The following is a 54704-nucleotide window of genomic DNA, read 5'->3' as shown; positions in this document are numbered from 1 at the left end:
TTCGTATGACCGAGAACGTATGGGGTTACCGCGAAACGTCCGGCCGTCTGACCGATGTCGACCTGACGGGTTACAAGGTGGAGGCCGCCGACGGCTCCATCGGCAAGGTCGACAAGCATTCGGACGAGGTCGGCTCCGCCTACATCGTGGTCGACACCGGCCCGTGGATCTTCGGCAAGGAAGTCCTCCTCCCGGCCGGCACGGTGACCCGTATCGATCCGGGCGAGGAGAAGGTCTACGTCGACCGCACGAAGGAGCAGATCAAGAACGCTCCCGAGTTCGAGAAGGACAAGCACCTCGGCGACGCGGACTACCACCGGCAGGTCGGCGGCTACTACGACGGCCCCCGCGGCATCTGAGCGTCCGCGCCGGACGCGGAGGGCGGCAGCAGTCCCCGCAGGGCGGGGCGGCAACCACACGGTTGCCGCCCCGCCCTCCGCGCTTCTTCCCCGCATCGTCGGGTAGGCGCGCGGAGTGGAAGAAGAAGCGGTGGAACCGGGCGAGAACCTGCTTGCGGGGTTGAGCGTCGACGCGAGCAGGCCGGAGCAACCCGTCCTGCTGGACGCCGGAGGGGCGCCCATCCGGACCTGGCAGGAGAACTACCCGTACCCGCGGAAGGTGCGGCGCGCCGAGTACGAACGGGACAAGCGCATCCTGCAGATCGAACTGCTGAAGCTGCAACGCTGGGTGCGCGAGACGGGCGCCCGGGTGCTGGTCCTCTGCGAGGGACGGGACGCCGCGGGCAAGGGCGGCACCATCCAACGCTTCACCGAACGCCTCAACCCCCGCGGGGCCCGCATCGTCGCCCTGGACAAGCCGACCGAGCGGGAAGCCGGACAGTGGTACTTCCAACGCTACGTCGCGCACCTGCCGGGCCCGGGGGAGATCGTCTTCTTCGACCGGTCCTGGTACAACCGCGCCGGCGTCGAGAAGGTGATGGGCTTCTGCACGGACGACGAGTACGACCTCTTCCTGAGGCAGTGCCCGGCCTTCGAGACGATGCTGGTCGACGACGGGATCCTGCTCGTCAAGTTCTGGTTCTCGGTCTCCAGGGCCGAACAGCGCACCCGCTTCGCGATCCGGCAGGTGGACCCCGTCCGCCAGTGGAAACTGTCGCCCACCGACCTGGCCTCCCTCGACCTGTGGGACGCCTACACGCGGGCCAAGGTCACGATGTTCCGTGCCACCGACACCGAGGCCGCGCCCTGGGCAGTGGTCAAGAGCAACGACAAGCGGCGCGGACGGCTGGCGGCGATGCGCAGCCTGCTGTGGCGCGTCGACTACGACAACAAGGACGCGGACGCCATAGGCCGGCCCGACCCGCTGATCGTCGGGGCCGCCGACACGCTCCTCGAACAGGGTGAGGAACCCACCGCACTGTCCCCCACGCCCCTGACCGGCCTGCCCACCGGACCGGGCCAGCACCCCGAACCCGACCCGCCCGAGGGGTCTACGGGGCCTGCGTCGGAGCGAACCTCGTGAGGATCAGCAGGGCGTCGACGAGTTCCTCCGCGGGTGCCCCGGTCGCCAGCCGACGCAGTTGCTGGCCGAAGACCAGGGCGACGGTAACGCCCGCCAGACGTTCGGGGTCCGGCACGCCGAGGTGCGTCAGGATCCGGGTGGCCAGCAGGTCGTAGGCGGCGAAGCACTCGGTCGCGGCGGCACGCAACCGCTCGTCGCGACCCGCCTGTACGTACAGCTCGAAGGGTGCGATGTGGCGGCTGTCGAAGACGTTGCCGCCCGCGACCCGAGCCACCACCTCGGCCGCCTGCCCGATGTCGAAGCGCTCGTCGGAACACTCGTCTGCGAGCGCCGTGAAGTGCCGGGTCTCCTCCGCCACGAAGTGCAGCAGGCTCTCGCGCAACAGCTCGTGCTGGGTGGCGAAGTGGTAGGTGACCGACCCGAGCGAGACCCCGGCCTCCTTGGCGATCCGCCGGTTGCTGACGGCGGCGATGCCGTCCTGCCCGATGATCCGCAGCACGGCGTCGATGATGCTCTGGCGGGTCTCGGAAGCATGGGACATGTCGACATCCTGCCCCATCGACCATCACGATCACCCTTGCGGGTGGGGAGAGTTGGAGCGCCACGCGGTGTGGACAGCCGGCGGGACGATCCCTACTGTTCGTTCGAACGAACAGTTGAGGGCAGCCGTACGGGAGTCATCATGGACATATCCGGATCGAACGTTCTGCTCACCGGGGCCACCGGAGGCCTCGGCACCGACATGGCGGTGCGGCTGGCGGCGCGAGGAGCCCGCCTCACGCTCACCGGGCGTCGGGAGGAGGCCCTCAAGACCACCGCCGACGCCTGCGGCGCCCGCACCGTGGTCGCCGACCTGGGCCTCCGGTCCGACGTCCGCCGGCTCGCGGAAACCTGCGCCGCGACCGACATCCTCGTCGCGAACGCCGCCCTGCCCGCCAGCGGCGACCTCCTCGACTACACCGAGGAACAACTCGACCGTGCCCTCGACGTCAACCTGCGCGCGCCCGTACTGCTCGCCCGACTGCTCGCGGAGCACATGGTGGCCCGCGGGCGGGGACACATCGTCCTGGTCGGTTCCATCTCCGGCAAGGCGGCGACCCGATCGACCTCCCTGTACAACGCCACGAAGTTCGGGCTGCGCGGCTTCGCCCTCGCCCTGCGCCAGGACCTCAGGGGCACCGGGGTCGGCGTGTCCATCGTCCAGCCCGGCTTCGTCCGCGAGGCGGGCATGTTCGCGGACACGGGCGCCACCCCGCCGAGCGGCATCAGGACGGTGACGCCCCGACAGGTCACCGACGCCGTCGTACGGGCCGTCCAACGCGACCGCTGCGAGATCAACGTGGCCCCGCTGGAACTGCGCCTGCTCAGCGCCATCGCCGGCCAGTTCCCCGGGTTCGCCGAACGCGTCCAGGCCCGGACGGACATCGACGGCTCCGTACACCGCATGGTCGAGGCCCAACGCTCGTACCGCTAGGGCGTCTCGTTCACGCGACGCGCACGGACGGTGCCATGCACCACCGCTTCCGCGTGCGCGACGGTACGTGGACGGTCTGGGGGCGGCCTCCGGGCCATGGCGGACACGTACGTGGTGCCGTCGGGGGAGGGTGGTGACGCGGCACTGTCCCGCGGGGAGGGGGTCGCGTCCCTTCGAGCCGGTGACCTGCGCGAACGGTGTCCAGGAACCGTTCGGCTCGCGAAGGTCGTGCCGGAGGGCGGCCGTCGAGGCCGACCGCCACGACCTGGGCGGATCCGTCGAGCATGCCGGTGCTCGCCAAGGCGCCGGCCATCAGCGCCGGCTGACGGACCCGCGCACGGGCGGCGCCATGAACGATGGGACCGTGCCGCCCCGGACGGCCCTAGGATTCCCCTCATCACATCATCGGCCTTTCGTACGGCCCGATTCGAGAAGAAGTCGCCTGGATGTCCCAGGAAACCACCACCACACCGGACCCTGTCACGTGGTCAGAGCTCGACCATTTCCGCGGCTCGGCCGAGAACATCCCCGACGTACTCGCCGCCTGCACCGACCCGGCGCGGTCGAAACGCGCCCTCGCCGAACTGTGGGACTGCCTCCAGCACCAGGGCAGCACGCTGGTCTCCGCCGCCCCGCCGGTGCTGCCCGTCCTGCTGGACTGGGCGCACGACCCCGCCCGTGACCTACGGCTACCCGCGCTCAGCCTCATCGGCAAGCTGGCCAGGGACGGGCGCACGTCGCGCCCGCCGTTCGTCGCCGCGCCCTGGTTCCCGGCATGGGAACGCGCCACGCCCCGGCTACTGGCACTGCTGGCCGATCCGGATCCCGAGGTACGGCGCATGGTCCCCTTCCCGCTCGCCCAAGCCGTCGCCGGCGCCGCCGACGTCCTCCCCGCGCTCCACGCGCGTTGGAAGGTGGAGCCCGATAAGAGCGCAGCCGTCGGACTCGTCTTCGCCGCCGGCCAGCTTCTGCGGCACACCCCGGTGGCGTGGCCGCCCGAGGTGATCGACTGGCTCACGTCCCTCCCCGCGCACCCCGACCCGGACCAACGGTTCGCCGGCGTCCTCGCTCTGCGCCGCAGCGGACTCGGTGGCCGGGACCCCCGCCACCTCGAGGAGGTCGCCGCCTACATCGGCGCCGCCCGCACCGAGACGTGGCAGCGTTCCTGGGCCGGTCCGGGTCGGGCCGAGTGGCTGCCCACCCGGATCGACCGGCTGCTCGGCGACGACCACGAAGGACGCACCCGCCTCGCGGCCACGTTGCTGGAGCGGGGCGACGGCAACGCCCTCCCCGTGGCCGCCGAGTTGATGAGCCGGTGGCGCTCGCCCGTGCGCACCCTCCTGCCCCTGGTCGCGGCCCGGCTGTCCGACCCGGCCGCACGGTACCGCCGCCGGGCCGTCTCCGTGCTCGCGGGCGCCGGCCGGCGCGCCGAGCCCTGGGCCGACGAACTCGTCGCGGCCTGTGCGGACGAGGAGCGCCATGTGGCGCCGTCAGCCCTGCACGCACTGGTGCGGATCGGGGATCCGCGCGCCGTCCCCCTGGCGGCCGACCGGCTGCGCCGCCCCTTCCACGGGCTGAGGACCGCCACGGGCCACGGCGCGACGCACATGCCTTCGCTCGGCGACGTGCTGAACCCGCTGCGTCCGTTCGCCGCCGACCTGCTGCCCGCCCTTCGGGACCGACTGCGCACGGCGCCGACCCTCGATGAACGGCGGGGCCTGCTGAGGGTGCTGGCGCACTGGGGGGACTCGGCGGCGCCCGCCACCGGGGACCTAGTGGCCCTGCTCGATACGGACGCACGGCCGTGGGCGCTCGACGCCCTGGTGGCCATCGGGACGCCGCAGGCCCGGGCGGCGGCCCTGCCGGTGGTCGAGGCCTCGCTGGGAGGACCGGACCGGCGTGCACCCGAACGCCACTGGCGGCTCACCGGGGATCCGACAGCCCTACTGGCACCCGGGGCGGAGCGTCCGAGCCCGGAGCTGCTGGCAGAACTGGGCCCGGCTGCCGCTTCCCTGGCCGCGGCGATCCGGGACGCGCCGCAAGTCGTTCGGTTGGGCTGGGGCCTCGTCCGGTCCCGGTATGCGCTGTGGCGGATTACCGCCGATCCGGCCGACGCCCGGGAGGTCGTCGCGGTCGCGGGGAGGACACTCCGGGAGGAACGCGTCATCGGAGCCGAAGGAATTCGGTCGCTGGAGGACCTGGCGACGCTGGGACCGGTGGCCCGGCCGCTGGTGCCCGTACTGCACTCCGTGCTCACCGCCGATGTTCGGCCGGTACAGCCGGGGCAGTGGGGCAGCGTGCCCGAGGACGACGCCCTGTGCGAGGCCGTCCGGACCCTGCTGACGGCCGCCGAGGGGTAGGCCGTCTCGTTCGGGATCCCGCCGGGAACGGCGACGAGGATCCGGGCGGCGTGCCCGTGCCGGCGCCCGTAGCCCGACCGCCCGCCGCCTACCGGTGCGTCAGGCCGTGGCGGGTGGCCCAGGTGTCGATCGCCGCGGCCAGCTCCTGGGGGCGGTCCTCCGGCGAGTGGTGGCCGGCTGCGCCGTGCCGGGACACCTCCAATCCCGCGATGTTCTCCTCGCACCACGCCACCGTCCCCGCGTCCGTCATGGCGCCCGGACCCGGCTCGAACGCGGCCAGCAGCTTGGGCACGTGGGGGCTGGCCGCCAGCCATGCGTCGTAGCGCTCGACGCGGGCCACGACGTCGGCGGGCTCGCCGTCCAACGGCATCATGCGTGTCCACGCCAGTACCGGACGACGGCTGCGCGGGGTCGGGAACGGACGGCGGTACACATCGAGGTCGACGGGGTCGAGCGCGGTGGCGAGCGTGTCCGGGAGCCCCTCGATGAACAGCGAGTCCTCCAGGACCATCTCCTCGCCGACCCCGGGGGTCCGCAGCAGGGTGAACAACTCCCGGCCCGCGGCCGGGAACTCGTCACCCACCAGCGGTTTGACGATCGTCTCGGTGAAGGCGAGGCCGCGCACCGTGCCCGGCAGTCGGGCGGCCCGGTCGAAGGCGAGCGCGCCGCCCCAGTCGTGCCCGACGAGGACGGCCTCGGTGAGGCCGAGGGCGTCGAACCAGGCGTCGAGGTGGCGGGCGTGGTCGTCGAAGGAGTAGGCGAGGTCGGGCTTGCCCGAGTCACCCATGCCGATGAGGTCGGGAGCCAGCAGCCGACGGCCCGGCCGCGCCACCCCCGGCAGGACGTTGCGCCACAGGTGGGAGGAGGTGGGGTTGCCGTGGAGGAAGACGAACGGCAGCCCGTCGGGATCACCGGACTCGCGGTGGTGGACGGTGGAACCGAGGACGGCAACGGTGGGCATCGCGGTGTCACTTCGCTCTCTGCACGGAGGGTCGGGGGTCGGGGTTCAGCACGCGGTCCACGGCGATCTCGATGACGACCAGGTCCGGCGGGTCGGGCGGGGCCACCCGGTAGCGGGCGGTGTACCGGCGCACCGCCTCGGCCACGCGCACGGGGTCGTCGGTCACGGCCGCCCGGCCTTCGAGGGTGACCCAGCGGAAGCCGTCCGCCCGACACAGCGACGCACGGGCCGCCGGCCCGACCGCCGGACCACCCGCCGCCACGTTCCGGGCCTTGCGGGCACCCGCCCGGGTGGTCACCCGGACCAGCCCGGCGGCCTCGTCGAAGGTGAAACGGACCGGGGTGAGGTGCGCGGTGCCGTCCGGGCGGAGGGTGGCGAGGGTGGCCGTGCCGGGACGGGCCAGGAACGCCCTCGTGGAGGACGGGAGCTCGAAGGGCGCACGGCTCACTTCTTCTTCACTCCCTCGTTCAGGATCAGCTTGGCGATGTTCGGTTTCACGTCCGTGGTGATGACCCCCATCGCCTTGCGGACGTACCGCCGCTCCTCCAGCTCCCGCAGCATGGCGGCGGCGAGGTCGGAGCGGGCGGTGAAGACGCCGTCCGCACTGGTCTCGGCCGTGCGGTAGTCGGTGACCACGGGGTGCTCGAAGAGGCCCGACGGCCGGACGAGGGTCCAGTCGAGTTCCGTCCCCCTGATCACGTCCTCCATGCGGCGCATGTCCGCGTGGAGCGTGCGGCCCAGACGCCGGTTCACCAGCGGATCGAGCACGTGGTTGAAGAAGTGCGCGCCGGTGGGCCGCCAGTGCGGGTCGGCGATGCTGGAGCTGACGACCAGGAGCCGCTCGACGCCGTGGCGGACCATCGCCCCGGTGATCGCGGCGGCGCTCGCCGAATACGTGGTGATGACCTCCGAGCTGAAGCGGGCGCCCAGCGCGGAGAGGACGGCGTCCGCCTTGCCGATCGCGGCGTCCACGGCCACCGGATCGGTGGCGTCGGCGACGGCCACGGAGAGCCCCGGACGTTCGGCCAGGGAGCCCGGGCGGCGGGTCACGGCGACGACCTCGTGGCCGGCGGCGAGCGCCTGATCGGTGAGCCGGCGGCCGGTGGGTCCGTTGGCGCCGAAGACTGTGATGCGCATGGTGTGGGTTCGTCCTTCGTGTGGTGGTCGGAACGCCCTTGACTGTGCCGATCACGAAACGCAGGCTCAACGCCGATGAATAACGCCGCGCCCGCCCCCACCGCCCCCACCGCCCCCGCCGCCCCCGCCCGCCCCCGAACCCGGGGCCGCCCCCGCGGCAATCCGCCGACCCGCGAGTCCATCGTCCCGGTGGCCCGCGCGCTGTTCCTGGAGCACGGCTACCGGCGCACCACCCTGCGTGCCGTGGCCACGGCCGCAGGCGTGGATCCCGCCCTGATCGCCTACCACTTCGGCTCGAAGAAGGGCCTCTTCGCCGACGTGATGCAGTTCCAGTGCGCCACCGCGCTGACGGTCGACGACGTCCTCGGCGGCGACCCGGCCACCCTCCCCGGCCGGCTGATCGACGCGGTCACGGACCTGTGGGAGGACGCCGACTTCCGCCGACTCACCGGGCAGGGGGACGAGGCCGCCGAAGCGATCCGCGAATACCTGGAACACGAGCTGCTGGCCCGCCTCGTTGAATTTCTCGGCGGCCGGAACGCGACCGCCCGCGCCACGGCCGTCGTGACGATCCTCGGGGGCCTGATCTACACCCGCTACGTCAACCCCCTCCCGACCCCCTCCGCCCTCACCCCCGCCGAGGCCCGCCACGCCCTCACCCCGGCGCTGCGCGCGGCCCTGGCCCCCGGGCCGCGCACGACGGCGTCCGGCGGAACGGCCCGGCGGGGCCCCACGAACGCCGGCCGGCCCGCCGTCCGGCCCTGATCCGGACCCTGCCGGCCGGGGCGCCGGGCCGGCCGCCGGTTACCGCGAGGGGCCGTACGCGGTCCGCAGGTGGTCCACGTAGGCGGCGACGTCCGCGTACGGCCGGTCCTGCGCACCGGATCGGTGCGCTTCCACGCGTCCGTCGGGGTGCATGCGGATCGTGGTCGTCGCCGCGCGGGGCGGGGCGTCCGCGGCGTCCGGGGTCGTTCCGGGCAGGGCGACCGCGTCGAGTACGGGAACGTCGTCGGGGAACACGGCACGGGCCCGGGCCGCGGTGGCCGCCGGGGGATGGCCCGTCCGGTTGGCGCTGCTGACGTACAGGACCGGATGCGCGTCCAGAACGGACCGGAGGGGGCCCCAGCGGGCCCCGAAGAGCAGCGTCCAGCCCTCGTGGCAGGCCGGGGCCAGCCAGTTCGGCGGCGTGTGCTCCCGGAGCAGCGGGACCAGCAACGTCACGCGTTCGTCGGACAGCAACCGACGGGCCGTGCCGGCGGCCCGCGGCGACAGGTCCAGTGCGCGCAGGACGAGGTCGGTGGTGTGCGGATGATGGGTCCACAGCGCGACCGGTTGCCCGTCGGGGCGGCCCTTGGCCCGGTTGACCGCGTACGGGGTGGTGGCGGCGACGACGTACGTCAGGGGCGCGGCATTGGGCAGCACAACGGCCCCGCCCCGCGCGAGGTGGGCGCGCGCGGTGTGCACGCCGTCGGCCGGGGGAGCGGTCACCGCGTGCTCCGGGCCGGGGGGACGGCCAGGGTGGAGAGGTAGTCGGCGAACTCGTCGTCGTCGACCACGGCGTGCCCCCGGTCGTAGGCCCGCGACTTCACCCACGTCGCCGCCGTACGCGTCCGGTCGGGGTCGAGGTGGTGGCCGAGCCGCTCGGCGACGGCACGGATCACGCGGGCGCTGGCCAGGTGCGTGAGGACCACCCGCGGTTCGATGCCGAGCAGTTCGCGCGGATCGTACGGCTCGAACAGGCGGGGATGGACGAACGGGGTGCCCGTGGAAATGGTGCCGACCCCGTCCCCGACGATCGGGGTGGTCACACCGAGCGGCGCACCGGTCTCCGCGGCCACCATGCGGGCGATGCCCGGCAGCGACGTCAGGTCGGGTGCGGTCCACCACGCGTCGCGGTCGTCGCCGAGGAGCGCGCGGGTGCGGTCGGGCCGGTAGGCGAGCAGGAACAGCAACTGCTCGGTGGCGACCATGCCGCTGCGTTCGGCGATGCCCAGCCAGGACGACGAGTGCACGCGGATCCCCGCGCGCAGGGCCTGGAGGGTGTTGGCCAGGGCGAGACCGAGGTCGTTGTGGAGGTGCGAGGCGAGGACCACGTCGGCACCCGCGCCGCGGCGCACGGCGGTGAACATGGCCGCGGCGTCCTCGGGCAACTGGTCGCCGACCGTGTCCGCCAGCACCACCACCCCGGCACCGGCCTCCGTCAGCCGCGCGGCGTGCTCGCCGGTCAGCCCGTGGTCGGCGCGGGACGCGTCGGCCAGGCACACGTCGACGGCCACGGTGTCGTCGACGTCCAGGGCCTGCGCGACCAGCGCGGCGCCGCCGGCCAGGGCCTGTTCGGCGGTGCCATGGGTCATCACCCCCGCCATGGCCTCCGAGGCGGGCACGACCACCATGATCCGGGCGTTGGCGGTGCCCCGGACCGAGGCCAGGGCCTGCCGCACGTCGGGGGCGGTGCCCCGACAGACCGCGGACACGCTCACGGTGCCCTCGGCCTCCACCGCCACCCGTCTGACCGCTTCGAACTCCTGCGGACACACCGCGGGGAACCCGGCGGCGAACACCACGTGCCGAGGTCCGTCCCCGCCGAAGATCCCGCCCTGGGCGCGGGCCAGACGCACCCGGAAGTCCGGCGTCATCAGCGTCTTCGCCTGGGCCCCGTCGCGCGGCGACTCCTCCCACAGCACGACCCGCCCCGCCCGCGCGGACGCGCGCACCACATCGACCCCCACCGCCACACCCTCCGCTCACCCGCCCAGGACGGCCGAAGCCGGCACGCTCCGGAGAACGATCAACCGGGACGGGGCCCTTCCGCAGGAATGGCGAACCGATTCACCCGTACGGGTCGTATCCCGGACGGGCGGAGGCACGGATGCGCGGACGGGCGGAGGTACGGAGGGGCGGGCCGGGGCGGTGCCGGGGCGGCGGTGCGGGGGCGGGGCCGGGGGTACCGCCGGCCCGCGCCGGTCCCGAGGCGCTACATCGGGTCCATGGTGCCGCTGCCCCTGCCGTTCACCTCTTCGCTCAACTGACGGATGTGCAGGGCCTTCTCCGTCAGCCGCCGCTTCTCCGCCGGGTCGCCGGCGTGCTGGGCCGCCTGTTCGAGCTCCTCGGCCTTGTCGCGCATCTCCCGCGTCCGCTTGCTCGGCTGACTGTCGTTGTTCATGGCCAGTTCCTTCCCTCGGGGGAGTGCGTGCGGACGCTTCCATCCAAACCAGCGGAGCGGCGTGCCGCCACCGCACGGACGCGGCGACCCACCGCGACTCCACCGTGCCGGACGCTGCCGGTCCGGTGCGGTGGGGTGCGGTGCTGTGCTGTGCTGTGCGGTGCGTTCCGGTCACCGCCGCGCCTACCCCGCGAAGGGATCACCATGTGCGGAGGAGGGCCTGCCCGACGGCGCCGGCCGCCCCGCCCGACCGCCGTGCCCAAGCGCCTTGATGAGGAGCGCCGTTGGACCGGGCGACCGGCCTCCTCGCTGCTCCGTTCGATGTCATAGGCTGCCGAACGGCGATGCGATCCGCGCGGCGAGCCGAAGGGCCGATGGCACAGGACGATGACACAGCGACGAGACACCGGCCCGTCCGGCACCGGTCCGGGCGTGCCGACGGCCCCCCGGCCCGGCGGCCTCTGGGACTCGGGTCTGTCGTCCGAGGAGTACGCGGCCGTCAAGGGCGCCGGCTTCGAGCCCGTCGGCCAGGTACTGGGCACGACCGTCGTCAACATCGGCTACGGCGGTGTCGGGGGTTGCCCCGGCGCGTGGACGGTCCGGGACGGCAAACGGGTTCCGTTCTCCCGGTGGGTGCAGTCGTTGTCGTCGACGGCCGCGTCGATCCACGCGGCGCGCACCCTGGCACTGTCGCGCGCGGCGGCCGAGTGCGGCGCGCTCGGCGGTGACGGGATCGTCGGGGTGGAGCTGCGCATCGGCCGGTTCCCCGAAGGGTTCGTGGAGTACTCCGTGCGGGGCACCGCGGTCCGGGCCCGTTCGCGCGTCCGGCCGCACCGGCCGTTCACGTCGCACCTGACGGGCCAGGACTTCGCCAAGCTCCTGTACGCCGGATGGGTTCCCACCGGCCTCGCCCTCGGCATCGGCCTCGAAGTCCGGCACGACGACTGGCGCACCTCCCGCCGGACCACCTGGACCGCGGACAACCAGGAGGTCGACGGCTACACCCAGCTCCTCGGCCACGTCCGCCGGGAGGCCCGCAGACACCTGACCCTCGACGCGGCCAAGTACGGCGGCGAGGGACTGGTCGTGGACGAGGTGGAGCTGACGGTGAGCGAGAGCGAGTGCTCCTCGTACGGGTACGCGCGCGACTTCATCGCCGAGGCGGTCCTCGTCGGCACCTCCATCGCCCGGTTCGGCCGCTCCGAGCGGTCCGCCGGACCCACCCCACTGACCATGATGAGACTGGAGCGCGAGCGCTGACATGACCGAGCGAACCGGGCGGGAACCGGCCGGCGGAGCCGCACGGGCGGCCGTGGAGGGCGTGCCCGAGGACGCCATGCGGCGGCTCGCGCAACCCCGGTCGGGAGCGGGGGCGGCGCCGTTCACCTCGAACCTTTCGGTGAACGAGTTCCTGCTGGTGCGCGAGGCCGGCTTCCGCCCGCTCGGGCTCGTCCTCGGCTCGTCGGTTTACCACGTCGGCATCCAGTTCGGCCGGTGGTCGAAGAACCAGGAACTGACCAAACTGACGCAGGCCATGTACCACGCGCGCGAACTGGCGATGAGCCGCATGGAGGCGGAGGCGAGCGCCCTGGGCGCCGACGGGATCGTGGCGGTGCGGCTGGACATCGAGTTCAAGGAGTTCGGTTCGGACATCGCCGAGTTCATCGCCGTGGGTACGGCGGTCAAGGCAGCCGGCGCGGATCCGGGACCGGCCGGGACCTGGCTCAACAACAAGGGCAAGCCCTTCACCTCGGACCTGTCGGGCCAGGACTTCTGGACGCTGGTCAGGGCCGGCTACGCACCGCTGGACATGGTCATGGGCTCCTGCGTCTACCACGTGGCGCACCAGCGCTTCGCCCAGGCGCTGAGCACCTCGGGCCGCAACGTCGAGATCGAACCGTTCACCCAGGCGCTCTACGGCGCACGCGAACTGGCGATGGGACGCATGCGGGCGGAGGCGGCGGCCCTCGACGCGGAGGGGATCGTGGCGGTCCGGCTGCGGCAGCACTCGCACTCCTGGGGGGCGCACACCACCGAGTTCTTCGCGGTCGGGACGGCGGTCCGTCCGCTCCGCGACGACCACACCATCGACCCGCCGAGCCTGGTGCTGAGCCTCGATGACTGAGCCGCCGGACGTGCACATGCTGGCCGCGTCGCTGCGCCGGGACAGCGCGGACCTGCATCTGCACGTCGCCGTGCTGGCGGCGGACCTGGCGGACTCGCTCCCGGCAGGCACCGTGCGGGTCAAGCGCAGGCGCTCCCTCATGGAACGGATGGCCGGGCGCGAGGGTTCCGTCGCGGAACTCGACGTCGCGCTCGGGGAACGGCGCCTCCTGCTGAGGCTGGACCCGGAGGGTCGGGTGACCGGGGAGGACCGCCACGAGGTGCGGGGCATCGTGCTCTCCCGGCGCCCGGTGGGCCTGGACGGGTGGATCGACGCCCTGACCAGGTCACTGACCGAAACGGCCGCCGCTCACGCCCGGTCCCGAGAGGCCCTCGAACGCTTCCTGGAACTTCCGGCGCGTGTTGCGATGAGTTCGGGATCCGCCGCCGGTCTACCCTTCGGATCCATCGTTCGGGAGGAGCGGCAGATGACGGACATGACGACCCTCGACCTCGGACCGCAGGCCCGGCTCGTGGCGCGGCTCGTGGCGGGCGTACCCGACGCGCGCCTCGCCGCCCCGACGCCCTGCCCCGCGTACACGGTCGGTGACCTGCTGGGGCACCTCGCGGGGCTCTGCGTCGCCTTCCGCGACGCCGCCCGCAAGGACCTCGGCCCCACGACGGACACCGCCCCGGAGTCGGGCGTCCCCTCCCTGCCCGCCGGGTGGCGCGAGGAACTGCCCGAGGTCCTCGACGAGCTCGCCGGGGCCTGGCGGGACCCGGCCGCCCTGACCGGCATGACCCGCGCGGGCGGCGTGGACCTGCCGGGCGACATCGCGCTGGCGGTGGCCGCGGACGAACTCGTGGTGCACGGCTGGGACCTGGCCCGGGCCACCGGCCAGGAGTACGCGCCCGATCAGGCCGCGCTGCGCGCCTCGCACGCGTTCCTGTCGGCGGCAGCCGAGGAGGGTGACCGCGGTGACGGGATCTTCGGCCCCGTCGTGCCCGTACCGGACGACGCCCCGCTGCTGGACCGGGCCGTCGGGCTGAGCGGGCGCGATCCGGGCTGGACCCCGTCGACGTCCCCGTGACGCGGGCGACCGGCCGAGGACCGCAGGAGTGACGGACGACGAACGGCGGACGGGCCGGCGCCTGGAGCGAGCCATCCTGGAACTGCTGGAACGCCGCGGCCCGACCGCCGGCATCTGCCCCTCCGACGCCGCGCGGGCGGTGTACGAGGGCGACGACGACGGCTGGCGCGCCCTCATGGAACCGGCCCGCCGCGCGGCACGGCGCCTGGTCACCGCCGGCGAGGTGGAAATCACCCAGGGCGGCCGCCCGGTCGACCCGGCGACGGCTCGCGGCCCGATCCGTATCCGCCGATCCCACTGACCGCGTCCCCAACGGACCGCGTCCCCAACGGACCGTCGGCCCCATGGACGGCCCCACGGACCGTCGGCCGTCCCCGGCCGGAGGCGCCGGAGCCGGGGCCGGGCCGGGGCCGTCCCCCTGCCGTTCGGCCTCAGGCCCCGCCGAGCCAGCTGGTGGCGTCGAGGCGGAACGCGGTTTCGGCCGGGACGACGGTCCGCAGGGCGGCCTCGATGCCCCGCACGCGGTCCGCGCCCAGCGCCCCGGCCCACTCGGCGCGGAGTTCGTCGAACACGGCTGCCGAGCGGCCGAGGGCCGCGCGGCCGTGGGGGGTGAGGCGGACGAGTTTGCGGCGCGCGTCCCCGGGGTCGTCGGTGCGCTCCGCGTAGCCGAGGGCGAGCAACCGGTCGACCGTCTTGCCGGCGGCCTGTTTGGACACCCCGAGGCGCCGTCCGATGTCGCTCGCGGTCGCGCCCCGGTCGCCGATCGCCTGCAGGGCGAAGCCGTACGCGGGGCGCAGGCCGGGGTGGCCGTCCTCGGCGAGGCGGGCGTGCAGGCGGTCCATGAGGGTGCGGAAGCCACCGAGGAGGAGCAGGGGCAGCTCGAAGCCGGGGGTGTCGTCGAACTCCTCGAACGACGCGACCCCCTTGCCCGAATCGACAACCTGGTTTACGTTTCCTTCATCGACATCGTCAACCATGTTGTCGATCCTACCCGCCCCCACCCCTGCCCCGGAGCCGTCATGACCGCCGACCTGTCCACCCGAACCGACCTGTCCACCCGAACCGACCTGCCCGCCCGTACCGCCGCCGCCGTCGCCCTGCTCCGCGAGTCCCCGCAGACCCTGGACGGTTTCCTCAAGCTCAACGAGATCTTCGAGTCCACGACCCTGGACGCCCACTCCCGCGAGACCGTGATCCTCACCGTCGCCGCACGCAACCAGTGCCACCTGTGCGTCGACATGCACGAGGCGAAACTCGCCGCCCTCGGCCCCGCCCCCGACCCCGAACGCCTGGCTGCGGTGCGCCGGTTCACCCTCCAGGTCGTCGCCTCCTCGGGCGCGGTGAGCGAGGAGGAGATGGCGGCCTTCCGCGCCCACGGCTACGACCGCCGCAACGCGCTGGAGGTCGTCCTCGGCATCGGGACGTACACCGTCTCGACCCTTGCCAACCGCCTCACCGGCGCCGCGTAGGAGGATCCCCGCGGGGCGATCGGGCGGCGGTCGACGCAGAAACGGACGAAAAGGCTCCGGCGGTCTGTCCCGCCGCGACGCCACCGCGACGCCACCGCGACGCCACCGCGACGCCACCGCGACGCCACCGCGACGCCACCGCGACGCCACCGCGACGCCACCGCGGCGCCACCGCGACCGCGTCACGACCGCACCGCGACCGCGCCGACGTCCCTCCCACGCGGAGGCATCAGGTCCGGATCACGGTGTGGGAAGACAGGCGAAATTATCCGCCCGTTCACATAGGGTCATGCTTTCCGCGGCCCCCGTCCAGGCCGAACGCCTGATCACACGAGGGTCTTCCCCGCATGAGCCACGCCTCGCTCACCCCTGCCCCGATCGACGTCGCGGCCGGTCGCCGCATACCCGCACCGCCGCCGGCGCCCCGGCGCGCGGCGCGGGCGGCGCCCCCGGTCGCGGCGCTGATGGCCATGGTCGCGTACTGCGCCGGGCTCGCCCTCCACGGCACCTTCCCCTTCGGGGTCGTCCCGCGCGCGGACAACGACCTGCGCCACCAGTACGTCCCCTTCCACACCTACCTGTGGGACCTCCAGCACGGCACCGCCCAGGGCGACCTGCTGTTCAACTGGCAGAGCGGCTACGGGGTCGGCTTCCTCGCCGACTTCGCCACCTACCTGGCGAATCCCTTCTCCTGGCTGACCGGCCTCTTCCCCCGCGAAGAGGTCGAGTTCGCCGTCTTCCTGGTCAGCCTGCTCAGCATCGGGCTCGCCGCGGCCCTGATGACCGTCTTCCTCGGCCGGCTCCGCCCCGGCTCCCCCTGGCTGCGCGCCCAGCTCTCCGTCGGCTACGCCGTCTGCGGCTGGAACGTCGCCGAGGGAGCCATCGTCCCCATGTGGATGTGGGGTCTGGTCGCGCTGCCGTTGCTCGCGCTCGTCACCGACTGGTGCCTGACCGGACGCCGCTGGGTGCTCGGCACCTTCCTGATCGCGTTCTGCTGGAGCGCCAACTTCTACACCGCCGCGATGGCCACCCTGGCCGCCGCGATCCTCCTGGTCCTGAGACTGGCGACCGCCGACGTCGACCGCCGCACCCGTTTCCGCGTCCTGGCACGGGCCGCCGGCATGACGGCCACCGGCATGCTCCTCGCCGCGCCCGTCATCCTGGTGTGCGCCCTCGCCAACGCGCAGGCCCAGCCCACCGACCGGTACGTCGTCGGCGTGGAGACGGCGCCGCTCACCTATCTCGCGATGTTCCTGCCGGGCAGCCTGGCCAGCCCCACCGCGCCGAACGTGTTCGTCGGCGTCCTTGTTCTTCTGCTGGTGCTCGCCCTGCCGTTCCAGTCCCGGGTGCCCGTCCGCGAGCGCGTCGCCTGGGCGCTCGTCATCACGCTGACCGCCGTCTCCTTCGTCGTCACCCCCACCGCCAAGCTGTGGCAGGGCTTCGCGCTGCCGCACGGTGCCCCGTTCCGGGAGGCGTTCGTCCTCAGCGGCTTCCTCGTGATGGCCGCGTGGGTGTGCCTCGCCCGCATGCCGCGCCCCCGCGCCCTGCTCGGTGGCGCGGCGCTCCTGGCCCTGCTCGTCGCCCTCACCCACGACGCCCAGCCGATCGGCGATCCGGCCCTGAGGGGCACCCTCGCCGGCGGTGTCGTGTTCACCGGACTGCTCCTGCTGTACGCCCGCGGTCTGCGGCGCCGCGCGCGGGCCGTCGTCACGTCCCTCCTCGCCGCGTCCGTCGTCGCCACGACCGCCCACGCCGTGTACGCCGTCACCGCCCTGGAGGACCCCTCGCTGCGCGGCCCGTCCCGGCCCCGGACGATGACCACCGTCGGCCTGGAGGCCCACGAGGCGCTGACCGGCCTGAGCCGGTGGCCCGACGCCCGCGCCGAGGCCGGCCCCGGGGTGTTCGTCACCAACAACGACGCGATGCTGCTCGGCGGCCAGGGCGGCTCCTACTACAGCAGCTACGTGACCCGGGAGACCGCGAGCGGCCTCGCCGGCCTCGGCCTCGGCCAGGCGATGGGCGGCCGACACCTGTGGCCGGCCCGCGACCCGGTGCTGCACGCCCTGTTCGGTGTCGGAGCCACCCTCGACACGGACGCCCCGACCGGCCCGCGGCCGCGCACCATGCCCGCACCCCCGCTGGTCACCGTACGGCCGGACGGAAGCGACGGGATGTACGGCGCACCCGCCGACTCGGTGTGGGCCCGACGGCAGGCGGCACTGGGCGCACGCGTGTACACGGTGCCGGACCTCACGCCCGCGAACCCGGACGTCGTACGCACCGCCGCGGGCTGGCCGCTCGCCGGCGCGGACGAGCAAGGACGGGCAACGGCCGGCCAGGCCCAGGCCCAGGCCGGGCCCCAGGCCCGGCCTGGTTGGGCCAACACGTTCACCGCGCGGTGCGCGCCCGGCGACCGCGCCTTCCTGTACGCCCCCGCCCTGCGCGCCGACGTGGCGGTCCGGGACGGGGTGTCCCAGGGGTTCTACGGGGATCCGCCCGTGAAACTGAGCCCGCTCGTGGAGGTGGGCCGGGCGGGGGCCGACGGCCTGCTCACCCTCGACGTCCGCACCGGGGAGACGGGCCAGGTGCTCCCGGCCGACGCGATCGGCTGCCTGGACGCCCCGGCCCTCGACGCCGCCGTACGGTTGCTGCGGGACACCGGTGCCACGGCGGTCCGGGTGGACGGCCACTCGATCGGCGCCGACCTCCCGAAGGGCTCCACCGGTACCGCCGTCGTCGCCGCCACCGCGCCCCCGGGGTGGACCTGTTCCGCCGACGACGGCCCGACCCGGCCCCCGGTCTCCCACCAGGGCCTTCTGGGCGTCCCGTTGGGCGACGGCGCGGACCGCGTCGCGTGCGCCTACACGCCCCCCGGCCTGACGGCCGGCCTCGCGGGAACGACGGCCGGCGCGCTCGTGGTGGCCGGAGTACTGCTCCTGCGGCGGCTGCGGTCACGCCGTCCGCGGCGGCAGACGACGGGCGGGCCGCGCCGGCCGGCCGGCGATCGGGTCGACGCCCGTCGCGGTTGAGAGCCGGCGGTCGCGCGCGGGAGCCGGTGGCCGGCGGTCGCCTCGGGGGCAGGACTCGTCAGGGGCAGGACTCGTCGGCCTTGACGACGGTGAAGGCGACCGGCTGCCCGGTCAGCGCGGCACCCGCGGCCGGGTTCTGGGTGCACACCTTCCAGTTCGACTCCTGGAGGACCACGCGGCCCTGCGACGAGGCGTCCTTGACGGTGATCGACGCGTTCGTCGGCAGCGCGGTGCGGGCGGCCTTCATGCCCTTGCCGACGAAGTCGGGCATGGTGCCGCCGGCCGGTTTCGGGGCGGGGGCGTCAGCGGCCGGGCAGGTTTCCTCAAGCTTGACCGTGCCGAAGTCGATGGTGGTCGACGTGTCGACGTTCGCACCGGCGGCAGGGGTCTGGGCGCACACCTTCCAGTTGCGGTCGAGGGCCTGGAGCCGCTGTCGGCCGAGGCTGTCGTGGGACTTCAGGAGGACGAACCCGGCGGCCTGGGCCTCGTCCTGGGCGGTTTGCAGGCCCTTGCCGACGAAGTCGGGGAGCGTGGCGGTCCTGGCACCACCGGCGGGTGCCTCGGAAGGTGAGGTCCCCGCCGGGGAGGAGACGGCCGGGGAGGAGGCGGCGGGTGCGCCGGGCTTGCTGTCCGCGACCTGCGGGTTGCAGGCGGTGAGTGCGAGGAGGCCGGTGGCCGCGAGCAAGGTGACGTGGTGTGTGCGCATCGCGCCATGATTGCGGCGGATGCAACGGTTCGTGGGGCATGTCACCGTTCTGTGACGCACGGACGCCGCGCACCGCCGAGGAGGGGCGTCGAGGAGGGGCGTCGAGGAGCGGGCGCCCCGACCACCCGTACGGCCATTGGGAGGGTGTTCGCGGCTTCGACCCATCCGCGGCGCCCCGGACTTCGAAACCGGGGGCGAGCCCGCGATTCCCGCGGGCGGGATCGACCGACCCTCACTCCTCGGGGAGCACCATGCGTACGCGCAAGACCATCACCGCCCTCTCCATCGCCGTGGCCGCGGCCCTGTCCGCGCCCGTCCTGGCGTCCGCGGACGGCGGCGGCAACGCCATGGACCACATGGACCGCACGGACCGCAAGGCGCTGACCGCCGTGGGCCTGACCGCGAACCAGCGGCTGGTCGAGTTCGCCGTCGACCGGCCCGGCAGGACCATGTCGATCGGCAGGGTGACCGGCCTGGCCGGCGACACCAAGCTCGTCGGGATCGACTTCCGGGTGCAGAACGAGAAGCTCTACGGCGTCGGGGACAAGGGCGGCGTCTACACCCTCGACACCGGCAACGCGAAGGCCACGAAGGTGTCCCAGCTCACCGTCGGACTCTCCGGCCGCCGGTTCGGCGTGGACTTCAACCCGGCGGCCAACCGGCTCCGCGTCATCAGCGACACCGGGCAGAACCTGCGCCACAACCTCGACGACGCCGCGGCCGCGCTCGGCACCACCGTCGACGGCACGCTCACCAACCCGACCACCCCGCCGTCCACGGCGACGGGCGTCACCGGCGCCGCGTACACGAACAACGACCTCAACACGGCGACCGCGACGACCCTCTTCGACATCGACACCAAGGCCGACCGGGTCTCCCTCCAGTCGCCCGCCAACGCCGGCACCCTCGCCCCGACCGGGAACCTCGGGGTCGACGCCGGACCGGACGCCGGGTTCGACATCTACTTCTCGCCCCTGCACGGCACCAACCGGGGCTTCGCGGCGCTCAACACCGGCGGAGCCTTCCGCCTGTACGGGGTCGACGTGCTGACCGGCGCCGCCCGCGACATGGGCGCGTTCCCGAAGCAGCAGCAGGTCACCGACCTCGCCCTGCCGCTGGACCAGGGCTGACGCAGCGGTGCGGTGGGCCGCCCGACGCAACGGCCCACCGCACCACCCGCCACCGCAGCACCCGCCACCGCACCACCCGCCCCGCCCCCGTGCCCCGCTGCGGCGGCGGCGACCTCAGGCGTCGACGCGCAGTGCGGCCAGTACGCGGTCGGGGGTCAGGGGCAGTTCGCGCAGGCGGCGTCCCGTGGCGTGGGCGAGGGCGTTGCCGATGGCGGCGGCCGTTCCGACGATGCCGATCTCACCGATCCCCTTGCTGCCCATCGGGTTGAGGTGCTTGTCGTGTTCGTCGATCCAGTGCGCCTCGATGTCCGGCACGTCGGCGTGGGCGGGCACGTGGTAGGCGGCCAGGTCGCTCTCGACGAAGTCGCCGAACGCCGCGTCCACGGTGCTGTGTTCCGTCAGCGCCATCCCGATGCCCATCACCATCGCGCCCTTGAACTGTGAGCGCGCGGTCCGCGGGTTGAGGATGTGGCCGGCGGCGTAGACCCCGAGCAGGCGTCGGACGCGTACCTCCCCGGTCACCGTGTCCACCCGCACCTCGGCGAAGTGCGCGCCGAAGGCGTGCCGGGCGTAGGGGGACTTCTGCCCGGCCGATTGCGTGGTGTCGGCCGACGCGCACAGGCCCCCGGCCGGCAGCGGCCCCCGGTGGCGCTCCAGGCGCGCGGCCAGCGCGGCGCAGGCGTCGTGGACGGCCCACCCCCAGGAGCCCGTACCGGAGGAGCCGCCGGCGAGGGACGCGGCGGGCAGTCCGGTGTGTCCGATGGCGACGGAGACGCTTTCGACGGGAACCCGCAGGGCGTCGGCCGCCACCTGGGCGAGGACGGTACGCGCCCCGGTACCGATGTCCGTCGCGTTGATCTCGACGAGGTGACCGCCGTCGGGCAGGGCGTGCGCGCGGGCGGTCGAAGGAGCGATCAGCACGGGATAGGTGGCGGCGGCCACCCCGGTACCGACGAGGTACGGGCCCTCGCGGAGCGGGGTGCGCCGGCCCGCCCAGCCGAACCGCTCGGCACCCTCGCGCAGGCACTCCACCAGGTGGCGGCTGCTGAACGGGCGGCCGCTGTCGGGTTCGGTCGGGGGCTCGTTGCGCACCCGCAGGTCGATGGGGTCCATGCCGAGGGCGTCCGCCAGTTCGTCCATCGCCGATTCCAACGCGTACATGCCGGGGGCCTCGCCGGGCGCGCGCATCCACGACGGTGTCGGCACGTCCAGCGCGACCGCGCGGTGCGTGGTCCGCACGTCCGGCACGGCGTACATGACGCGGGCGGGCACGGCGGCCTGCTCGACGAACTCCCGGACGCGGGAGGTGTGCGTGGTGATCTCGTGGGTGAGGGCCGTGAGGGTCCCGTCGGCGTCGGCGCCCAACCGGATCCGGTGCAGCGTGGGCGCGCGGTGTCCCACCGTCGCGGGCAGGTGGGCGCGGGGGAGGGACAGTTTGACGGGCCGGCCGTAGTGGCGTGCGGCCATCGCGGCCAGGACCACGTGGGGGCGCGGGGTCCCCTTGGAACCGAAGCCGCCGCCCACGTGCTCGGAGACGACTGTGACGTCCTCCTCGGCGAGCCCGAACAGGGGGACCAGTGCGGCCCGGACGGCGCCCGCCCCCTGGCTGGAGTCGTGCACGGTCAGGTGGTGGCCCTCGGCGTCCCACACGGCCGTGGCGGCGTGCGGCTCCATGGGGTGGTTGTGCAGCGGCGCCACCGCGTAGGCGCAGTCGACCCGGACGGCGGCGGCGGACAGCGCCGCGTCCGGGTCGCCCTGCTCCCGGTGGGCGGGATGGCCGCCGTTGGCCTCCTGCGGGGTGTAGGCGTCGGGGTGGTCGGCGCTGAGGACGACGTCGTGCGGCTCGCTCGCGTAGTCGACCCGCACCTGCGAAGCGGCGGCCCGCGCGGCCTCGGGACCGTCCGCGACGACGAGGGCCACGTACCAGCCGCGATGGGGGACCCGGGTGTCCTGCAGCAGTTGCAGCGTGGGGTCGTCGGAGGGGCCCAGGCGCGGTGCGTCGAACGGCGTCAGCACACCGATGACGCCGGGCAGCGCGGCGGCGGCCGTGGCGTCGACGGCGGTGACGCGCCCGCGGGCGACCGTCGCGGGGACCGGCCAGGCGTAGGCGCAGCCGGGCGGGGTGTGCTCGGCGGCGTAGCGGGCCGCTCCGGTGACCTTCTCCCGTCCCTCCCGCCGGGGCGTGGGGCTGCCGAGTGCGTTGGTGGAGCGCATGACGGCTCCCTCTCTGATCGGTGCGGACCCGGCCGCCACGTCGGCCGGACGGGGGTGGCGTCCTACGCGGCGGGCCGGTCCGGGGCCGGCGGTCCGCCGGCCGCGCCGACGAGGCGGGCGAGCGCGTCGTGGGCGAGGCCCCGCGCCAGCTCGACCTTGAACACGTTGTCGCGCAGCGGCCGGGCCTGCGCCAGCTCCGCGTCCACGGCCCGGCGCACGGCCTCCTCGGTGGGTCGGGCGCCCGTCAGCAGCTCCTCGGCGCGAGCGGCGCGCCAGGGCCGGTGGGCGAGCCCGCCGAACGCGAGGGCGAGGTGCCGCACGCGCCCGTCGTCGGCGAGTTCCAGCACGGCGGCGACCGAGGCGAGGGCGAAGGCGTACGAGGCCCTGTCGCGGGCCTTGCGGTAGAGCGATACCGCGCCGGGGGCCGCCGGGGGCAGCACCACGGCGGTGACGATCTCCCCGGGGCGGATGACGGTGTCCTGCTCGGGGCGGTCCCCGGGCAGCCGGTGGAACGCGGTCGCGGCGACGCTCCGGGTCTCCTCGCCGCCCCCGTACAGCTCGATGCCCGCGTCCAGCGCGGCGAGGGCCACGGCCATGTCGGAGGGGTGCGTGGCGACGCAGTGCTCGGAGTGGCCGAGTACGGCGAGGTCGCGGTGGACGCCGTCGCGGGCGCCGCAACCGGTGCCGGGCTCGCGCTTGTTGCACGGCTTGGACACGTCCTGGAAGTACGGGCAGCGGGTGCGCTGGAGCAGGTTCCCGCCGGTGGTGGCCACGTTGCGAAGCTGCCCGGACGCGCCCGCGAGCAGGGCCTGGGACAGCGCCGGGTACCGGGACCGTACGAGGGGGTGGGCGGCCAGGTCGCTGTTGGGCACGCCGGCTCCGACGCGCAGTCCGCCCTCGGGCGTCTCCTCGATCCCGCGCAGGGGCAGCCGGGTGATGTCGATGAGCGCGGTCGGCGTTTCGACACCGTGTTTCATGAGGTCGACGAGGTTGGTGCCGCCCCCGAGGTAGCGGGCGCCCGGATGCGCGGCGTGCGCGTCGACGGCTTCCCGCAGGCTGGTGGCCCGTACGTAGGCGAACGGCTTCACGCGATCACGTCCGGGGTGCCGGTGGCCGCCGGAGCGGGCCGGACGCCGGCGTCGGCGCCCGCCTCGGATTCGGCGACCGCGGCCACCGCCTCGACGATCCCGTTGTAGGCGCCGCAGCGGCAGAGGTTCCCGCTGAGCCGCTCGCGGATCTCCCCGGGGGACAGCGCGACGGGGCCCGGCGGCCGGGCCGCGCCCGTGACGTGCGAGGGATGCCCGGCCGCGGCCTCCGCGAGGACGCCGACGGCGGAGCACAGTTGGCCGGGGGTGCAGTAGCCGCACTGGTAGGCGTCGTGCGCGAGGAACGCCTCCTGGAGCGGGTGCAGCGTCCCGTCGGCGTCGGCGAGCCCCTCGACGGTGGTGACCTCGGTCCCGTCCTGCGCCACGGCCAACAGCAGGCAGCTGTTCGCGCGCCGGCCGTCGACGAGGACGGTGCAGGCGCCGCACTGGCCGTGGTCGCAGCCCTTCTTGGTGCCGGTCAGGTCCAGCGATTCGCGCAGGGCGTCGAGGAGGGTGACGCGGTGGTCCAGGTCGAGCACGCGATCCGTGCCGTTGACCCGCAGCGCGACGCGCGAGTGTTGCCCGCCGCCCTCAGGGACGCCGGGCGGGTCGGCGTCACGTCCGGCGTCGCGTGCGGCGTCGGACCGGTGCAGGGGTGGTGTTCCGCTCGCAGCCACGGCTGTCCTTCATGTCCGGTACGTATGGGTATGACCGTCGACTGCCCAGCCTCGGGCATCCCACACGCTCCGGCGTCCTGGGCGCGCCGTCACGCGTCCGTCGGCTCGGGCCGACGGGTGGCCCGAGCCGCGGGCGCTGCCGCCGGCGCGCCACGAGACGCCTTGCGCAGCCGCGCCAGGGAGACCACGGTCAACGCCAGCAAGCCGCTGAACAGGGCGAGGAGCAGCAGGAGCATCCACATGTGCCGACTGCCGGGGCGTTGCCACCCCTCCCAGGCGGCGCCACCCGCCCACAGGACGAACCCGCAGGCGTAGGCGGCGCGGATGCGGCGCAACTGTCGGACGGCGCGCGGGGCGAAGACGGCGGGCGTCAGCAGGTCCATGGCGACCGGCTACCCAGGCCGGGCCGATGGAACCGGCCGGCCGCCCCGCAGCCGCCGCGACTTTCCCCGCCACCCGCCGCCCACCACCCGCCGCCGGCTACCTGCTGCCGGCCGCTCGCCGCCCGCCGCGCGTACCGGCAGTGGCCGCTCGGTCCGCGCCGCGGTGATGGCCCGCTCGGCGGCTACGATCCGCGGGGCCGCCGGTCCGGCAGGTGCCAGCGGTACGGCGCGACGAGCGCGTCGATCTCGGCGGGCCCCCAGCTCCCGGGCGCGTACGGCCGCACCGGCGGCGGGGCGTCGAGCAGCGGGGTCGCCACCTCCCAGAGCCGCTCGACGCCGTCGGACCGGGTGAAGAGGGCCTGGTTGCCGCGCATCGCCTCCAGGAGGAGGTGCTCGTACCCCTCCAGGGAGTTCTCGGTGGCGAAGGAGGTGCGGTACGCGAACACCATGTCGCCCTCCGCCAGCTGCATCGACGGACCCGGCTCCTTGACCAGGAACCGGGCGGTGAGGGAGCCGGGATCGGCGAAGTCGATGACGATCTCGTTGGCCCGGCCGTCCGCCGCCTCGCGCGCGTCCATCGGGAACATCCGCAGCACCGGCTCGCGGAGCCCGAGCGTGACCACGTGCCGGCCCTCCGCCAGGGCCTTCCCCGAACGCAGGTGGAACGGCACCCCGGCCCACCGCCAGTTGTCGATCTCGACCCGCAGCGCCACGAACGTCTCGGTGTCCGACTCCGGGGCGACCCCGGGCTCTTCGCGGTAGCCGGTGTACTGACCGCGGACGACGTGGGCGGGGTCCACCGCCCGCATGCTCTGGAAGACCTTGACCTGCTCGTCCCGCAGCGCGTCCGCCCCCAGGGTCACCGGGGGCTCCATGGCGACGAACCCCAGCAGCTGGAACAGGTGCGTGACCACCATGTCGCGGAAGGTTCCGGTGCCCTCGAAGAAATGGGCGCGCCCCTGGATGTCGATGTGCTCGGGCACGTCGATCTGTACGTGACTGATGTGCTCGCGGTTCCACAGCGGCTCGAAGAGGCCGTTCGCGAACCGCAGCGCCAGGATGTTGTCGACGGCCTCCTTCCCGAGGAAGTGGTCGATGCGGAAGACGCGGGACTCGTCGAAGACGGCGTGGATGGTCGCGTTGAGCGCGCGGGCGGACGCCAGGTCCGTACCGAAGGGCTTCTCGACGATGACCCGGGCGTCCCGGGCGAGACCCGTGGCCCCGATCAGGTCGATGACCGAGGCGAAGGCGACGGGCGGCACGGCCAGGTGGAAGAGCCGGTGCGGGCTGCCCCCGACGGCGGCCTCGGCCTCGCGGACCGCCGCCACCAGCGGTTCCGCGGCTCCCGTGTCGGCGGCGCCGAACGACAGGCAGGCCTCGAACGCCTCCCAGGCCGGGCCCTCGGGCCGCGAGCGGCCGAATTCCGCCACGGCCTGCCGCGCGTGCTCCCGGAACCCCTGGTCGGTGAGGGCCTCGGCCGCCGGCGCGCTGCCGACGATCCGGTAGCGGCCCGGCATCAGCCCCGCCCGGGCCAGGTGGAACAGCCCGGGCAGCAGCTTGCGGCGGGCCAGGTCGCCGGTCGCGCCGAACAGGACGATGACGTGGTCCGCCGGAATCGGCTCGGGCCCGGAGGAGGAGCCGGGGGAGCCGGCGGGGGAGGGAGCGGGCGGGGCGGGCTGGACCATGGGGCATCCTCACTCGTCCGACGGCACGGGCCGACGCCGTGCCTGTGCACCGCTCAGGCGCGGCCGTACGTCCTCAAGGCCCCACTGTGCGCGCCCCCGGCCGATCCGGCACCCCGGGGCCGTCGACTCGGGTGGCGGCCCCGTTGATCGCGGGAACGCCGACCGGCCCGAGGAAGGGACGGGAGTGGATGGGAGTGGACGGGGAGGGACGGGCCGGGAGACCGGGGGCCGAGGCGGCGCGGTCGGGAGCCGAACGGGCGCGATCAGACGAGCGGACGCCTCACCGGCCGTCCGGCCGGCGCCGCAGGTCCAGCATGGCGAGCAGCGAGGCCAGGTCGTCGGGGCCCGTGGTGCGGGCCTCGACCGCCTGGTGGGCCCGCTCGCGACGCTCGCCGGACGCGGGGGATTCGTGGCACCGCGCCCCGGCGCCGGCATCCGGTCCGGGCGCCCCGTCCCCGTCGGAGCCGCGACGGTGCCGGCCCGCCGTCGCGCAGACGGCCGCCGTCCCCGAGGCGCGGCGGCGCCGGGCGTTGCGGGCGGCGGCGGCCAGGGTCTCCGTCAGGCGCCCCGGCCCGAGCGGGGCCGGTCGGAGCAGCGCGGCGACGGACATGCTGCGGGCGGGGTGACGGGCGTCTGCCATGGAGTGCTCCTCCTCGGTCCGGCCGGTTCCCGACCGGCGGCGGGCTCGGGACCCGGATGTCGTGCGGTGCGTGCGGTGCGTGCGGTGCGTGCGTGCGGTGCGTGCGTGCGGTGCGTACGGTAGCCCGCCGGTGGCCGGCCGGACCGTCCCGGCTCAGCGCGAGCCGGGCAGGGAGGCCACGACCGCCCTGGCACGGTCGACCGTACTCGCCGCGACCGCCTCGGCGGGGCGCCGTACCGCCCTCGCCGGGTGCCGGCGGTCGAGCGCGTGCAGCGAGCGGTAGGCGAGCGAGGGCTTGCCGTGGGTGTCCGCGGCGGCGATCAGGAGCCCACCCATGGTCGCGAGGTCGGTCAGGAAGTGGGCGCGCCGGCGTGCCCGCTCGTGCGGATCCCGCTCCTTCCAGAACGCGTGCGTGGCGAGGGAGGTCGGCACCAGCGAGGCGGCGAGCGTGAGCGCGGCCACACGCGGGGCGCGCCCCGTCGCGAACAGCAGACCCGCTGCCGTTTGGACCGCACTGGTCACACGTACGAATCGGACCGGATCCCCGGCGAAGGACGGGAGGTGCTTCCCGACCTCCCGGGCGACGGGTTGGGCGACTTCCGCGACGGCCTCGGGGTGGCGAAGGGTGCGCAGTCCACCGGCGATGAACGGAGCGGCGAGCAGCGGGCGGGCGAGCTTTCGAAGGACGGCCATGTCCCGCTGCTGCCCAGCCGCGGCCCGTCCATCCGACCCGACCCCACCCGGGCGGCGGGCCGGGCCCGGGGTCGCGACGACCCGGGCCCCGGCCGCGGTGTCAGCCGGTCGGAAGGCCCAGGCCGTAGTACGTGACGTGGTAACCGTCGACGTAGTCGGCCTCCCCGCCGACGATCAGATCGGTCGGCTCGTCCACCCCCACCGCCCTGGCCGTCGCCACCAGCATCTCCGCGAGCGCGTGGCCCTTCGGTTCGCCGGGGCCGCCGGCGTCCACGCGCCACACCCGGGCGTCGTCGCTCCAGATCGAAGCGGTGTCCGGGTACTGGGCCAGGGTGCCCCAGCCGAGTGCGGCCGGATCGATGCCGTCCGGGGCGAAGCAGCCGAGGGCCAGCCGGTCGCCGTCGCACGCCACGTCGAACAGGATGGGCGAACCGGCGCCGGTGCGCCCGTAGAACGGCATCCCGATGGTGATGCCGAGGGCGTCGGCCTCGGCGGGCAGCGCGCCCAGGAAGTCGCCCAGCGAGGTGCTGACGGTCTCCCAACTCCGGGCCGTCCAACGGCCGGGAAGGCCGAGGCCGGCATTGGCGGGGTCACGATTGCTGCCGAAGAACCCGCTGATCGAGTGTTCCTCGCCGACGCCCTGGCGCCAGAACCAGTTCTCCGCCGGGCCGGTGGGCCGCAGGACGAGCTCGGGGCCCGACCCACCGGCGCGCAGCTCCAGGGTGTTCGGACTGCCGCGCCAGCGCGTGAAGGGGGCGCCCCAGAGCGGCCCGCTGTCGTAGAAGGGGCCCATCCCGCCGTGCGAACCCATGACGGACGGCTTGCCCAGCGCCGCGACCAGTTCCTCCCTGGCGGCGCGGAACGCGGCGGCCTGCGCCGCGGCGTCGTCCGCGACGGCCGCCAGCGGGACCGCCAGCTCCACGTACGACTCGCCGTCGACGTACCGTTCCTCGTACTTGCCGACCGGCCGCAGACGGGCATCGCCCGATGTCGGGCCGGTGACCAGGAGGGGCCGGTCCGGCGTACCGCCCCAGGCCCATCCGAGCTGCCCCGCCAGGGACTTCACCCCGTCCGGCGTCCAGCCGCCGGCGTCCGCCGCGACGAGTGCCCGGGCGAGATCCGCGATCGACCGTTCTACTGTGCTTCCCCGTTGTGCGTTCACCCGCCCATCCTGCCGCACCCCCGGACCGACCGATTCCGGGAGCGTCGGGACCCCGGCCCGACCTACCATCGTCCGCGTGACCACCGCGCTCGTCCTCATCGATCTGATGCCCCGCATCATCGCGTTGCCCCTCGCCCCGCACTCCGGTGACGAGGTGTTGGCACGTTGCCGCCGGTTGGCGGAGGCTTTCAGGGCCGGCGGCCGCCCGGTCGTGCTGGTCCGGGTGGAGCGGCCGAACGTGAGCGAGCAGCCGCCGGGCAGCGGCTTCGCCGACGACCTGGTCCGGCCCGGCGACGCCCTGGTCGTCAAGCGGACCGTCGGGGCGTTCCACGGCACCGACCTGCACGAGCGGCTGCGCGACCTGGGCGTGGACACGCTGGTGCTCGCCGGACTGGTGACCACGATGGGGGTCGAGTCCACCGCGCGCGCCGCGAGCGACCACGGCTACGAGCTGGAGTTCGTCGCCGACGCGATGTCCGGCTTCGCCGCGGACGAACACGACCTCACGGTGGAACGGACCTTCCCCCGGTTCGGCGCGGTCCGCGACACGGCCGCCTACACCTGAGCCGGCCCTCGTGGCGCCGCACTCGGCTCGCGCGCAGGATCCGCCTCACGGCGGGGGAGCAGGAGCGGGGTCGCCAGCACGAGTACGCCGGCCAGACCGATGGCCGTGCGCGGGCCGAGCAGGACGCCCAGTAGGCCCCAGACGGCCGTCAGCAGCGCGGTCGAGGCCTTGGCCGTCACCGCCCAGGCGGACAGCGTCCGGGCCACCCGGTCGCCCGCGGTGCGCTCCAGGCGGTGGGTCGCCTGGACGGGGTTGAAGACACCGCAGCACAGGACGAGCCCGAACTCGATGCCCATCACCAACAGCAACCCCGCCGTCCCCGGCCCCAGGAACGCCAGGCCCACGGGCCAGAGCGCGCGCAGCGTCCCGGACACGACCAGGACCCGGTGCTGCCCGAACCGGCCGACGAGCGGCGGGGCCAGCCGTGAGCCCAGCAACCCGCCGATCGAGGGCACCGCGAAGGCGAGCCCGTACTGCCACGCCGTGAAACCGAGCGGGCCGAGCATCAGGACGGCCAGTAGCGGCGAGGCGGCCATCACCAGGCCGTTGAACAGGACGGTGTTGAAGAACAGGGGGCGCAGCGTCGGGTCGGCGAGGACGTGCCGCCAGCCGTCGAGCAGATCCCCGGCCCGCATGCCCGCGGCCCGCCCCTCCACGGCGTCACGGCGCTCGGCCCGTTCGGTGAGCTCGGGGCGCTCGGCCCGTTCGGGGCGCGGCTCCGGACCACCCATCGCGCGCAGGCCCATGGCCGACAGCAGGTAGCTGACGGCGTCGGCCACCACCGTCGCCACCGGGCCGAGGAGCCCGATCGCCGCACCGCCCAGCGGCGGTCCGACGATCGTGGTCGCCCAGGCGGTGGACTCCAACCGGGCGTTGGCGACGAGCAGGTCCTCGGCCGGCAGCAGCGTCTTCAGGTAGGCGCCCGAGGCGGCGCGGAAGGTGATGTCGGCCGCCGCGACGACGATCGAGACCAGCAACAGCTGAACGAAGCCGAGCACCCCGAACGCGAACGCGGCGGGCACCGTCAGCAGCGCCGCGCACCGCACCAGGTCCATCGCGATCAGCACCGGCCGCTTGCGACGGAACTCGACCCACGGGCCGAGCGGAACCGCCACCGCCGCGCCCACCGCGGCCCCCGCGGAGGCGAGCAGCGCGACCTCGGCCGGTCCGGCGCCCAGCACCTCGATGGCGATCAGCGGGAACGCGCCGAAGGCCAGCCACGTGCCGAGCGCGCTCGACCCGTACGCCGCCCACAACCACCCGAACCGGCGCCCGAGCCGGTGCCCGCTCTTCACGTACGAAGCTCCTCGCCCACAACCGATCCGCGATCGGAACCATCAAAGCGAGCCTGACGACCAGGGATCAAACAACCAGGAGAGCATCCCCCACAACCAATGGTTGTGGCCCTAGGGTGTCCGGATGGACCTCGACACCGTCCGCACGTTCGTCACCGCCGCCGACGCCGGGCAGTTCCAGGAAGCCGCCTCCGAGCTCGGCGTGACCCAGCAGGCCGTCTCCAAACGCATCGCCGCCCTGGAGCGCGACCTCGGCGTGCGACTGTTCACCCGCACACCGCGCGGCGCCGAACTCACCATCGACGGCCAGGCCTTCCTGCCGCACGCGCGCGAGCTGCTGCGCGTGGCCGACCGCGCCGCCGCGTCCGTGCGCACCGGCCGCAGGCCACTGCGCGTCGACGTCATCGCCTCACGGGTCGCGGCGTCGGGCCTGATGCGCGGATTCCACCGGGCGCACCCCGGGATCGACCTCGACGTGGTGATGCTCTTCGACATCGAGACGGCCGTCGCCGCCCTCCGCTCCGGCACGATCGACGCCTCCTTCCGAGCCGTCGCCGCGCCCGGCCGGCCCCTGCCCGAGGACATCGAGTCCGTCCGGGTGCTCGACGAGCCCCTCCAACTCCTCACCGGACCCGGCCACGCCCTGGCCGCGGCCCGGTCCGTGACCATGGCACGGCTCGTCGGACACCGGATCTGGATGCCGGGCATCGTCCCCGGCACCGAGTGGGCCGCCTACTACGACGACCTCGTCGCCGCGTTCGGCCTCACCATCGAGGCGACCGGCCCCAACTTCGGCTCCGACGCCCTCCTCGACACCGTCGCCGACACCCCGGCCCTCGCCACCTTCATGGGCGAGCAGACCCGCCTCGTCTGGCCCGCCGGCCACGGCCTGCGTCGCATCCCGGTGACCGACCCGACACCCGTGTACCCGCACTCCCTCCTGTGGCACAGGGACAACCCCCACCCGGCGCTCAACACCCTCAGAACCCACCTCGCCACCACTCCGACCGCCCACGACACCCCGGGAACCTGGTCACCGCACTGGGTGCTCCCCCACTGAACGGCCGCGAGCGAGCGCGCCTCGGAAACCCAGTCCCGCGGCCGGCCCGAACGAATGCAGCTCGGCCACGCGAAGGGCTTGCTCCGCGTCGTACGCCTCGAACGTGCCCGCGGGCCGGAAGCCCAGGCGGGCGGCGAGTTCGAGCGAACGCTCGTTGGCCGTCTGCGTCACCACCAGGACCGGCTGGTCGGGCAGTTCGCCGGCCGCCGCGCGCAAAGCGGCCGAGGCGGCCTCGAATGCGAACCCCGCACCCCAATCGCCGCGCCGGACCACGTACGACAGCTCCAGCTCCCCACCCTCCTCCGTGACGTGCCCGGGGAGGTCGGCGGAGCGGCGGTCGAGCACGAGCGTGCCGATCAGACGGTCGGATTCCTTGTCGGCGATCACGTACGTGCCGGGCCTGTCGGCAAGGACCCCGACGCCGTTCGTACGGAAGTACTGCTCGACGACGCTCCGGGGTCGCGGGCCGCCGAGGTGGGCCCGGACCTGAGGATCGGTACGCAGCTCGACGAGCCCGTCGATGTCGGCGTCGTGCGCCCTTCGCAGACGGAGACGTTCGGTGGGGATCTCGACGGCGGTCGGCATGGGCAGGTCGTTCATGGGGTCCATCGTCCCCGCCCCACCGCAAGCGCGGGGCGGACATCCCGGGATCCGTTGTTGCCGACCCGGCAACTACGCTCGCCACACCCGCACTACGGGCGGCATGATCGGGTACCGGCCTGGTACACGGCAGGTCGAACACCCTGGAGGATTCATGTCGCAGCAGGCCACGGAAGTCACCCACCGGCTGGTCGCCTCGCCGGCGGGCCGGATCCACGTGGTGGAGCAGGGCGCCGGGCCGCTGGTGCTGCTCGTGCACGGCTTCCCCGAATCCTGGTACTCCTGGCGCCACCAGATGCCGGTCCTGGCCGCGGCCGGCTACCGCGTGGCCGCGATCGACGTCCGCGGCTACGGCCGTTCCTCCAAGCCCGGCGACGTCGAGGCGTACCGGATGCTGGAACTGGTCGAGGACAACGTCGCGGTCGTGCACGCCCTGGGCGAACGGTCCGCGGTGATCATCGGCCACGACTGGGGGTCGGCCATCGCCGCCAACTCCGCCCTGACCAGGCCGGACGTCTTCCGCGCGGTGGGGATGCTCAGCGTCCCCTACGCCCCGCGCGGCGGTCCGATGCCCAGTGAGGTCTTCGCGGCCATGGGCGGGGACGAGGAGTTCTACATCTCCTACTTCCAGGAGCCCGGCCGGGCCGAGGCGGAGATCGAGCCCGACGTGCGCGACTGGATCGCGGGCTTCTACGCCGCCATGTCCGCCGACACCCAGCCCGCGCCCGACGCCCCCGCCCCGCACTTCGTCAGCCGGGCGCAGGGCGCGAGGCTGAGCGACCGCTTCCCCTCGGGCCGGTTGCCCGCCTGGCTAGGCGAGGACGACCTCGACTTCTACAGCGGGGAGTTCGAGCGGACCGGCCTGAGCGGGCCGCTCAACCGCTACCGGAACATGGACCGGGACTGGAAGGACCTCGCCGACTTCGCGGGCGCCCCCATCACCCAGCCGTCGCTGTTCATCGGCGGCGACCTGGACGCCTCCACCACGTGGTTGACCGAGGCGATCCGCGCGTTCCCCATCACCCTCCCGGGCCTGCACACCTCCCGGATCCTTGAGGACTGCGGCCACTGGATCCAGCAGGAGCACCCCACCGAGGTCAACCGGCTCCTGACCGACTGGCTCGACTCGCTGCCCTCCTGAGGCACCGCGCTCCCGAAGCCCTGCGCTCGTGGGGAGGCGCGCCCGGTCGTACGGTGGAAGTACGACGAGGGGCGCGCCTCCGCGGGACCCCGCGGCATCCCGCGACGGTCGTGGACGGCGTGGACGGGCCGTGCGGCGGCTCGGCGCGGCGGCCCCGAGGAGCGCCACGGCTCGGAAGGCAGGTGCGTCCCATGCGCACGACGACCCGCATCGCCGCCGGTGTCCTCACCGGCCTCACCCTCACCCTCGGTGGAGCGGCCCTCGCCGCCCCCACCGCCGTGGCGGACATCCCCGCCTGCACCCGCATGGCCGCCCGGACGGGAGTCGCCGTCACCGACGCCGTCACCACGGCGTGCCAACGGGGTGTCAGCAGCGACCTCCAGGGCTGTGTGACCGGCCTGACCGAAGCCGGTGTGCCGGGCGGCGCCGCGAACGGCGCCTGCCGCGTGGCAGCCCACGAACCCCGCTGACGATCAATTCGGCCGGGCCGCCCGGAGCCATTCCGTTTGACGGATGTTCACCTCGCCGGCGCATCCGCCGGGCCGTCAACACCCGTACCGCTCATACGATCTGCACACCAAACACCCCCGCCACATTCGTGTGATCCGCCAGTACGACGTCCCGGCCGACGAGCGCAAGACTTCCGGTCACGGACACCGGTCCGAAGAAGGCCGGAGCCGAGGACAACAGGGGGATCAACACCATGAGCGGTCAGCTGTACGACGGGATCGGCGAGGCGTTCGAAGGCTTCAAGACCCTCCCTCTCGCACGCTACGGGGAGGTCCCCGGCTTCCTCGCCCTCGTCGGGGACGTGACCGGCAGGTCGATCCTCGACCTCGCCTCGGGCACCGGCTTCTACAGCCGTGAGTTCAAGCGCCGCGGCGCCTCCCACGTCCTCGGCGTGGACATCTCCTCCGCGATGATCGACGCGGCCCGGGCCCTGGAGGACCGCGAGCCGCTCGGCGTGGACTACGAGGTGGGCGACGTCGCCGAACTGCGCTCCTTCGAGAAGCCCTTCGACATCGCCGTCGCGGTCCAACTGTTCAACTACGCCGACGACGTCGCCACCATCGAGCGGATGTGTCGCAACATCCACCGCAGCGTCGCGGAGGGCGCCGAGTTCTTCGCCTTCGTACAGAACCCGGACTACCGGTTCGGCGGGCCGTCCCTGGCCAAGTACGGATTCCTGTGCGAGTCCCTCGGCGAGGAGACCGAGATCGGGCCGCGCGTGAGGATCACGGCGCTCCTCGACCCGCCGATCTCGTTCGTCGCGAACCCGCCCAGCCGCGAGGTCTACGAGAAGAGCCTCCAAGCGGCCGGCTTCAAGGACATCACCTGGGTGCCCCTGGAGATCTCCGCCGCCGGCGTGCAGGAGTACGGCGAGGAGTTCTGGGCCGACCTCGACGGCAATCTCCCGCTGACCATGTTGCGCTGCCGCGCCTGACCCGCGTCCGACCCGCGCCGATCCCGGGGCGGGTCGGGGCGCCCCGGCCGCGGGAGCCCTACGGGACCGAGGCGGCCGGGGGATTCCACCGGTGTGACCGGGGCACCGTGCCCGTGATCCCGTAGTCCTTCTTGAGCTGTTCCGGGATGGCGTAGTGCATGACGCGCCCACGGGTGAGGGAGGACAGCTCCAGGACCGTCGTGAGGTGCCCGAGGCGGTCCAGGGCCCAGGCGCCGAGCGGTGAACGGTCCTCGATGGTTTCCAGGATGCCGAGCAGGTGGGGCGCGGCCTTGACGACGGTGTCCCACGGGGTGCGCGGCACCTGGAGCCAATCGGCGCAGGTATCGCCGATGAGGTGGCGGATGAGGGCCGAGACGACCGGGTCGAAGAAGGTCCCGGGCACGATCTCCTCGTACAGGTCGATGAGCTGCCGGGTCAGCAGCGCGCCCTCCTCGGACGGCCCCATGTGCCGGACCATGTACAGGTCGAGGAACCGGCGTGCGTCGTCGAGGGACTCGGGCACGGCCTCCTGGTCGACGCCGAGCATGGCCCCGACCACGCGCCAGGCGTAGTAGTAGGCTTCCGCGCCCTCCGAGGACATGTGGATGTTCAACCGGTGCAGGCTGTCCAGCACGAGCAGCGAGAAGAACATCTGCCCGCCGATCATGTCCTCCTGACAGATCGGCGTCCCGAGCGTCGCCGTGTCCCACCGGTCCTCGCGCACGAGGTGGTGGCGGATGGCCGCGTGCAGGAGACGGACCTTCTGCACGGCGGGGACGAACCGGCTGCCGGCCTCGAAGGCGTCGGGCTGCATCAGGAGGACGGTGAACTGGCCCGTCTCCGCCATCCGCTTCGAGGGGTACTTCAACCCGTGGGTCGCCGACAGCAGCTTCGCCACGTGCGGAACGAGGTAGCAGGCCGGCATGGAGGCGAAGGAGAGGGCCGTGGAGATGTGCACGTTGTTGTCGATGAAGAAGAGCCGCGCCTTCTCCATCTCGCCCCAGTCCACCCAGGACGGCGGGAAGCTCGTGGCTTCGAGGTACTCCCGGGCGACGTCGGGCAGACCGTCCGGCAAGGGCGCCCCGGCGGTGGAGACGTAGCGCATCAGGGTGTTGAACTTCCCCACCTCCCCGCGTTCGAAGAGCGTGGCGACGGTCGCGTCGGCGAGTCGGTCACCGGTCTGCCGCAGGGCGTCCATCGACGCCTCGGTCCAGGTCATGGCAGGGCTCCTCGAAGGCGGAGAAGGTGCTCGGGTCACGGGGCCGTGCCCGGCCGCGTCGGTCAGGACAGCCGGACCGACGCCGAATGCGCCAAGGCCGTCAGCGCGGTGGCCGCCTCCTTCGGCACGGCCAGCTCGTGGAGGGCGGCGAGGGCCTCCTCGACCCGCGCGGCGATCATTTCCTCGACGCGGTCGGGAGCCTTGAGCCGGCGCATCGTCCCGCGGACCGCGTCCAGGCCCTCCCCATCGAGGTCGGCCCGGCCCAGCAGGGCCCGCAGGGATTCCCGCGCCTCCTCGTCGGCCAGGCGCCAGGTCTCGGCCAACAGGGTCGTGGGCCGGTTGCCGTGCACGTCGTCGGCGTTGGCCTTGCCCGTGTGCTCCGGGTCCCCGAACAGGCCGAGCAGATCGTCCCGCAGTTGGAACGCCTCACCCAGCGGAAGCCCGTACGCGGAATAGCCCTCGCGCAACCGCGCCCCGGCACCCGCCAGCGCACCGCCGATGAGCAGGGGGTGCTCGACGGTGTACTTGGCGGTCTTGTAGCGGACCACCTTCAGCGCCGCCGCCGTGTCCGGACCGGTTCCGGTACGCAGGATCTCCAGGCACTCGCCCGCGATCAGCTCCCGCGCCATCACCGACCACAGCGGGCGCGCCCGGGCCACGTACGCGGAGGGCAGCCCGCAGGTGGCGAACAGCTGACCGGCCAGCGACATCAACAGATCCCCGACCAGCATCGCCAGCGACCTGGCGGCGCCGAAGGCGCTCGCGGCGTCCGCGGCGTCCGGGGCGCCCCGGACCTCCGGTCGACCGCTCACGGCGCGACGCAGGGCGACGTGCGCGGTGGGCCGCCCGTGCCGCAGCGGGCTGTCGTCGATGAGGTCGTCGTGCACGACCGCCGCGGCGTGCACCAACTCCATGGAGGCCGCCGCCCGCACCAGTGCGTCGCTGTCCGGCTGCCCCACCGACCGCCAACCCCAGTAGCAGAACGCCGCCCGCAACCGTTTGCCGTGCGCGACGGAAGCCTCCAGCTGCTCGGCCACCGCGCCCAGGCTCGCGTCGATCGCCGCGAACCGATCGGCCTCCTCGGCGACGACCCGGTGCAGCACCTCGTCGACACGGGTCTTGAAGGCGGCCTGCGCCCACCGGTCATGCGCCACCGGTCACCCGCCGTCGTTCGCGCGGGCCATCACGTGCCGGGCGAGGAGCTCCAGGTGGGCCGGCGGCACGGACGCGTACCGGTCCAACACCAGGCGTCCGCGCGCCACCAGGTCGTGCTCGGCCTCCGCCGCCAACTCGGCGGCGTCCGAGCGGCGCAGCAGTCCGCCGACCGTGCCCATCACGGTGCCCAACGCCGAGCCCGCCGTCGTCAGCGCCAGATCGGCCAGCCCGGCCACCAGCAGCACCGCCCGGCCCTCCGGCCCCGTGCCCTGTGCCATCGCGTTCCCCCGCTCGCCCCACGCCCCGGCGACGCCGGTCACGCGCCACCCTTGCGAGCATCGCGGCACGGCCGCCCGGGCGCCGAAGAACTCGCGATCGAGTGACCGGATCGCTCGACCGTACGTATCCCGGCGGACCGCGCCTCCGGAGCGGCACGGCGTGGTCGGGGCGGCCGAGGGGTTCGCGCAGGCCGAAGGATTCGTGCAGGCCGAGGGGTTCGAGCAGGCCCGCCACCCGGCGGCGGCGAACGCGACCCGCACCACCCGCACCGCCCGCACACCCGCTGCGCTTCGCGCTCCGCGGGCGATGGCCGTCCGCGGGATCCGCACGCGGCATCACCCGTGCGGGGGAAGAACCCGACTGTCACCAAGCCGGGTGCGTGAGGACGACGAATCGCAGCTGCCGGCCCCGATGGAGCCGGCGCGGCGCGTGCCCCCGGGGTGCGGGCCGGCCCCCCGTTCGTGAAGGAGAACCCTCATGTCGCGTGTTCTGAAGAGCGCCGGTCTCGTCCTCGCAGCCGGAGCGGTCGTGTTCGGCGGCGCCTCCATGGCCTCCGCGGACGCCGGTGCCCAGGGTGCCGCCATCGGCTCGCCCGGCGTGCTGTCCGGGAACCTGATCCAGGTCCCCATCCACATCCCGATCAACGCGTGCGGCAACTCGGTCAGCGTCATCGGCCTGCTGAACCCGGCCTTCGGCAACACCTGCGTCAACGCCTGATCACGCTCATCCGATCATCCCCGCCCGATCACGCACGCCTGATCACCCCCACCCCGATCACGCACGCCTGATCATCCCCGCCCGGTAGCTCTCGCCGGGACTCCCTTCCGGCCCCCTGCGGGCGGCGGGCCGGAAGGCCGGACCCGGGCGCGCCGACCAGGACGGCCGGACCAGGGCGGGCGCGGCAGCTCCAGCGCAGCGCCCGCCGCGATGGCCGGGGCGGCCACCCGCGCGCGTGCGGCCCCACCCGCACGCGCGCGCCCCCGCCCGGGCGCGGACGGCTCCACCCGCCGCGCCCGCCCCACCCGCCCCACCGGGGACGGCCCCGTACGACAGCCCCGGCGGCCCGCCGTCCCGGAGGATCCCGGGGCGGGACGTCACGGTCGCGGTGCCGGGGGGGGGTGGGACGCGCGATACTGGCCCCATGGCGCAGCGACTGACCTCTCCCGTCCCCCCGGCAAAGGCCGGAGAGGTCCTGCGCGCCCGGTACGCCGACCGCCTGCCGGCCTCCCTCGGCGAGCTGACCGGCCCCACGTCCGGCCCCGTCACTCTGCCGCCGCACATCGCCTGGTCGGGGCTGCGCACGTACGACCTGGACCGGCCGCGCCAGCGCATGAGCCTCTACCGCACCGTCCTCGCCGAAGGCCTGCACGACGACCTGACGGACCTCCTCGACCAGCACCTGCTGCTCGCGCAGTGGCCCGTCCTGCGCACCCTCATCAGCCGCCACGTCCGGCAGGTGTGGGAGGACGCCTTCCCGCGGCTCACCCCCCGGACGTCGTCCCCGGCCGCGTGAACCCGGCCGCGTGAACCTGACCGCACTCCACCGCCGGCTCCTCGCCGACGTGATCGCCATCGGCAGCCCGTACCCCCTCGTGATCACCGGCGGTTACGCCGTCCAGGCCCACGGGCTCGTCGACCGTCTCAGCCAGGACCTCGACGTGGCCACCGAGAACCCGGCCCCGATGGACGACATCGCCGCCGACCTGGTCCACGAGCTCACCAAGCGCGGCTGGGGCGTCGACGTCATCGGCGTGGACCCGCTGTCCGCCCGCCTGATGGTCACCGACCTCCGGGGCGGCGGGCGCTGCGAGGTCGACGTCCTCAAGGAGAACCTGTGGTTCGCCCCGCAGGACACCGAGTACGGGCCGGTCCTCGCGCTGGACGACGTGATCGGCACCAAGGTCCGCGCCCTGGCCGACCGCGGAGCCGTGCGCGACCTCATCGACGTCCACGCCGCCCACCGCCACCACCCCTTCGCGGGCCTGGAACGGCTCGGCGCCCGGCACGGCCGCGACGAGTTCCGACTCGACGACCTCCACGCCCGCCTCACCGGCGCCGACTGGTACGACGACGAGGAATTCGCCGCCTACGGCCTCGACGACGACGCCATCACCACCCTCCGCGCATGGGCCCGTTCCTGGGCCGGCGACATCGAACCCCGCTTGTCCACCGCCCGGGACGAATCGCCCTACGCGTAGCCGCGCGGCCGTCTGCGAGGGCCTTTCTGCTTCCCGCCTGCACCGATAAGAAACAAGTAAATTTCCCGCGCATGCTCGGGCGGGCGGCGGACAGAAGGAGCCTCGGAGGTAACAACCATGATTCCCCTGCTTCTTGTTCTTCTGCTCGCCCTGATCCTCTTCGGTGCCGGATTCGCGGTGAAGATCCTCTGGTGGGTCGCCATCGCCGTACTGGTGCTGTGGCTGGTCGGGTTCGTCGCCCGTCCGAAGGGCGGCAGCGGCCGCTGGTACCGCTGGTAGCACGCCCGGTACCGAGGCCGTGTAGTACGGCCGAGGTTTTTGGGTAGCCGCGCCCGTGAGGGACGGTTGCCGTGACGCATTCGGGAACGGGTTGCCTCCAAAGGATCGGCAACCGTCCCCGCCGCACATTCGGAAAAAGCCGTCCCGGAGAGTGTCGGACGACATTTCCGGGGCAGGCGAATTCCTGACGGTACTGCGCCCCGGCCTTCAAAAAGGGCCTGGAAAGCAGCCGTCGAAATCAATGAAGGGGTTGTTCGTATGACTGAGAACGTATGGGGTTACCGCGACACGTCCGGCCATCTGGCCGGTACGGACCTGACCGGCTACAAGGTCGAGGCCACGGACGGCTCCATCGGCAAGGTCGACAAGCACTCCGACGACGTCGGTTCGGCGTACCTCGTCGTCGACACCGGCCCGTGGATCTTCGGCAAGGAAGTCCTCCTTCCCGCCGGCACGGTCAGCCGCGTCGACCCGGACGAGCAGAAGATCTACGTCGACCGGACCAAGGAGCAGATCAAGGCCGCTCCCGAGTTCGACAAGGACAAGCACCTCGGCAACGAGGACTACCACCGCGAGGTGGGCGGCTACTACGGCGGCCCCCACCGCATCTGACGGGGCACCACCCGAGCGTCCGGGGCCGGGGCGGCAACCACACGGTTGCCGCCCCGGCCCTTCGGCGTCCCCTGCCCCGGCCCTTCGGCGTCCTCCGCCAGGCCCCTCGCCCGCCCCCGACCCGTCGGGCCCCGGCCGGCCCCTTCGCCCTACTCCGCCCACCGCACGCCGAGTTCGGCGAGCGCCGCGAGCCGGTCGGCATCCAGCCGGTCCCGCCGCGCCTTCTGGTTCATGAGCCACACCCCGGTGCGGTGTTCGCCGCCGTCGGGCAGACGCTCGACGTGCGCGCGCCCGGGCACGCCGCCCCCTTCCCTCCGCACGTACTGCGCGAGGGCTTCGAGGCCCTTCCCGAAAGCCGCGCCGCCACCGGCCGCGTCCGGCTTCGCGGGGTTCCGGCGGGCCCGTACGGCCGGCTCCACGCCCAGCTCGCCGAGCCGGCGCCGCTGCTCCCCGGTCAGCCGGTTCCAGTCACGACGCTGCGTGGCGAGCCAACGTCCGATGTCGTCGCCGTGCCGGGTGACCCCCGGCACGATGTCGTCGAGCCGCGCCCCCGCCGCCAGGGCCTGCCGCAGGTAGGTGTGGTGGCGCTGCCAGTCGACGGTCCACCCCAGCACACCGGGGTTCCAGTCCGGATCGACGGCGACCAGCTCGGCCTCCCGCCGGCGGGCCCGGTCCGGGTCCTTCCCGAGCCCGCCGGGCCGACGGATGTTGGTGAGCCACTGCCCGACCTGCTTGTCCAGGGAGGTGGCGTGCCGCGGGGCGGCCAGCGTGCCGTGGAGCTCGTAGTAGGCGCGGGCGGCGGCGAGGTTCTCCGCGAAGCCCGCGTCCGCGGTGTCCCAGACGATGCCCAGTTCCTCCAACTCTGCCGCCCGCCCGCCGCTCATGACCCCGGCCCGGTACGCCCGCCGCTGATCGGAAACCCACCTCCCGAGCGGGTAGGCGCCCTCGACGTGCTCGTACGGGACCTCCAGGTGCTGCTCCCGCTCGCGGTACCGGTACGCGGCCTCGGCACCCCGCCGCCAGTCGACGCGCTCGGTGTTGATGACCTGATAGGTGATCCACTTCGCGATCAGCGCCGGATCCCTGGGGGCGGCGAAACGCAGCAGGAGCCGGTCCTCGTCCTCGCCCTCGGCGGGTGCCGACCCGATCGGCAGCGACGGCTGTACGACGCGCTTGCGGGGTTCCTGCGGAATCGCGAGCATCTCCACGGCGCGTTCGTCGTGGGCCCGAAGGCCCTGCAGAACCCGGATCAGCGGGCGGTAGGACCGGGAGGACAGCATGTCCTCCGGCCTTTCCCCCGCGGCCAGGAAGACCGGCACGATCAACGTCGCGGTCTTCCCCTCCCCGGGCTGCTGCCGCAACGCCCGGCCGATCGCCTGCACGATGTCGACGGCGGACCCCTTGGGGTCGATCAGCGCGACGGAGTCGGTCGCCCGGATGTCGACTCCCTCCCCCAGCACCCGACAGTTCGCGAGCACGGCCCGACCGGCCCGCCGACCGAAGTCACCGAGAACGGCCTGCCGGTGCTCGCTCTCGTGCTCCCCGCACAGCCACCCCGACCACACCCGCTCACCGTGCCGAACGGGGTCCACCTCGTGCAGCCGGGCCGCGACCCGACCCAAGCCCTCCGCGAAGGCCTGCGCCTCGACCGTCCGGTGATGGAAGGAGATCGTCGTCCTCAACCCGTGCGTCGCCATCGTCTCCAGCAGCGCCGTCTGCAGGGCGGCGAGCCGCTCACCCCGCAGCCGCTCCTCGTAGCGCCCCTCGCCCACCAACCGGTCCGGCGTGACCTCGGGATCGGTCAGCTCGACCACGACGACCTGGTACTTCGCCAGCAGCTTCCGCGAGATCGCCGACGCCAGCGACAGCTCGTGGACGACCGGCCCGAACACGCTCTCGTCGTCCATCGAGCACGCCAGCTCCCTCGGCAGCCGGTCCCACACCCGGCGGGTCCGGCCGTCCGTCTCCCCGTCCACCACCTCCTGCTGCGCCTCGTACAACTCCAGCTCCGCCCCGCTCCGGGGCGGGCGATCGGCCCAGACCCGAGGCGTCGCGGTCATGTACAGCCGGCGCATGGCCGGGACGACCTCCTGGCGGTGCACGTCCGCCCACGCCTTCCCCGCCGACCCGGACGTACGGTGCGCCTCGTCCACCACCACCAGGTCGAACACGTCCATCGGCAACCCGTACCCGCCGCGGTGCGCCTCGGCGACGACGCCGAGGGACGCGTAGGTGGCGTACACGGTGACCTGCCCCCGGCCGTGCCACAGCCCGAGCTGCGGAGCCGACGTCGTCGAGCGGACCCCCAGGGCCGACAGGACCGGGTCGTTCTCCAGCGAGCACACCGCGACAGCGGGCCCGTCGTGCCCGGCGAGCCGCCACTCCCGCACCGTCTGGGTCAGCAGGTCCAAGGTCGGCAGCAACACCAGCACCCGCCCGTGGCGCGCCAGCCGCATCGCGGCGGCCGCGGCGATGAACGTCTTCCCGGTCCCGCACGCGGCCACCACCGTCGCCCGCAGACCCGCCTCCGGAATCCGCTTCCCCGGCGGAACGTCCAGCCCCCGGACGATCGCCTCGACGGCTTCTTCCTGGTGGGGACGCAAGGTGATCGTGCGGGTCTGTGGCATGGCGGCTCCGTCGCTACGGTGCGGCCCGAAGCCGTATCGGACGGCTTCGGGCTTCGCGGTCAAGGTCGACTGTCCCATCCGTGGCCGGTGCCGGGCCACGAGCCCCTCCGCGGGCAGGGTCCCGGGCGGGCGGGCGCGGGGCCCGGTCGCGGGAGCCGGGGTGCGCCGTACCCGGGTGGACGGCGGCCTGGTTGTCGCCCCGGGACGGACCGAGGCTGGGGGCATCACCCACCCCGCAGGAACACGCCGGCGCGCAGCACACCCGCCCCGGCACGACGGACAGGACATCCCTTGACCGCCCCCGACACCACCAGCGCCGCCGTACTCGAACAGCTCCGGCGCCGGTCCGCCGACCGCGAGCGGCGCATCCTGTTCACCGGCGCGACCATCGTCACCATGGATCCCGACCTCGGTGTCCTGCACGGCGCGGACCTGCTCGTCGAGGGCGGGACCATCACCGCGATCGGCTCGGTCCCGAGCCACGACGGCGCCGTGGTCGTCGACGCCACCGGGACCGTCCTCGCCCCCGGCTTCGTCGACACCCATCGGCACGCCTGGCAGACCCAGCTGCGCCGGATCATGCCGGACGTCGACGATCTCGGTGCCTACGTCATGTCCACCCTCGCGGGATACGCCACCGTCTACCGGCCCCACGACATGTACGTCGGCACCAGGCTGGCCGCACTGACGGCCATCGACAGCGGCATCACCTGCATGCTCGACTTCTCCCACAACTCGCGCACCCCCGAGCACTCCGACGCCGCGGTCCAGGCCCTCGTCGACACCGGTATCCGAGGCGTGCACGCCTCCATGGGCCCGCACTTCGGTGACTGGGACGAACAGTGGCCCGGCGACCTGGCCCGCCTCAAGGAGAGGTACTTCGCCGGCGACGACCAACTCCTGACCCTGCGACTGGCAGCCCTGGCCACCGATGCGATAGCCGGTCCCGCCCTCGCCTACGGGCCGGAACTGGCGCACACCGCGAAGGAACTGGGGATCGGCGTGAGCGTGGACGCCGTCTTCGGGACCGCTTCCTCCGAGGCCGTCCTCGGATGGGCGAAGGCCGGCCTCCTCGGCCCGGACCACACCCTCATCCACGCCACCGGCCTGACCCCGTCCGCGTGGCGGGCGATCGGGGACAGCGGCACGACCATCGCGCTGGCCCCGACCTCCGACGCCCAGATCGGCCTGGAGACCGCGATCCCCGCGATCGACGAGGCCCTGTCGGTCGGTGTGCGCCCGGGGCTGAGCATCGACGTCGAGGTGGCGCTGGCCGGCGACATGTTCACGCAGATGCGCGCGCTGCACACCATCCAGCGGATGCGCGCGGTCAACGCCGTCCACGGCACCGACCGGCAGCCGGCCCGCATCACCACCCACGACGTCCTGGACTTCGCCACCCTCCAGGGCGCCCGCACGAACGGCCTGGCGGACGTCACCGGCTCGCTCACCCCGGGCAAGAAGGCAGACCTGCTGGTCATCCGGGCCGAGGACCTCAACAACATGCCGCTCAACGACCCGATCGGCACCGTCGTCCTGGGCTCGGACGCCCGCAACATCAGCGCCGTCCTCGTCAACGGCGTCGTACGCAAGTGGAACGGCGAGGTCCTCGACGTCGACCTGCCGGCCCTGCGCGACGAGGTCCAGGCCTCGCGGGAGCACGTGCTCCGTACCCCGTCCGCCGCCTGACGGCCGCCGTTCCCCCGGCCCGTTCCCCCCTCCACGACTCCTTCCCGGCCGGACGGCCGACATCGCCGTCCCGCTACGGCGCGTTCCGGGCGCGCAGGCTCCCGAGCAGGGCGAGTGCCCGGGCGTCCGGGCTTCCCGGCTCGGCCTGGTAGACCACCAGTTGCTGACCCGGAGCCCCGCGCACGTCGAAGGCCTGGAAGGTGAGCGAGAGCGGCCCGACGTCGGGGTGCAGCAGCTCCTTGCCGTCACGGGTCTTGCCGTACACGGTGTGCGAGGACCACAGCGCGGCGAACTCCCCGCTCTCCTCGGTCAGGGAGCCGACGAGGTCGTGGAGGTGCCGGTAGTGCGGGTCGAGGCCCGTGGCGTGCCGCAACGAGGCGACGACCGCCTCGGCCGCCCGCTCCCACCGGGTGAAGAAGCTCCGGGCGGCCGGGTCGAGGAACGTCATCCGTGCCAGGTTGTCGACGCTCCCGAACGGCGAGAACAGCGCGTCGGCCAGGGCGTTCGACGCCAGGAAGTCGGTGGCCGGGTTCAGGACGAACGCCGCGGCGTTCGCGTGTCCGTCCAGCAACTGCCGCAGCGCGGAGCCGACCGTCTCCCGGGGCCGCGGCCTCGCGCCCTCCGGTGCGGTGCCCGCCAGTCGGAACATGTGCTCCCGCGCCTCGTCGTCCATCCGCAGGGCGCTGCCGATGGAGTCGAGGATCTGCGGGGAGGGGCCGCGCTCGCGGCCCTGTTCGAGACGGGCGTAGTAGTCGCTGTTCATCCCGGCGAGGACGGCGACCTCCTCCCTCCGCAGCCCCGCCACCCGGCGGGCACCGTGGGAGGCCAGCCCGACGTCACCGGGCCGCAGTCGGGCGCGGCGGGCGCGCAGGAACTCTCCGAGATCGTTGCTGGTCACCCCCCGAGGCTAGGGCCTCGATTCCGGCCCCGACGCCCGCCCCGACCCGGCCTAGTCGCCGGTCGTACCGTCGAGCATCTCGCGCAGGATGTCCAGGTGGCCGTTGTGGCGGGCCGTCTCCTCGGTGAGGTGGAGCAGGATCCAGCGCAGATCGACGTGGAGGCCGTTGCGGACGGGTCGCCGGGCCTTTTCGTCCAGGCCGGTGCCGGCGACCAGCTCGCGGTACTCGGCGCTCTGCGCGGCGTACTCGTCGAGCAGGGCGGGGAGCGGGAAGTCGACGGCGATGCGCATCTCGCGGTCGGGATCCTCCTCCGTCCAGGGGCCCCCGTCCTCCTCGCCGAGGAACACCACCTGGAACCAGTAGTACTCGACCCAGCGTAGGTGGTTGATCAAACCGCTCATGGTCATCAGCGGTGAGCCCGGCAGGAGGGCCTTGCGGGCGTTCTCCTCGGACAGGCCGGCGCACTTGGCGCGGGCGGTGTCACGTGCGTAGTCGAGGAACGTGGTGAGCTGAGTGCGCTCGTCCCACGCGGGCGGCGTGTCGTCGATTCTGGTCATCGCCCGAAGCGTCCCCGATCGGTGCGGACGAGTCGAGGCATTTATCGATCACGAGCCCGGGCCTCGGCGGTCGGTCAGGTCGGCATGCGACCGAGGAGGTCGAGCAACCGGTCCCAATGCCACTGCGACGCCGAAGAGTTGAAGGCGTGGGTGTCGGACATGGTGAAGCCGTGGACGGTGCCGGGTTGGATCTCGGTGGTATGGGCGACCCCCGCGGCGTCCAAGGCCTCGTGGAGGGCGCCGAGCGTCCCGGGGGTCATGTCACCCTCGGCCAGCCCGAGGTGGACCCGGGCGGTGACCTCGGGGAACAGGTGGTGCGGGCTGTCGGGCGCGGCGGTCACCAAGGGGCCGGGGTGGAAGCCCGCGACGGCGGCCACCTGATCCGGGTGGGCCGCTGCCGTGCGCAGCGCCAGGGCCGCGCCCATGCAGTAGCCGATCGCGGCGACCGGTCCGGGCCCGACCTCGGACCGGGCGCGCAGGAACCTCAGGTACGCGTCGGCGTCGCGCAGGAACCGTTCGGTGGTGAGCGCCTCGATGAAGGGCATCAGTCGGCCGATGACCTCGGGCCGGTTCTCCTTGTCGATGTGCTCGGGAAGCTCGATCACCGGTGCCGGGCCGTGCCGGTGGTAGAGGTGGGGGAGGAGCACGTGGTAGCCGTGCCCGGCCAGCTCGCGGGCCTTCCCCTCCAGCTCGGGTCGGGTGCCGAAGGCATCGGCGTACAACAGCACCCCCGGGTGCCGCTCGCCGTCGTCGGGGAACGCGGCGTAGGCGTCGGCCGGACCGTCAGGGGTGGGAATCTGCAGCGTTTCGGTGGGGATGGCGGATCTTCCTTCCGTGGGCTCGCGCGGCCACATCAACGTTCGTGCCACCAGCGTTCGGGCACCAGCGTTCGTGGCGTCAACGTTCGTGTCACCAACGATGTCGGCACGGCCGAACGTATATCGTTGGTCCGACGAACGCAACGGATAGGATCGGCGTCATGGTCAGAGCCGAATCCGTGGACGTGCCCGACGGCGAAGGCCCCGAGACGCCCGACAGGCTGCGTCGACGGGCGAGCCGACTGTTGTCCCAGCTCTCCGCGCGTTCGGACCGGCTCATCACCGAAGGGCTGGCCCGGGCCGACGGACGCAAGTGGCACTACGCCGTGCTCGCCTCACTGGAGGATCACGGGCCGGGCAGCCAGGCGACCCTGAGCCGGCGCACCGGCATCCACCGCAGCGACATGGTCGGCGTGCTCAACGAACTGACCGAGCGTGACCTCGTCGCGCGTGCGCCGGATCCCGACGACCGTCGCCGCAACGTCATCACGATCTCCGCCCGGGGCCGCCGCCACCTGCGCCGACTCGACAAGATCCTGGACGAACTCCACGACGAACTGCTCGCACCCCTGAGCCCGGCCGAAGGCGCCCGGTTCGTGGACATGCTCACCCGCCTGCTGGACCACCACGCCGGCTCCCCGGACCCGACGTAGCGGATCCACGGGGGTCCTCAAGGGGTATTCCATCGGGGATCGCGGGACGCCGTCCGATCGGCGGCCCGACGTACGGACCAGGTGGCGCCGGTAGCGGCCACACGAGGAGGATCCTGTGCCATCGCCCTGCGACCCCGAGTACGCACCCCCCGGCGACGTGGGTGCGGCGCTCATGATGATCGACTCGCGGCTCAAAGCCGTTTACGACGGCAGGACCGAGACCGACCCCGAACAGCGCGCGCTGATCGACCAGCTCGCCGGATCCATGGACGCCGAGGGCGTCCGTGACCTGCTGGACGGCGCGTGCACGCTCATCTACATGTTCATGACGTGGCTGCGCCAGGCACACGAGGACCAGGACAAGGACGTCATCGAGTACGTGGTGCCGAACCTGGTGGCCTCGCTGCGCGCGATGCCCAGGAGCGTCCGCCCGGAGACCGTCCCCACCATGGCCGGCCTGGTCATCGCCGCGGGTACCGACCTGAGCCCCAACCTGTGGCGCCGGCAGTACGGGGAGTGGACCCACGCCGAGATGAACCCCCTGGAGGCCACGGCCTTCCTCCTCGCGGAGCACATCAACCGGATCACCGACGACCGAGACTTCGCCACTCGCATGATCGCCGGTGCGCTGTCCACCACGGACCAGGACTGACGTCCCGCCGGGCCGGAAGCCGTCGCGCCGGAAGCCGGCCGCGCCGAAAGGGGAGGGGGAACGACAAAGGCAGGGAGATCCAGCTCTCCCCGCCCCTCCAACATATAGCGCACCGGGGGGCTTGCGGCAAGGCCCCGGTGGTGGCGGAGAATCGTCGGCCGATGCCACCACCTGCGGAAATGAGGTCACGAGTGCGTGTGTTGCAGTCGACGTACGAGGGACGCGGCGCGTTCGTCGCCCCGGAGGGACCGCGATGAGCGAGCAGTACGTGTGGGACCTCGGCGAGGTCGACGAGACGCGGGTCGCGGTCGTCGGCGGCAAGGGCGCACACCTGGGCGCCCTGTCGCGGATCGAAGGCGTCCACGTGCCGGATGGCTTCTGCGTGACGACGCACGCCTTCCGGCGGGTCATGGCGCAGGAGCCGTCGATCGAGGACCGGCTCGATCGGCTGTCCCGCCTGAATCCGGACGACCGGGACGACAGGGAAGGGATCCGCACGCTCGGCGCGGAGATCCGCCGCACCATCGAGGACATCACCATTCCCGCCGACGTCGCGGCGCGGATCACCGGCGCGCTCGCCCGGTTCGGTGAGGAAGCCGCCTACGCCGTCCGGTCGAGCGCGACCGCGGAGGACCTGCCGACGGCCTCCTTCGCCGGCCAACAGGACACCTACCTGAACGTCGTGGGGCCGACCGAGATCCTGCGGCACGTCAGCCGGTGCTGGGCCTCGCTCTTCACCGAGCGGGCCGTCACCTACCGCCGCCGCAACGGCATCGACGACCGCACGGTCGACATGGCCGTGGTCGTGCAGCGGATGGTCCTCCCGCACGCGGCCGGCGTCCTGTTCACGGCCGACCCCGTCACGGGCGACCGGAAGGTCGCCACCGTGGACGCCGGCTTCGGCCTCGGCGAGGCCCTGGTCTCCGGCCTGGTGAACCCGGACGTCTTCAAGGTGCGGGGCGGCGAGGTCGTCGACAGGTCGATCGCCGCCAAACAGCGTGCCGTCCACGCCCTGCCGGGCGGCGGTACGCGGGAAGTGGCGATCGACCCGCGGCGGCAGGAGGAGCCGACGCTGACGGACGACCAGGTGCTGCGGCTCGTGCGGATCGGGCGGCGGATCGAAGCGCACTTCGGCCGCCCGCAGGACATCGAATGGTGCCTGGTCGACGCCCCCGGCGACGACGACTTCCGGATCGTTCAGAGCCGCCCGATCACGACGCTGTTCCCCGTCCCCGGGACCACCGCCGACGGCCGGCGCCACGACGACGAGAACCGCGTCTACGTCTCCGTCGGCCACGGACAGATGATGACCGACCCCATGAAGCCCCTGGGGCTCTCCATGTGGCAGCTCACGGCCATGGTGCCGATGCACGAGGCCGGCGGCCGGCTGTTCGTCGACGTCACCCGGGGCCTGTCCTCGCCCACGAGCCGCGCCGGCCTCCTGGACGCCATGGGCAAGGGCGATCCGCTCATCAGGGACGCCCTGGAGACCGTCCTCGACCGCGACGGGTTCATCCCGTCGCTCCCGGACGCGAGCCCCGGCGGGCCACCGGCCGGCCCTGCGCCCGCCCCGATCGAGACCGATCCGGCCATCGTCACCGGGCTCATCGAACGCAGCCGACTGTCCGTCGCCGCCCTGGAACGCGACATCCGGACGAAGACCGGACCGGTGCTGTTCGACTTCCTGATCGAGGCGTTCGAGGAACACAGACGAGTCCTCGGCGATCCGCTGAACATCCAGGCGATCATGGCCGGGATGGACGCCACGTGGTGGCTCAACGACAAGCTGCGGGAGTGGCTGGGCGAGAAGAACGCCGCGGACACCCTCACCCTGTCCGCCCCCGACAACATCACGTCGGAGATGGGACTGGCGCTGCTCGACGTCGCGGACGCGATCCGACCGCACCCGGCCGTCGTGACGTTCCTGGAAGGCGTCGAGGACGAGGAGTTCCTGGACGAGCTGGCGAAACTCGCGGGCGGCGCCGAAGCGCGCGACGCCATCGAGGCCTACCTCGACCGGTACGGCATGCGCTGCGTCGGAGAGATCGACATCACCCGGCCGCGGTGGCGCGAGCGCCCCTCCACGATCGTCCCCGTGATCCTCGACAACGTCAGGAACTTCGAGCCGGGCGCCGCCGGACGTCGCTTCGAGCAAGGACGACGGAAGGCGCTGCGGAAGGAACAGGACGTGCTCGCACGCCTGCGGACCCTCCCCGACGGGGACGGCAAGGCCGACGAGACCAAGCGCATGATCGACCGGGTCAGAACCTTCATCGGATACCGGGAGTACCCGAAGTACGGCATCGTCAGCCGCTACTTCCTCTACAAGCAGGCCCTGCTGGGGGAGGCCGAGCGCCTCGTACGGGCCGACGTGCTCCACGAGCCGCAGGACGCCTTCTGGCTCACGTTCCAGGAACTCCACGACGTCGCGCGCTCGCACCGGGTCGACGAGCTGCTCATCCAGCGGCGCAAGGAGGAGTTCCGTTCGTACCACGCGCTCACGCCGCCCCGGGTGCTCACCTCGGACGGCGAGGCCCTCTCCGGGGCCTACCGGCGCGACGACGCACCGGCCGGCGCCCTGATCGGCGTACCGGTGTCCGCCGGGACCGTCGAGGGACGGGCCCGCGTCGTCCTCGACATGGCGGAGGCCGATCTCGAAGCGGGCGACATCCTGGTCACCACGTTCACGGACCCGAGTTGGTCGCCGCTGTTCGTCGGGATCGCGGGCCTGGTGACGGAGGTGGGCGGCCTGATGACCCACGGCGCGGTGATCGCCCGGGAGTACGGCCTGCCGGCCGTCGTGGGCGTGGAAGGGGCCACCCGCCTGATCCGGGACGGGCAGCGGATCCGGGTGCACGGAACGGACGGGTACGTCGAAATCCTGCCGTGACCACCCCCGGCCGGCCGGGCCAAGGCACTGAGGGCAGGCCGGGAGGACGCGCACCCCACCGAGGTATGACCCGGGCGGGGGAGCGCGTCCTCCGCACGGTGGACACGGTCCGCCGCGACGGACGACGCGTGGCCGTCATGTCCACGACCAACATGGGGGTCATGACCACAGCGACCGCTCCGCTGCCCGCCGCCGCCCCCGCGCCCCCCTGGGCCCGCCGTGCCGCCCACGCCATCGCCCTGTGCGCCGTCCCGTCCGGCCTCTGGCGCATCGCCATGGCGTCCGGTGTCCACGTCGGCTACAGCGACCAGGTCCTGCGGGACGTCTTCGACATCCCGGGCTGGGGCATCGCGTACGTCGTCGGTCTCTCCGTCCTCGCCGAACTGGCGGCCCTGTTCCCGCTCCTCCTGGTCAGCGACCGGTGGCAGCCGATGCGCCCCCGAACCCTGGCCGCGCTCTCCTGGACGGCCTCGGCCGTCCTGCTGCTGGTGGCACTGGGGCAACTCGTGGTCGCCTTCACCGTCGAGAGCCAGTCGTACATGTCGAGCGGTACGGCCCGGACCGTCTGGGCCGTCGCCTTCGCCCCGCTGTTCGCCATCCCGCCCCTGATGACGGCGGTGACCTGGTCGTACACGAAGCGGCAGCGACAGCGCCGGTGACCGCGATGCGACCGCGATGTGACGGCGCCCCGCCCCCTCACCGGTCGCGGCGGGCGTTGAGCCGGGCGGCCTGGCGCGTCAGGTGGTCGCGCTCCGCGAGGTCGGTCGCCTTGTGGGCCGCCTCGGCGTACAGCCGGGCCGCCGTCGCCCGGTCGCCGTCGCGCTCGTGGAGGTACGCCGCCACCGCGACGTACCGGGGCAGCGAGGGGTCCAGCGCCGCGAGCGCGGCCAGGCCCGCGCGCGCTCCGTCGGCCTCGCCGACGGCGACCGCGCGGTTCAGCCGTACGACCGGGCTGTCGGTGAGGCCCGCGAGCTCGTCGTACCACTCGACGATCTGCACCCAGTCGGTCTCCCCGGCGGTGGGCGCGTCCGCGTGGAGTGCCGCGATGGCGGCCTGGGCCTGGAACTCGCCCAGCCGGTCGCGGGCGAGTGCCGCCCGGAGGATCCCGATGCCCTCGGTGATCAACCCGGTGTCCCACCGACCGCGGTCCTGCTCGGCGAGCGGCACGAGGCTGCCGTCGGGCGCGGTCCGGGCGGCACGCCGGGCGTGGTGGAGCAGCATGAGGGCGAGCAGCCCCGACGCCTCGGGGTGGTCGACGGCGCCCGCGAGCTGCCGGGTCAGCCGGATCGCCTCGGCGGCGAGGTCGACGTCGCCCGAGTAGCCCTCGTTGAAGACCAGGTAGAGGACGCGCAGCACGGTGGCGACGTCGCCGGGCCGGTCGAGGCGCACGCCGGAGACGGTCCGCTTGGCCCGACTGATGCGCTGCGCCATCGTCGCCTCGGGCACCAGGTAGGCCCGGGCGATCTGACGGGTGGTGAGCCCGCCGACGGCGCGCAGGGTGAGCGCGACCGCGGACGCCGGGGTCAGCGACGGGTGCGCGCACAGGAAGTAGAGCCGGAGCGTGTCGTCCGCCGCGGGCGCCGGACCCGGCGTCGGCTCCTCCTCGACGCGGCCCTCGCGCCGCCGACGGGAGACGTCGGCGCGCGTCGCGTCGAGGAACTTGCGCCAGGCGACGGTGACCAGCCAGCCCTTCGCGTCCCGCGGCGGGTCGGCCGGCCACACCCGGAGCGCCTCGACCAGCGCGTCCTGCACGGCGTCCTCGGCCGCCGCGAAATCGGCCCCGCGGCGGACGAGGACGGTGAGCACGCTCGGGGTGAGGCGCCTGAGCAGGACCTCGTCCATCGGTCGCGTCACTCCGTGATGGTGGGCGGCGCGGTCAGGAACGGGCGCACCTCCAGCCACTCGTGGATCGGCTTGCCACCGGCTCCCGGCGCGGCCGACAGTTCCCCGGCCAGCTCGACGGCCCGCTCGTAGTCGTCGACGTCGATGATCATCCAGCCGGCGATGAGGTCCTTGGTCTCGGCGAACGGTCCGTCGGTGACGGGCGGGCGCCCCTCGCCGTCGTAGCGGACCCACGCCCCTTCGGGGGCGAGCGCCTGGCCGTCGACGAACTCGCCGGTCTTCTCCAGTCGGCCCGCGAAGTCGTTCATGTACTGCACGTGGGCGGAGATCTCCTCCGGCGTCCACCGGTCCATCGGGACGTCGTTGGCCGGAGCCGGTGCGCCGCGGTAGTGCTTGAGCAGCAAGTACTTGGCCATCGTATTTCTCCTCACTGGTGCGACCCATTGTGGTCGCGTTCACCACGGGGACGGAGCGGGCCACGGGTTCTCGACATCGGCGCCGAAACTTTTGAATCCTTTTTCGGCGGTCGTTCCCGTCAGGCGTCGAAGCGGTGGCGGGAGGCGTCGATGTGGCCCAGGTACCGGTGGGTCCAGTCGCACAGTCCGTCGATCGTCACGCGCAGGGCCCGGCCCGGCTCGGTGAGGGTGTAGTCGACCCGCGGCGGCACCACGGGGTGCACGGTCCGTTCGACCAGGCCGTACCGCTCCAGCATGCGCAGGTTCTGGGTGAGCATCTTGTGGCTGATGCCCTCGACCCCGTCCCGCAACTCGCCGAAGCGCAGTGTTCCCCCACCCAGGGCCTCGATGATCAGGAGAGCCCATTTGTTGGCCACGTCCGAGAAGATCTCGCGCGCCAGGGAGTCCGCGCGCCTCAGATCCGCTTCATCGGGCGAGCCCGCGTACTGCTTGGTCACCATGAGGTACCCCAGTCACTAAAAAGTGCGTTCTTCCACGTCAGGCGCCACTCTCCTACGGTTACCGAGTAACTGCAAGAGACCGTCGGACGCCCCGTCCGGCGGCTGCGGGGAGCCCACTGGCTTAGCCACGGGCTCACACGAGAAGGAGGCGGGCCGGATGGCCGTCACACTGCTGAACCCCGAGGGACTGCCGGAGATCGACGTCTACCGACAGGTGTCGATCGCGACGGGCACGAAGCTGGTCTTCATCGCCGGGCAGGTCGCCTGGACCGCCGATGGGGCCACGGTCGGCGAGGGCGACCTCGCCGCGCAGGTCGAGCAGTGCTACCTCAACGTCGCCACCGCCCTGGCCGGGGTCGGCGGGTCCTTCGACGACGTGGCGAAACTGAACGTCCACGTCGTCGACTGGACCCCCGACAAGATGCCTCAACTCCTGGAGGGGATCGCGCGGGCGTCCGCGAAGCTGGGCGTCACCCCGGTCGCGCCGGCCACCCTGCTGGGCATCGCGGCCCTGGACGTACCCGAGCACCTGGTGGAGGTCGAAGCCACCGCGGTGCTCGACTGACCCGTGGAGCCGCGGCCGGCCCCCGCCCCCCCCGGGGATGGCCGGCCGCGGCGCGCCGCCGGGCCCCCCCCCCCGGCCCCCCCGATAGGATCTTAGGCGTACCAC

At 73.3% G+C, this 54704-nt stretch carries 57 protein-coding genes; 28 read left to right on the top strand and 29 right to left on the bottom strand.

Annotated elements, in window-relative coordinates:
- The first annotated feature begins 5 nt into the window (after positions 1-5).
- Both ACFVS6_RS20315 and ppk2 read left to right on the top strand, forming a co-directional pair.
- The gene (locus tag ACFVS6_RS20315) at positions 6-359 is read left to right on the top strand and encodes a PRC-barrel domain-containing protein (RefSeq protein ID WP_389705525.1); all 354 of its coding nucleotides are present in this window, start codon (positions 6-8) and stop codon (positions 357-359) included.
- A 115-nt stretch (positions 360-474) separates the two neighbouring features.
- Positions 475-1482, top strand: coding sequence for a polyphosphate kinase 2 (gene ppk2 / locus ACFVS6_RS20310; RefSeq protein ID WP_389705523.1), 1008 nt, complete (start codon positions 475-477; stop codon positions 1480-1482).
- On the opposite strand, the gene ACFVS6_RS20305 is transcribed toward ppk2, so the two are convergent.
- Positions 1451-2023: a TetR/AcrR family transcriptional regulator gene (locus tag ACFVS6_RS20305; RefSeq protein WP_389705521.1), complete on the bottom strand. Its 573-nt coding sequence runs from the start codon at positions 2021-2023 to the stop codon at positions 1451-1453. The genes ppk2 and ACFVS6_RS20305 overlap by 32 nt on opposite strands.
- 141 nt (positions 2024-2164) lie before the next feature.
- Here ACFVS6_RS20305 and ACFVS6_RS20300 point away from each other — a divergent pair, with 141 nt between their 5' ends.
- Both ACFVS6_RS20300 and ACFVS6_RS20295 read left to right on the top strand, forming a co-directional pair.
- On the top strand, positions 2165-2956 hold the full coding sequence (locus ACFVS6_RS20300) for an SDR family NAD(P)-dependent oxidoreductase (RefSeq protein ID WP_389705520.1): 792 nt from the start codon (positions 2165-2167) through the stop codon (positions 2954-2956).
- A gap of 446 nt (positions 2957-3402) precedes the next feature.
- Complete coding sequence (locus tag ACFVS6_RS20295; RefSeq protein ID WP_389705518.1) at positions 3403-5316, top strand: HEAT repeat domain-containing protein; 1914 nt, start codon at positions 3403-3405, stop codon at positions 5314-5316.
- Between the two features lie 88 nt (positions 5317-5404).
- Here ACFVS6_RS20295 and ACFVS6_RS20290 read toward each other — a convergent pair whose 3' ends face one another.
- The 3 genes from ACFVS6_RS20290 to ACFVS6_RS20280 are packed head-to-tail and all read right to left on the bottom strand — an operon-like array spanning position 5405 to position 7414.
- A complete protein-coding gene (locus tag ACFVS6_RS20290; protein WP_389705517.1) occupies positions 5405-6277 on the bottom strand; it encodes a haloalkane dehalogenase in 873 nt (290 codons plus the stop codon).
- Positions 6278-6284: 7 nt separating this feature from the next.
- Positions 6285-6725 (bottom strand): pyridoxamine 5'-phosphate oxidase family protein, encoded by a 441-nt coding sequence (locus tag ACFVS6_RS20285; protein WP_389705515.1) that lies wholly within the window; start codon positions 6723-6725, stop codon positions 6285-6287.
- Entirely contained in the window at positions 6722-7414 is a 693-nt protein-coding gene (locus ACFVS6_RS20280) for an NAD(P)-dependent oxidoreductase (protein WP_389705513.1), read from the bottom strand. Before ACFVS6_RS20280 ends, ACFVS6_RS20285 begins: the two co-directional genes overlap by 4 nt.
- Before the next feature lie 75 nt (positions 7415-7489).
- Here ACFVS6_RS20280 and ACFVS6_RS20275 point away from each other — a divergent pair, with 75 nt between their 5' ends.
- Complete coding sequence (locus tag ACFVS6_RS20275; RefSeq protein ID WP_389705511.1) at positions 7490-8179, top strand: TetR/AcrR family transcriptional regulator; 690 nt, start codon at positions 7490-7492, stop codon at positions 8177-8179.
- Positions 8180-8218: 39 nt separating this feature from the next.
- Here the strand turns inward: ACFVS6_RS20275 and ACFVS6_RS20270 are convergent, their stop codons facing one another.
- The 3 genes from ACFVS6_RS20270 to ACFVS6_RS20260 form a co-directional block, all read right to left on the bottom strand.
- Positions 8219-8902 (bottom strand): hypothetical protein, encoded by a 684-nt coding sequence (locus tag ACFVS6_RS20270; protein ID WP_389705509.1) that lies wholly within the window; start codon positions 8900-8902, stop codon positions 8219-8221.
- A complete protein-coding gene (locus ACFVS6_RS20265; protein WP_389705508.1) occupies positions 8899-10143 on the bottom strand; it encodes a 2-isopropylmalate synthase in 1245 nt (414 codons plus the stop codon). Before ACFVS6_RS20265 ends, ACFVS6_RS20270 begins: the two co-directional genes overlap by 4 nt.
- A 245-nt stretch (positions 10144-10388) precedes the next feature.
- Positions 10389-10577 (bottom strand): DUF6381 family protein, encoded by a 189-nt coding sequence (locus tag ACFVS6_RS20260; RefSeq protein WP_389705506.1) that lies wholly within the window; start codon positions 10575-10577, stop codon positions 10389-10391.
- Between the two features lie 387 nt (positions 10578-10964).
- On the opposite strand from ACFVS6_RS20260, the gene ACFVS6_RS20255 reads away from it, so the two are divergent.
- The 4 genes from ACFVS6_RS20255 to ACFVS6_RS20240 all read left to right on the top strand — a co-directional run bounded on the left by ACFVS6_RS20255 (position 10965) and on the right by ACFVS6_RS20240 (position 14072).
- Positions 10965-11837 carry a heavy metal-binding domain-containing protein gene (locus ACFVS6_RS20255; RefSeq protein WP_389705504.1) on the top strand — a complete coding sequence of 291 codons (873 nt, stop codon included), beginning with the start codon at positions 10965-10967 and terminating at the stop codon, positions 11835-11837.
- 1 nt (position 11838) lies between these two features.
- Positions 11839-12702: a heavy metal-binding domain-containing protein gene (locus ACFVS6_RS20250; RefSeq protein WP_389705503.1), complete on the top strand. Its 864-nt coding sequence runs from the start codon at positions 11839-11841 to the stop codon at positions 12700-12702.
- 466 nt (positions 12703-13168) lie between these two features.
- Positions 13169-13771, top strand: coding sequence for a TIGR03086 family metal-binding protein (locus tag ACFVS6_RS20245; protein WP_389705603.1), 603 nt, complete (start codon positions 13169-13171; stop codon positions 13769-13771).
- A 28-nt stretch (positions 13772-13799) separates the two neighbouring features.
- A complete protein-coding gene (locus ACFVS6_RS20240; protein WP_389705501.1) occupies positions 13800-14072 on the top strand; it encodes a DUF3253 domain-containing protein in 273 nt (90 codons plus the stop codon).
- Between the two features lie 130 nt (positions 14073-14202).
- Here the strand turns inward: ACFVS6_RS20240 and ACFVS6_RS20235 are convergent, their stop codons facing one another.
- The gene (locus ACFVS6_RS20235) at positions 14203-14748 is read right to left on the bottom strand and encodes a MarR family winged helix-turn-helix transcriptional regulator (protein WP_389705500.1); all 546 of its coding nucleotides are present in this window, start codon (positions 14746-14748) and stop codon (positions 14203-14205) included.
- 42 nt (positions 14749-14790) lie between these two features.
- On the opposite strand from ACFVS6_RS20235, the gene ACFVS6_RS20230 reads away from it, so the two are divergent.
- Positions 14791-15240, top strand: a complete 450-nt coding sequence (locus tag ACFVS6_RS20230; RefSeq protein WP_389705499.1) for a carboxymuconolactone decarboxylase family protein — start codon at positions 14791-14793, stop codon at positions 15238-15240.
- A gap of 347 nt (positions 15241-15587) precedes the next feature.
- Positions 15588-18269 carry a YfhO family protein gene (locus ACFVS6_RS20225; protein WP_389705498.1) on the top strand — a complete coding sequence of 894 codons (2682 nt, stop codon included), beginning with the start codon at positions 15588-15590 and terminating at the stop codon, positions 18267-18269.
- A gap of 58 nt (positions 18270-18327) precedes the next feature.
- Here ACFVS6_RS20225 and ACFVS6_RS20220 read toward each other — a convergent pair whose 3' ends face one another.
- Positions 18328-18975 (bottom strand): PASTA domain-containing protein, encoded by a 648-nt coding sequence (locus ACFVS6_RS20220; protein ID WP_389705496.1) that lies wholly within the window; start codon positions 18973-18975, stop codon positions 18328-18330.
- 251 nt (positions 18976-19226) lie between these two features.
- Between ACFVS6_RS20220 and ACFVS6_RS20215 the strand changes: the two genes are divergently transcribed.
- Positions 19227-20105, top strand: a complete 879-nt coding sequence (locus tag ACFVS6_RS20215; RefSeq protein ID WP_389705494.1) for a DUF4394 domain-containing protein — start codon at positions 19227-19229, stop codon at positions 20103-20105.
- Between the two features lie 114 nt (positions 20106-20219).
- Here ACFVS6_RS20215 and ACFVS6_RS20210 read toward each other — a convergent pair whose 3' ends face one another.
- From ACFVS6_RS20210 to ACFVS6_RS20175, 8 genes are all read right to left on the bottom strand, one after another.
- Positions 20220-22319, bottom strand: coding sequence for a xanthine dehydrogenase family protein molybdopterin-binding subunit (locus tag ACFVS6_RS20210; RefSeq protein ID WP_389705493.1), 2100 nt, complete (start codon positions 22317-22319; stop codon positions 20220-20222).
- A gap of 62 nt (positions 22320-22381) precedes the next feature.
- Positions 22382-23407 (bottom strand): FAD binding domain-containing protein, encoded by a 1026-nt coding sequence (locus tag ACFVS6_RS20205; protein ID WP_389705491.1) that lies wholly within the window; start codon positions 23405-23407, stop codon positions 22382-22384.
- Positions 23404-24057, bottom strand: a complete 654-nt coding sequence (locus tag ACFVS6_RS20200; protein WP_389705602.1) for a 2Fe-2S iron-sulfur cluster-binding protein — start codon at positions 24055-24057, stop codon at positions 23404-23406. The genes ACFVS6_RS20205 and ACFVS6_RS20200 overlap by 4 nt, the downstream gene beginning before the upstream one ends.
- A gap of 113 nt (positions 24058-24170) precedes the next feature.
- On the bottom strand, positions 24171-24464 hold the full coding sequence (locus ACFVS6_RS20195; protein WP_389705489.1) for a hypothetical protein: 294 nt from the start codon (positions 24462-24464) through the stop codon (positions 24171-24173).
- A 182-nt stretch (positions 24465-24646) separates the two neighbouring features.
- Positions 24647-26149 (bottom strand): glucose-6-phosphate dehydrogenase, encoded by a 1503-nt coding sequence (gene zwf / locus ACFVS6_RS20190; protein WP_389705487.1) that lies wholly within the window; start codon positions 26147-26149, stop codon positions 24647-24649.
- A gap of 280 nt (positions 26150-26429) precedes the next feature.
- Positions 26430-26789: a hypothetical protein gene (locus ACFVS6_RS20185; RefSeq protein WP_389705485.1), complete on the bottom strand. Its 360-nt coding sequence runs from the start codon at positions 26787-26789 to the stop codon at positions 26430-26432.
- Between the two features lie 153 nt (positions 26790-26942).
- Positions 26943-27482: a DoxX family protein gene (locus ACFVS6_RS20180; RefSeq protein WP_389705484.1), complete on the bottom strand. Its 540-nt coding sequence runs from the start codon at positions 27480-27482 to the stop codon at positions 26943-26945.
- Between the two features lie 100 nt (positions 27483-27582).
- The gene (locus ACFVS6_RS20175) at positions 27583-28644 is read right to left on the bottom strand and encodes a hypothetical protein (protein ID WP_389705482.1); all 1062 of its coding nucleotides are present in this window, start codon (positions 28642-28644) and stop codon (positions 27583-27585) included.
- A gap of 76 nt (positions 28645-28720) precedes the next feature.
- On the opposite strand from ACFVS6_RS20175, the gene ACFVS6_RS20170 reads away from it, so the two are divergent.
- On the top strand, positions 28721-29209 hold the full coding sequence (locus ACFVS6_RS20170) for an isochorismatase family protein (RefSeq protein WP_389705481.1): 489 nt from the start codon (positions 28721-28723) through the stop codon (positions 29207-29209).
- Here ACFVS6_RS20170 and ACFVS6_RS20165 read toward each other — a convergent pair.
- Positions 29200-30504: an MFS transporter gene (locus tag ACFVS6_RS20165; RefSeq protein WP_389705479.1), complete on the bottom strand. Its 1305-nt coding sequence runs from the start codon at positions 30502-30504 to the stop codon at positions 29200-29202. The genes ACFVS6_RS20170 and ACFVS6_RS20165 overlap by 10 nt on opposite strands.
- 124 nt (positions 30505-30628) lie before the next feature.
- Between ACFVS6_RS20165 and ACFVS6_RS20160 the strand changes: the two genes are divergently transcribed.
- Positions 30629-31564: a LysR family transcriptional regulator gene (locus ACFVS6_RS20160; protein WP_389705478.1), complete on the top strand. Its 936-nt coding sequence runs from the start codon at positions 30629-30631 to the stop codon at positions 31562-31564.
- Here the strand turns inward: ACFVS6_RS20160 and ACFVS6_RS20155 are convergent.
- Positions 31538-32164 (bottom strand): GNAT family N-acetyltransferase, encoded by a 627-nt coding sequence (locus ACFVS6_RS20155; protein ID WP_389705475.1) that lies wholly within the window; start codon positions 32162-32164, stop codon positions 31538-31540. The genes ACFVS6_RS20160 and ACFVS6_RS20155 overlap by 27 nt on opposite strands.
- Positions 32165-32318: 154 nt before the next feature.
- On the opposite strand from ACFVS6_RS20155, the gene ACFVS6_RS20150 reads away from it, so the two are divergent.
- From ACFVS6_RS20150 to ACFVS6_RS20140, 3 genes are all read left to right on the top strand, one after another.
- Positions 32319-33305 (top strand): alpha/beta fold hydrolase, encoded by a 987-nt coding sequence (locus ACFVS6_RS20150; RefSeq protein WP_389705473.1) that lies wholly within the window; start codon positions 32319-32321, stop codon positions 33303-33305.
- A gap of 191 nt (positions 33306-33496) precedes the next feature.
- A complete protein-coding gene (locus tag ACFVS6_RS20145) occupies positions 33497-33775 on the top strand; it encodes a hypothetical protein (RefSeq protein WP_389705471.1) in 279 nt (92 codons plus the stop codon).
- Positions 33776-34008: 233 nt separating this feature from the next.
- Positions 34009-34749 carry a class I SAM-dependent methyltransferase gene (locus ACFVS6_RS20140; protein ID WP_389705469.1) on the top strand — a complete coding sequence of 247 codons (741 nt, stop codon included), beginning with the start codon at positions 34009-34011 and terminating at the stop codon, positions 34747-34749.
- A gap of 58 nt (positions 34750-34807) precedes the next feature.
- Here the strand turns inward: ACFVS6_RS20140 and ACFVS6_RS20135 are convergent, their stop codons facing one another.
- The 3 genes from ACFVS6_RS20135 to ACFVS6_RS20125 form a co-directional block, all read right to left on the bottom strand.
- Positions 34808-35968, bottom strand: a complete 1161-nt coding sequence (locus ACFVS6_RS20135; protein ID WP_389705467.1) for an oxygenase MpaB family protein — start codon at positions 35966-35968, stop codon at positions 34808-34810.
- A gap of 62 nt (positions 35969-36030) precedes the next feature.
- Positions 36031-37122: a polyprenyl synthetase family protein gene (locus ACFVS6_RS20130; protein ID WP_389705465.1), complete on the bottom strand. Its 1092-nt coding sequence runs from the start codon at positions 37120-37122 to the stop codon at positions 36031-36033.
- Between the two features lie 3 nt (positions 37123-37125).
- Positions 37126-37401 (bottom strand): polyprenyl synthetase, encoded by a 276-nt coding sequence (locus ACFVS6_RS20125; RefSeq protein WP_389705601.1) that lies wholly within the window; start codon positions 37399-37401, stop codon positions 37126-37128.
- A 478-nt stretch (positions 37402-37879) separates the two neighbouring features.
- Here ACFVS6_RS20125 and ACFVS6_RS20120 point away from each other — a divergent pair, with 478 nt between their 5' ends.
- From ACFVS6_RS20120 to ACFVS6_RS20100, 5 genes are all read left to right on the top strand, one after another.
- The gene (locus tag ACFVS6_RS20120) at positions 37880-38119 is read left to right on the top strand and encodes a chaplin (protein ID WP_281207891.1); all 240 of its coding nucleotides are present in this window, start codon (positions 37880-37882) and stop codon (positions 38117-38119) included.
- Positions 38120-38543: 424 nt separating this feature from the next.
- On the top strand, positions 38544-38915 hold the full coding sequence (locus tag ACFVS6_RS20115) for a hypothetical protein (RefSeq protein WP_389705463.1): 372 nt from the start codon (positions 38544-38546) through the stop codon (positions 38913-38915).
- Between the two features lie 10 nt (positions 38916-38925).
- Positions 38926-39600, top strand: coding sequence for a nucleotidyl transferase AbiEii/AbiGii toxin family protein (locus tag ACFVS6_RS20110; RefSeq protein ID WP_389705461.1), 675 nt, complete (start codon positions 38926-38928; stop codon positions 39598-39600).
- Between the two features lie 117 nt (positions 39601-39717).
- Positions 39718-39879, top strand: coding sequence for a hydrophobic protein (locus tag ACFVS6_RS20105; RefSeq protein WP_389705459.1), 162 nt, complete (start codon positions 39718-39720; stop codon positions 39877-39879).
- A 258-nt stretch (positions 39880-40137) separates the two neighbouring features.
- Positions 40138-40491 (top strand): PRC-barrel domain-containing protein, encoded by a 354-nt coding sequence (locus tag ACFVS6_RS20100; RefSeq protein WP_389705458.1) that lies wholly within the window; start codon positions 40138-40140, stop codon positions 40489-40491.
- Positions 40492-40640: 149 nt separating this feature from the next.
- Here the strand turns inward: ACFVS6_RS20100 and ACFVS6_RS20095 are convergent, their stop codons facing one another.
- Positions 40641-43118, bottom strand: coding sequence for a Helicase associated domain protein (locus ACFVS6_RS20095; protein ID WP_389705456.1), 2478 nt, complete (start codon positions 43116-43118; stop codon positions 40641-40643).
- Between the two features lie 291 nt (positions 43119-43409).
- On the opposite strand from ACFVS6_RS20095, the gene ACFVS6_RS20090 reads away from it, so the two are divergent.
- The gene (locus ACFVS6_RS20090) at positions 43410-44807 is read left to right on the top strand and encodes an amidohydrolase family protein (protein WP_389705455.1); all 1398 of its coding nucleotides are present in this window, start codon (positions 43410-43412) and stop codon (positions 44805-44807) included.
- Between the two features lie 73 nt (positions 44808-44880).
- Here ACFVS6_RS20090 and ACFVS6_RS20085 read toward each other — a convergent pair whose 3' ends face one another.
- The 3 genes from ACFVS6_RS20085 to ACFVS6_RS20075 form a co-directional block, all read right to left on the bottom strand.
- Positions 44881-45705: a helix-turn-helix transcriptional regulator gene (locus ACFVS6_RS20085; RefSeq protein WP_389705454.1), complete on the bottom strand. Its 825-nt coding sequence runs from the start codon at positions 45703-45705 to the stop codon at positions 44881-44883.
- Positions 45706-45756: 51 nt separating this feature from the next.
- Entirely contained in the window at positions 45757-46263 is a 507-nt protein-coding gene (locus tag ACFVS6_RS20080) for a DinB family protein (protein ID WP_389705453.1), read from the bottom strand.
- A gap of 74 nt (positions 46264-46337) precedes the next feature.
- Positions 46338-47081, bottom strand: coding sequence for a dienelactone hydrolase family protein (locus ACFVS6_RS20075; protein WP_389705600.1), 744 nt, complete (start codon positions 47079-47081; stop codon positions 46338-46340).
- A 161-nt stretch (positions 47082-47242) separates the two neighbouring features.
- On the opposite strand from ACFVS6_RS20075, the gene ACFVS6_RS20070 reads away from it, so the two are divergent.
- The 4 genes from ACFVS6_RS20070 to ACFVS6_RS20055 all read left to right on the top strand — a co-directional run bounded on the left by ACFVS6_RS20070 (position 47243) and on the right by ACFVS6_RS20055 (position 51935).
- A complete protein-coding gene (locus ACFVS6_RS20070; RefSeq protein WP_389705451.1) occupies positions 47243-47734 on the top strand; it encodes a MarR family winged helix-turn-helix transcriptional regulator in 492 nt (163 codons plus the stop codon).
- Between the two features lie 115 nt (positions 47735-47849).
- Positions 47850-48386 (top strand): hypothetical protein, encoded by a 537-nt coding sequence (locus ACFVS6_RS20065; RefSeq protein WP_389705450.1) that lies wholly within the window; start codon positions 47850-47852, stop codon positions 48384-48386.
- Between the two features lie 253 nt (positions 48387-48639).
- Complete coding sequence (rph, locus tag ACFVS6_RS20060) at positions 48640-51276, top strand: rifamycin-inactivating phosphotransferase (RefSeq protein WP_389705449.1); 2637 nt, start codon at positions 48640-48642, stop codon at positions 51274-51276.
- A gap of 152 nt (positions 51277-51428) precedes the next feature.
- Positions 51429-51935, top strand: coding sequence for a hypothetical protein (locus ACFVS6_RS20055; RefSeq protein WP_389705599.1), 507 nt, complete (start codon positions 51429-51431; stop codon positions 51933-51935).
- Between the two features lie 37 nt (positions 51936-51972).
- On the opposite strand, the gene ACFVS6_RS20050 is transcribed toward ACFVS6_RS20055, so the two are convergent.
- From ACFVS6_RS20050 to ACFVS6_RS20040, 3 genes are all read right to left on the bottom strand, one after another.
- The gene (locus ACFVS6_RS20050) at positions 51973-53118 is read right to left on the bottom strand and encodes an RNA polymerase sigma factor (RefSeq protein WP_389705598.1); all 1146 of its coding nucleotides are present in this window, start codon (positions 53116-53118) and stop codon (positions 51973-51975) included.
- Between the two features lie 8 nt (positions 53119-53126).
- A complete protein-coding gene (locus ACFVS6_RS20045; protein ID WP_389705447.1) occupies positions 53127-53534 on the bottom strand; it encodes a YciI family protein in 408 nt (135 codons plus the stop codon).
- 119 nt (positions 53535-53653) lie between these two features.
- Entirely contained in the window at positions 53654-54034 is a 381-nt protein-coding gene (locus tag ACFVS6_RS20040) for a winged helix-turn-helix transcriptional regulator (RefSeq protein WP_389705446.1), read from the bottom strand.
- A 157-nt stretch (positions 54035-54191) separates the two neighbouring features.
- Here ACFVS6_RS20040 and ACFVS6_RS20035 point away from each other — a divergent pair, with 157 nt between their 5' ends.
- Complete coding sequence (locus ACFVS6_RS20035) at positions 54192-54599, top strand: RidA family protein (RefSeq protein ID WP_389705445.1); 408 nt, start codon at positions 54192-54194, stop codon at positions 54597-54599.
- Positions 54600-54704: the final 105 nt, after the last annotated feature.

The organism is Streptomyces sp. NPDC057939 (assembly GCF_042887545.1).
Lineage (GTDB): Bacteria > Actinomycetota > Actinomycetes > Streptomycetales > Streptomycetaceae > Streptomyces.
The sequence above is the reverse complement of the archived record's forward strand: the minus strand, read 5'-3'. Positions and strand labels throughout refer to the sequence as shown.

Bases quoted from the DNA above. Each gene is read 5' to 3' on its own strand.
- ACFVS6_RS20160 (WP_389705478.1), top strand. From the start codon at position 30,629: ATGGACCTCGACACCGTCCGCACGTTCGTCACCGCCGCCGACGCCGGG.
- ACFVS6_RS20315 (WP_389705525.1), top strand. From the start codon at position 6: ATGACCGAGAACGTATGGGGTTACCGCGAAACGTCCGGCCGTCTGACC.
- ACFVS6_RS20225 (WP_389705498.1), top strand. From the start codon at position 15,588: ATGAGCCACGCCTCGCTCACCCCTGCCCCGATCGACGTCGCGGCCGGT.
- ACFVS6_RS20300 (WP_389705520.1), top strand. From the start codon at position 2,165: ATGGACATATCCGGATCGAACGTTCTGCTCACCGGGGCCACCGGAGGC.
- ACFVS6_RS20275 (WP_389705511.1), top strand. From the start codon at position 7,490: ATGAATAACGCCGCGCCCGCCCCCACCGCCCCCACCGCCCCCGCCGCC.
- ACFVS6_RS20305 (WP_389705521.1), bottom strand. From the start codon at position 2,023: ATGTCCCATGCTTCCGAGACCCGCCAGAGCATCATCGACGCCGTGCTG.
- ACFVS6_RS20295 (WP_389705518.1), top strand. From the start codon at position 3,403: ATGTCCCAGGAAACCACCACCACACCGGACCCTGTCACGTGGTCAGAG.
- ACFVS6_RS20115 (WP_389705463.1), top strand. From the start codon at position 38,544: ATGGCGCAGCGACTGACCTCTCCCGTCCCCCCGGCAAAGGCCGGAGAG.
- ACFVS6_RS20155 (WP_389705475.1), bottom strand. From the start codon at position 32,164: ATGAACGACCTGCCCATGCCGACCGCCGTCGAGATCCCCACCGAACGT.
- ACFVS6_RS20100 (WP_389705458.1), top strand. From the start codon at position 40,138: ATGACTGAGAACGTATGGGGTTACCGCGACACGTCCGGCCATCTGGCC.
- ACFVS6_RS20230 (WP_389705499.1), top strand. From the start codon at position 14,791: ATGACCGCCGACCTGTCCACCCGAACCGACCTGTCCACCCGAACCGAC.
- ACFVS6_RS20290 (WP_389705517.1), bottom strand. From the start codon at position 6,277: ATGCCCACCGTTGCCGTCCTCGGTTCCACCGTCCACCACCGCGAGTCC.
- ACFVS6_RS20255 (WP_389705504.1), top strand. From the start codon at position 10,965: ATGACACAGCGACGAGACACCGGCCCGTCCGGCACCGGTCCGGGCGTG.
- ACFVS6_RS20280 (WP_389705513.1), bottom strand. From the start codon at position 7,414: ATGCGCATCACAGTCTTCGGCGCCAACGGACCCACCGGCCGCCGGCTC.
- ACFVS6_RS20220 (WP_389705496.1), bottom strand. From the start codon at position 18,975: ATGCGCACACACCACGTCACCTTGCTCGCGGCCACCGGCCTCCTCGCA.
- ACFVS6_RS20080 (WP_389705453.1), bottom strand. From the start codon at position 46,263: ATGACCAGAATCGACGACACGCCGCCCGCGTGGGACGAGCGCACTCAG.
- ACFVS6_RS20055 (WP_389705599.1), top strand. From the start codon at position 51,429: ATGGGGGTCATGACCACAGCGACCGCTCCGCTGCCCGCCGCCGCCCCC.
- ACFVS6_RS20125 (WP_389705601.1), bottom strand. From the start codon at position 37,401: ATGGCACAGGGCACGGGGCCGGAGGGCCGGGCGGTGCTGCTGGTGGCC.
- ACFVS6_RS20195 (WP_389705489.1), bottom strand. From the start codon at position 24,464: ATGGACCTGCTGACGCCCGCCGTCTTCGCCCCGCGCGCCGTCCGACAG.
- ACFVS6_RS20140 (WP_389705469.1), top strand. From the start codon at position 34,009: ATGAGCGGTCAGCTGTACGACGGGATCGGCGAGGCGTTCGAAGGCTTC.
- ACFVS6_RS20120 (WP_281207891.1), top strand. From the start codon at position 37,880: ATGTCGCGTGTTCTGAAGAGCGCCGGTCTCGTCCTCGCAGCCGGAGCG.
- ACFVS6_RS20045 (WP_389705447.1), bottom strand. From the start codon at position 53,534: ATGGCCAAGTACTTGCTGCTCAAGCACTACCGCGGCGCACCGGCTCCG.
- ACFVS6_RS20150 (WP_389705473.1), top strand. From the start codon at position 32,319: ATGTCGCAGCAGGCCACGGAAGTCACCCACCGGCTGGTCGCCTCGCCG.
- ACFVS6_RS20135 (WP_389705467.1), bottom strand. From the start codon at position 35,968: ATGACCTGGACCGAGGCGTCGATGGACGCCCTGCGGCAGACCGGTGAC.
- ACFVS6_RS20185 (WP_389705485.1), bottom strand. From the start codon at position 26,789: ATGGCAGACGCCCGTCACCCCGCCCGCAGCATGTCCGTCGCCGCGCTG.
- ACFVS6_RS20145 (WP_389705471.1), top strand. From the start codon at position 33,497: ATGCGCACGACGACCCGCATCGCCGCCGGTGTCCTCACCGGCCTCACC.
- ACFVS6_RS20105 (WP_389705459.1), top strand. From the start codon at position 39,718: ATGATTCCCCTGCTTCTTGTTCTTCTGCTCGCCCTGATCCTCTTCGGT.
- ACFVS6_RS20245 (WP_389705603.1), top strand. From the start codon at position 13,169: ATGACGGACATGACGACCCTCGACCTCGGACCGCAGGCCCGGCTCGTG.
- ACFVS6_RS20180 (WP_389705484.1), bottom strand. From the start codon at position 27,482: ATGGCCGTCCTTCGAAAGCTCGCCCGCCCGCTGCTCGCCGCTCCGTTC.
- ACFVS6_RS20260 (WP_389705506.1), bottom strand. From the start codon at position 10,577: ATGAACAACGACAGTCAGCCGAGCAAGCGGACGCGGGAGATGCGCGAC.
- ACFVS6_RS20095 (WP_389705456.1), bottom strand. From the start codon at position 43,118: ATGCCACAGACCCGCACGATCACCTTGCGTCCCCACCAGGAAGAAGCC.
- ACFVS6_RS20210 (WP_389705493.1), bottom strand. From the start codon at position 22,319: ATGCGCTCCACCAACGCACTCGGCAGCCCCACGCCCCGGCGGGAGGGA.
- ACFVS6_RS20250 (WP_389705503.1), top strand. From the start codon at position 11,839: ATGACCGAGCGAACCGGGCGGGAACCGGCCGGCGGAGCCGCACGGGCG.
- ACFVS6_RS20070 (WP_389705451.1), top strand. From the start codon at position 47,243: ATGGTCAGAGCCGAATCCGTGGACGTGCCCGACGGCGAAGGCCCCGAG.
- ACFVS6_RS20050 (WP_389705598.1), bottom strand. From the start codon at position 53,118: ATGGACGAGGTCCTGCTCAGGCGCCTCACCCCGAGCGTGCTCACCGTC.
- ACFVS6_RS20035 (WP_389705445.1), top strand. From the start codon at position 54,192: ATGGCCGTCACACTGCTGAACCCCGAGGGACTGCCGGAGATCGACGTC.
- zwf (WP_389705487.1), bottom strand. From the start codon at position 26,149: ATGGTCCAGCCCGCCCCGCCCGCTCCCTCCCCCGCCGGCTCCCCCGGC.
- ACFVS6_RS20235 (WP_389705500.1), bottom strand. From the start codon at position 14,748: ATGGTTGACGATGTCGATGAAGGAAACGTAAACCAGGTTGTCGATTCG.
- rph (WP_389705449.1), top strand. From the start codon at position 48,640: ATGAGCGAGCAGTACGTGTGGGACCTCGGCGAGGTCGACGAGACGCGG.
- ACFVS6_RS20215 (WP_389705494.1), top strand. From the start codon at position 19,227: ATGCGTACGCGCAAGACCATCACCGCCCTCTCCATCGCCGTGGCCGCG.
- ACFVS6_RS20040 (WP_389705446.1), bottom strand. From the start codon at position 54,034: ATGGTGACCAAGCAGTACGCGGGCTCGCCCGATGAAGCGGATCTGAGG.